The organism is Bacillus sp. FSL M7-0307 (genome assembly GCF_038627835.1).
GTDB lineage: Bacteria > Bacillota > Bacilli > Bacillales > Bacillaceae > Bacillus > Bacillus altitudinis.
The window spans coordinates 3,185,568-3,243,238 of sequence record NZ_CP152023.1; the positions used below are offsets into that span (position 1 = coordinate 3,185,568).

Sequence of the window (57,671 nt, forward strand, 5' to 3'; positions counted from 1 at the left end):
GACAAACGCTGATGCATCGATCGCTTTTACCACTTGTTTCAACTTTGTGAATTGTGACTGCCCTACCACACACATTAAAATAGGCCGGTCATGGTCGGTGTACCCACCTACTGCTGAAATCTTCGTTACACCACGATCAATTTGATCAAACACCGCCTGTCTGACCTCATCCTCATGACCCGTAATAATCATGGCCATCTTCGAGTGACTAAAGCCTGCCTGAACCACATCAATCGTCTTACTAGAAATGAACACTCCGATCACAGCGTACAGTCCTTCTTCAATCCCAAAAACAGTCATGGCCGCCAAAACAATCAAACCGTCCATCATCGCTAAACAAGTACCTAACGTCAGCCCTGTATATTTATTGATGATTTTGGCCGCAAGTGCCGTTCCTCCCGTTGAACCATTGCCGAGGAAAACGAGCCCAATTCCGATCCCAATCACTACACCGCCAAATATTGCGGCGAGCAGTGCTTCATGGGTGACAGGAGCAATGTGTCTTGTTAAGAACACCATTAAAGGTAAAAAGACAGAACCAACGAGCGTTTTTATCCCAAATGTTCCACCTAATAAATAAAAGCCTGCGATAAAGAGCGGAATATTGAGACCCCATTGTACATATGCAGCTTCAAAACCGAATGACTGCATAATGGTACTGATTCCACTCACACCGCCAGCAGCAATCTGATTTGGTAATAATAACGTATTAAAGCCAACCGCCACGATGGCTGATCCTATTAAAATAAGTACATAATTTTTCACTTCAATCCAAAGTTGAGAATGTTCCTGCTTCATGTCTTTCTTCCTCCGTTACTTCTGAATGCACACCTATTTTAAGCCCTCTCATTCAGATTGTAAATAACAGCCAAATGCAGTGCTAATGGATTAATACTTTATCACACAGCCGGATCAGCGTACTTGCCGTTTGGCAGAAGAGTGAATGATGGTATATTTAATATGTACATGAGAAAGAAGGGACATACGATGAAGAAAATACTGAAGATCACCGGTATTACATTACTTGCACTCATCATCTTAGCTTTTGGTGCTTTCTATACATGGAGCCGCTTTACATATGGACCATCGGAAGCGTTAAAAAAGCAGATGAAGATTGAGCAAGTCGATCATAAAAACGGGGTATATTCATTTGAAGCATCGAAAAGCGATACTGGCATCATTCTCTATCCTGGGGCAAAAGTTGAACCTCTTGCGTATGCCTATCTTGGGAATGCGCTGATGAAGAAAGGCTATTCGGTCTTTATCCCAGACATGCCATTTTCCTTCGCGATTTTTAATACGAAGAAGGCAGAGGAGATCCTCAAAAGTCATCCGGCCATCAAGCATTGGTACATTGGCGGACATTCGCTAGGCGGGACAGCTGCCGCTATGTATGCAGAGAAAAATCAAAGCAAGCTGGACGGCCTCTTTTTCCTTGCCTCCTATCCTGCATCAGATGATTTGAAACAAGCTTCCTTGCAAGTATTATCTATTTCAGGCGAAAAAGATGGTCTCGCAACACGAGAAAAAATCAAAAAATCGAAAAAGCAGCTGCCTTCTCAAACGGTGTATCATGAGATAAAAGGCGGTAATCATGCGCAATTTGGGATGTATGGCAAACAAAAAGGGGATCAGCCTGCAGACATTCCAGTCCTCACGCAACAAAAAGACATCGTTCAGACGATGCTGGAATGGGTAAAACCAGCAAAAAAGCTCCCGTAATGGGAGCTGCAAGATTGTTTACAAAGGGCTAAAATGAACTTGATTTTAGCCCTTTGTCTTCTTTTCAGCGTGATAGAAAACCTTTGCAGTCTAGGAAGGACGAGCATCGGCGCGGAGCGAATTTGACATTCGTGAGCACCGAAGCGCAGGACTGACAACGAATGCGAGGGTTTGTCTACACGCTGAAGCTCCCGTAATGGGAGCTTTTCATTTTTTATGCCTTCGTCGCTTCTAAAAACTCTTCAGCATCTGCCACAGCCAGTGAAATGGCCTCTTCCCAAAATGCTTTTTGAGTAAGGTCGACACCTAGGTGCTTATATGCCAAATCTTCTACAGTCATTGACGCTGTATCTTTTAATAGCGCAATATATTTCTCTTCAAATGATGCCCCAGCCTGCAATGCTTTCGCGTAAATACCTAGCGAGAACATGTACCCGAAGGTGTAAGGGAAGTTATAAAACGGGACACCTGTAATATGGAAATGCAGTTTAGACGCCCAGAAATGCGGATGGTATTCATCTAAAGAGTCGCCAAAGGCTTCCTTCTGTGCTTCTACCATCAACTCATTCAAGCGGTCAGCTGGCACTTCTCCTTGTTTGCGCTCTTCATAAAAACGTTGTTCAAATAAGAAGCGTGATTGAATATTCATAAAGAATGCCACACTGCGCTGCAGCTTATCCTCTAGCAAACTGAGACGCTCTTGTTCATTGGCCGCCTCTTTTAATGAAGCATCTGCCACAATCATTTCAGCGAATGTCGACGCAGTTTCAGCTACATTCATCGCATATTTACGATTCAACATCCGAACATCCTGCATGACTTCCTGATGGAACGAATGACCAAGCTCATGTGCTAGTGTCGCTACATTGGATGGAGTCCCTGAGAAGGTCATAAAAATACGTGATTCTCCGCTATCAGGGAAATTCGTACAGAAACCGCCCACTCGTTTGTTTGGGCGATTCTCAGCTTCTACCCAGCGTTCATTAAAAGCTTTTTCAGTAAAAGCAGCAAGCTCTTTTCCAAACCCTGCGAAATGCTTGATAATAAAAGCGGCTGCGTCTTGATAAGAATAGGTCTTTGTCTCACTTCCAATAGGTGCTCCCACATCAAACCAGCTCAGTTTATCAACCCCAAGCATGTCAGCTTTACGTTGTAAATATTCAATGAATGGCTGTTTATGTTCATCAATGACAGACCACATTGTATCGAGCGTCTCTTGTTTCATCCGGCAAATATCAAGAGGCTCTTTTAATATATGATCCCATCCTCTGGCTTCATATACTTGTAGACGAAAACCAGCGAGATGATTGAGTGTGCTTGCAAACAAATGTTCATCCTGTGTCCATGCATGTTCTAAATTATGATAGACGGCTTTTCTCACTTCACGGTCTGAATCATCCATCGCATTTTCTGCTTGGCCTACAGAGATCATTTGTGTTTCACCATTTTGCTCAAATGGAATGGTAATTTTGTTCACCAAGCTAGAATAAAGTTCATCCCACGCATGATACCCATCTACTGCTAGTTTTTGAATGAGTGTTTCCTGTTCAACAGGCAGTTGATCTTTCACATGTTCTCTTCGTTCATTTAATATGTAACGAACATCTGAAAAAGCGGCTGAATCCATTAATTCTTCCCACTGGCTAGTAGGAATCGCAGCAAGTGATTGATCAAACCCTGCTAGAATGGTTCCTAATTCAGCTTCCAGCTTGGCAATGGACCCCCGGAGGCTGCCCGCCTTCATATCCTTTGTATTTTGAGATTGTAAACAGGATACAAATGAACCTGCTTGTGCTAGTTTTTTATATGTGATTTCATACGTTTCAAGGACAACTGTTAACTTTTTTTCAATTTGTGTATCTTCTTTTGAAAAGGCATCTACCTTTTGTCGTAACTCATCTAATAGCTGCTGTATATGCTCTAAGTATGTGATAAATTCTGATGAAGAACTGCCTCCTTTAAAAAAGGCATCTAAATCCCACGTCTCTTGTAATGGTTTTAATCCCAAATTATTTCCCCCTTTAATTGCTAATTTCATCATACAAAGGATATAGAGTCAGTATGGCATATGTATTCCTTTATATTCATTATATTTTCTCACAATTAAAAAAACCCGGCAAGAAGCCGAGTTTTTATGATAATTTTGAACGTAAATACGCATCGATAAAGGAATCTAAATCTCCATCCATCACTGCTTGAACATTTCCCATCTCCGTGTTGGTACGATGGTCTTTCACAAGGGAATATGGGTGGAAGACATACGAGCGAATTTGGCTTCCCCAGCCAATTTCTTTCTGTTCTCCTCTGATTTCATCCAATTCCGCCTGTTGTTCTTCGATCCGTTTTTGATAAAGCTTAGATTTCAGCATTTTCATTGCACGTTCTCTGTTTTTGATTTGGGATCTTTCCGTTTGGCACGTCACGACGACATTTGTTGGGATGTGTGTGATACGAACCGCAGAGTCCGTCGTATTGACGTGCTGACCCCCTGCACCACTTGCACGATACGTATCCACCTTAATATCCTCTGTACGAATATCGATATCAATTTCTTCATTAAATTCTGGCATGACATCACAGGAAACGAAAGATGTGTGTCTACGGCCAGATGAATCAAATGGAGAAATACGGACTAAACGATGGACACCTTTTTCTGCTTTTAAGTAACCGTAAGCGTTATGTCCTTTAATCAGCAATGTCACAGACTTAATTCCCGCTTCATCCCCTGGAAGATAATCAAGGGTTTCAACCTTAAAGCCTCTGCGCTCTGCCCAGCGGGTATACATTCTGAGGAGCATCGATCCCCAGTCCTGTGATTCCGTTCCACCTGCACCCGGGTGAAGCTCAAGAATGGCATTGTTTTTGTCATACGGTTCACTTAAAAGAAGCTGCAATTCAAACTCGTTAAATTGTTTTGTTAAGTTCTTCAGCTCTTTTTCAAGCTCTGCATGAAGATCCTCATCGTAGTCTTCTTTTAATAAATCATGCGTCATTTGCAGCTCATCATGAGATTCACTGAGCTCATGATATGTATTCACATAATCCTTCAGTGCATTGGCTTCATTAATGACACCTTGCGCTTTTTGCTGGTCATTCCAAAAGTCAGCCTCTGACATCGTGGCCTCAAGCTCTGCAATTTTCGCTTCTTTTGTATCGAGGTCAAAGAGACCCCCTAAAATCAGCTAGCCTGCTAGCCATATTTTCAAGCTCTTGTCTAATTTCTACTAATTCCATATCCTTCACCTCATAGATGTATGGGGGCTGACATGAATAGAAAGAGGTTTTCACCTCTTTCCATTACTTATTCTGTCTTCCCATGACAATTTTTATATTTCTTGCCGCTTCCGCAGTGACATGGTGAGTTTCTTCCGATATCCACCACTTTACGCACCGGCTTTTTCTTCACTGTTTTCTCCTCATCGCCTTCTTGAGGCTGATGAGCAGTTGTTTGTCCTTGAACGACTTCTTCACGTTCTAGGTTGTTTTGGATTTCTGATTTTAGCACATATTTAGCGACGTCATCTTCAATTGAAGCGACCATATGCTCAAACATCGCAAATCCTTCCATTTGATACTCACGAAGCGGATTGGTTTGTGCATATGCACGTAAATGGATTCCTTGACGCAGCTGATCCATTGCATCGATATGATCCATCCACTTCGAATCTACTGCACGAAGAACGATGACTTTTTCAAATTCACGCATTTGTTCATCGCCAAATGTCTCTTCTTTTGCATCATATTTCTCTTTAATCCGCTCCATGATGAATTCGGTGATCTCATCTGCTTCTTTACCGAAGATATCTTTGACCGAAATGGCACCTTCATCTAAATAGTTCGTGTTGATTAATTCAACAAGACCATCTAATTTCCATTCTTCTGGAAGTTCTTCTTTCGGCGTGTAAGATCCAACAGCCCGCTCAATAGACGATTGAATCATATTGATCACAATCGATTTCAAGTTATCAGAATCGATGACTTCAAAACGCTGTTTGTAAATGACTTCACGCTGTTGACGAAGAACATCATCATATTGCAGAAGCTGCTTACGGGAATCAAAGTTATTCCCCTCAACACGTTTTTGAGAAGATTCAACAGCTTTTGAGACCATTTTACTTTGAATTGGAGTAGAGTCATCCATACCGAAGCGATCAAGCATCGCCATTGTCCGCTCTGCACCAAATCGGCGCATCAATTCATCTTCCATTGAGAGATAGAATTGAGTAATTCCTGGGTCTCCTTGACGACCAGAACGACCACGGAGCTGGTTATCAATACGGCGTGATTCATGACGCTCTGTCCCAATAACAGCAAGACCGCCTAGTTCTTTCACACCTTCGCCAAGCTTGATGTCTGTTCCACGTCCCGCCATGTTTGTCGCAATTGTGACGGCACCTTTTTGTCCAGCTTCCTCAATAATTTGTGCTTCACGCTCATGGTTTTTCGCGTTTAACACTTGATGAGGGATGCCTTTATTTTTAAGCAGTTTTGAAATCAATTCAGATGTCTCAACCGCAACAGTTCCGACAAGGACCGGCTGTCCTGTCATATAACGCTGTGCGACGTCTTCAGCTACTGCTTTAAATTTGCCATCCATTGTGCGGTAAATTAAATCAGGTCTGTCATCACGCACAACCGGTTTATTGGTTGGGATTGTGACAACCTGCATATTGTAAATGTTACGGAATTCCTCTTCTTCCGTTTTCGCTGTACCTGTCATACCAGATAGCTTTTCATACATACGGAAGTAGTTCTGGAACGTAATGGTTGCAAGTGTCATGCTTTCATTCTGCACTTCAAGACCTTCTTTTGCTTCAATGGCTTGGTGCAGACCTTCACTATAGCGGCGTCCTTTCATTAAACGTCCTGTGAAGGAGTCAACGATGACGACTTGGCCATCTTCCACAACATAATCAACATCTTTTTGCATCGCAACATGTGCCTTAAGAGCCTGCGCGATATGATGGTTAAGAGCGACATGTTTGACATCAAACAAGTTCTCAATGCCGAATGCTTTTTCCGCCTTCGTCATTCCGCTTTCCGTCAGCTGTACACTTTTTGTTTTAATATCATAAGTGAAATCGTCTTCTATTTTTAACGTACGAACAAAGGCATTTGCTTGTACGTAAAGTTTCGTCGATTTTGCAGCTTGTCCAGAAATAATAAGAGGTGTTCTCGCTTCATCAATTAAGATGGAGTCAACTTCATCGATGACGGCATAATGAAGTGGTCTTTGAACCATTTGCTCTTTGTACAGCACCATGTTATCTCGTAAATAATCAAAGCCAAGCTCATTGTTTGTTGAATACGTGATATCAGCAGCGTACGCTTCTCTTTTTTCATCTTTGTCTAAACTGTTTAAGTTCAAGCCAACCGTTAATCCAAGAAATTCAAAAATCTTGCCCATTTCCTCTGCATCACGGCTTGCCAAATATTCGTTGACTGTCACAATGTGGACGCCTTTTCCAGAAAGAGCATTCAAATAAACAGGCATCGTTGATGTCAACGTTTTCCCTTCACCTGTTTTCATCTCAGAGATATTCCCTTCATGTAGGGCGATCCCCCCCATGAGCTGCACCTTAAATGGGAACATTCCTGTCACGCGGCGGGAAGCCTCACGAACCGTTGCAAATGCTTCAACCAAAAGGTCGTCTACAGATTGTCCTTTTTCAAGTTTTTCTTTAAATTCGATCGTTTTATTTCGTAAAGCCTCGTCAGATAATTTCTCAAAATCTTGAGCGAGAGCTTCGATTTCATTTGCCTTTTTTTCATATCGGCTGATCGTACGTTTCGTAGGATCAAACACTTTGTTTAAGATTCCAAGCATATAATAACGCTCCTCTATTTCATGCAATTTTTCGGCATGTCCAAAAGTTTGACAGGTCCATATTTACCTGCATTTATCATACCATACCTTCCTTGATTTCCAAAGAATTTGCAATGATTTAGCACAAAAAACCCGCCCCTAATGAAGGGAGCGGGTTTACTTTTTTTAGGTCATTTTCGGATCAAAAGGAACGAATGATTAAGCGTTCGGCTCAATGAGTCCATATTTACCGTCATTTCGGCGGTATACCACATTGGTCAAATTTGTCTCAGCATTTGTGAAGACAAAGAAACTGTGACCTAACATGTTCATTTGGAGAATGGCCTCTTCGCTATCCATTGGTTTTAGATTGAAGCGTTTTTGTCTGACGATTTCTGTTTCATCAATTTCTTCGTCATCTTGAACTGCTACTTCGGAAGCACCGTTTCCTCCAGCAAATAAATGCTTTTTCGCACCTTGCTCACGGAATTTACGGTTCACTTTCGTTTTATGTTTTCTAATTTGACGTTCTAATTTACTGGTTGCTAGGTCTACTGCATTGTACATATCCTCATTATGCACCTCTGCTCGAAGTGCTAGATCAGTCATTGGAATGGTAACCTCAACTTTAGATTCTTGATCGTTGTAAAATTTCAAGTTCACGTTGACTGAAGCATCAACATCTGACTCAAAATAACGCTCCAACTTTCCAATTTTTTTCTCGACATGATCTCTTAGTGCAGGTGTTACTTCGATGTTTTCTCCTCGGACATTGTAATTCATGTAAAGAACGCCTCCTTTAAAATTAAGGATATGTAAACTTATTTCTACTTTTCCCTCCTTTTCTCCTGCTCAAACGTAAAAAAAATGTGAATTTTTATTGAAATTTGTCGAATCCTGCGGTGCTTCAGCTTTTACTTGATAGGTGATGAATATATATTCGATTGATTCTTGAAAAAGACCATGGCGCTGTTAAATCTTGAAAGATGAAATAGATGTTTTCAGTGATTGAGACAAAGTTTTTAAATCTTCCGCTGCTGCTTTCATTTCCTCATTCGCTGCTAGTGATTCTTCAACAGCCGCCGACATGTACTCTGTTTCCTCAGAATTCCGCTTAGCACCTTCTTCAATAACACCAATTGTTTGAGAAATTTCTTCTGTACTAGCTGAGATTTGCTCTGTCGTGGCAGAAAGCTCCTCTGCTTTCATCGAGATATCACGGATGGATTCCAGAATTTCTTGAAAGCTCTGTTCAGACAATTGCGATACTTTCACACCTTCTGCTACATCTCGTTCCACTTTCGTCATAGATTGAGACGATCTTTCAGTATCTTTGTTCACGTTGGCGAGTAACTGACTAATTTGATCAGTCAGCTGACTTGATTCTTCCGCCAGCTTTCTGACTTCATCTGCAACAACCGCAAAACCTCGTCCATGTTCCCCAGCCCTTGCTGCTTCAATGGCTGCGTTTAAAGCAAGTAAATTTGTCTGATCTGCAATGGCATGAATATTCCCCAGCAGGTCTTGAATGCCGGTAAACTGTACTTGTACATTGGCCATTGTAGAATGATGTTCATTCACAGATTCCTTAATAGAACTCATTTGTTTCACAAATTGTTGAATGAGGGATGCGCCCTCTTCAGCCTTTTCAGTCACTGAAATTGAGTGACCCGAAACATCAGACGTATGTTCAGCCGCATTATGCATACCAGTCGAGACTTCTTGAATCGCCGAAGCTACTTTTCCTACTGCATCCGATTGTTCACGTGAAGCTTCACTGACCTGTTCAATCGAGCTAGACGTCTGTTCACTAGCCGAAATGGTTTGACTGATGGTTTCTTCAAATTGCGCAGCAGAATCAGCTAATTGCCTTGATCCATTTTGCACCTGTAGGATGAGCTGACGCAAATGAGCTGTCATTTGGTTAAAAGCCGTACCGAGCTGGCCAATTTCATTTTTAGAGGTCACTTCAATCTCTTCAAGTGTGAGGTCACCATCTGCCATTCTTCTTGCTGCATGTGTGACAGAGACAATCGGTTTTGTCATACGATGAACAAACCTTGTGCCAATGACTAAAAAGCCGACTATAATCGCTGCGCTAACGAGAATAAGCGTCAGCAATAATTGGTTACTTTCTTCATTGAGCTGACTGATTTTTTGATCACGCTGTTTCAATTGTGTTTGAGCAAATTCTTTTGTAAAGGTATGTATTTCTTGTTCGATAGGTTGTAATTCTTGACTGAGGCGGGTGTTAAATTCTTTTTGATTGTTGGTATTCAATGAGATAAATAGCCTTTTCGTGGATTCATAGTAAAGCTCATTCTTCTGAGAAATCTTTTCTAACAATTTTTTTGCTTGTTTGACTGTACTCAGTTTTAAAGCATCACCTGTTTTTTTATTAATATCAACATAGGTATCTTCAATATTTTGTGAGACTTTCCTATCCTGCACAACCACATACGTTTTAATTTGTGCTTCCTGTTTTTGCAGCAGTGCTTCTAATTCCAGCGAGGTCTGGTACAGCTTCACTTCTTTGGTGAGGAGTGCTTTATACGATTGATCTGTTTTGTAGTAGATAAAGCTAGAAAATCCTAAAATACTGACAAACAATATACATATGACAATAAGCCCAAATAAAAATTGATTTTTTAGTCTCATAAATTCCTCCGAATGGTCTGAATTGAACAAAAATTAATGAATGACATACGGCCTCATACAGGCATGTATTTCATCCATCCACTTTCTATATTCAGGTATAAAATATGATGTAAGGAATGACTGGAAGTGATTTGAAGGGAATGTATAGAAAGCTAGTATATCGAAACTTAAAAAAATTTGGTCAAACGATCGAATCGTCTTGGCAAAGTGCTCATTTTCAATAATTGAAAGCAGAAGCGGGTGTGTTGTCTCTAAATGAAAGAAGGCATGGATCAGATCATTAAAGATCCGATCCCCTTCTGTTTTAGCGAAATCCTTCTCAATTTCATCTAAATATTTTAGACTCTCTTCTATCGTATATAGAAGGTCATAATATGTGGTTAATAAAATATAGTCATCTGAACGATACGCCACAGGTCTCACCTATTTATTTCCGTTTATCGTAGTATACGCCGTCACTTGTCATGGGCTGATACGGATTTTGATAATTCAGCTGTTTTGTTTTCTTACGTTGAATGGCTTGAATATCTGCCTTGATCCCATTTTGAATCTCCGTTAACTGCTTGGCCATCAGTTGATCTGTTTGAATGATTTCTTTGATTTTCTCTTTTTCTTGAACGGAAAGCTCATGTTGAATGTCTCTCATTAGTTCGTCTCTCTCAACTAAAAAAGCATCAAAGTCTTCAACGAGTGTTTCGCTTTGCGGGTTGGCCTCTATTTCCGCTGCCATTTTTAACGTTTGGTCATGCAGTTGGTCCACAATACTCATAGAGATCCCCCAATAGAGTGGTGACGCCCTTTTCGATCGGTTTGAATGACTTCCTTCCAAGCATCTCGGAAATCAGTCACATATTGCTCTACTTCATTCAGGATCTCTTCGTCATTTTGCAGATTGGCTTCAATCAGTCTTCGATAAATGTAGTCATACATACTTGCCATGCTCTTTGATACATCATACGTACGATTTAAGGTGACATTTAATTCTTGAATGATGTTTTGAGCCTTTTTCAGGTTCAAGTTTCTCATTTCAGCATCTTCTTTTTGAATGCCATGCTTTGCTAGTCTAATAAACTTTAAGCATCCTTCATAAAGCATAAGCGTTAACTCGGCCGGTGTTGCGGTCTCAATAGAATTTTTCTGATAGGCGGCATAAGGGTTCTGAATTGCCATATGTTATAAACCTCCAATTATTGTCCAAGCAGTTGAGAAAGATAGCCAGATTGGTTGTTTAGCTTTTGAATCGCACTATCCATGGCGTTAAACTTTTTGTAGTAACGAGCCTCCACCATTTTTAAACGATCTTGGAATGTGCTCATTCGTTGAGTCAAAGAATCAAGGTCCTTACCAAGTCCGTATTCTTTTAGCTCCATTGTTGTACTACCAGCTTTTGTTTGAATACTCTTTGTATAGGCTGTTAAAGAATTTTTGACACGATAGATGATTCCTTGTTCTTTATATTGCTGCTGTGCTTTGTCTTTGTCTTTAGAATCGACATTTAAAGAACCAGAGATAAACATTTGACTGACCTTTTGTGGGTCTTCTCCAATGGCTTTTCTTAGTTTTTCTTCATTAATTTCAAGCTTTCCACCATCTTTATATTTCGATGATGTAGTAATGCCGATTTGGGTGATTTGAATTTTATTCGCATCGCTTGTCGTAATTTCGGCATAAAAATCACTTCTTAATTTAGCAGTACCTGATCGTAAAATAGAATCACTTCTCAACAAGCCCGACTTAGCTGTTGTTTCCCATAGCTCGACTTCTTTGTCAGACATGGCTTTTTTCTCTTCAGCCGTTAATGGATAATAGTCTCTGTTTCGTTTTTCATTCACTTTACCATTGACCTGTTCAACAAGTTCATTGTATTTATCAACAAATTGTTTAATTTTATCAAAGATGGCATCGACATCTGTTGAAACGTTCAAGCTGACAGGCTTATCTGTTGTTCCTTTCAGCTCATATGTGATACCAGCCTGCGTGAAGGTATTATTGTTATTTTCCATTTTGAGACCATTAATTTCGTATTGCGCTTTCTGTCCTTGAGTGGTGGCAACTAATTTGTTATCTCCATCCACTTGGAAGCCTAGTTGCGTTAAAAATGAAGCAGAATTACCATCCGCTGCCTTAATACTGACACCTTCACCAGTCGTACGCGAAGTCAGAGCGATCGTATCTACGTAGTTGGTTCCATCAAAGATCTGGCCTTTATAAGCCGTGACACCAAGTTGAGAGCTGTTCAATTTTGTCACGATTGTATCAAGGGTATCTGTATCAGTGGTATTAATGGTCACTGTTTTTGGTGTTGTAGAATCTGGTGTCGTCACCTCAAACGTAAACGTACCGTTTGAAGCAGTAAATCCAGATGTACTAGAAGATTTGAATACGGATGCTGTCGCTAATTGGGTCACATTAATCGAGCCAGAAGAAGCATTTGTTGAGCCAGTTGCTGTGACAGCAGATTCATTGGAGCTTGTGACTTTTTTTGCGCCATAAGTACTTGGTAATGTTAAATTTAGTTTGTTAATGAGATCATCTAATTCTTTGACCTTTGAATTGACCTCGCGGTAGCTGTCTCTTTGCCATTCAAGTGTTTGTTTCTGACGTGTCATTTTATCAAGTGGTGCTTGCTCAGTTTTCATTAGCTTTGAGACGATTTCATCAATATCAAATACATTTGAAAATCCAGTAATTCGATTAACCATTGTTTATGTTCTCCCTTCAATTACATTCTTTTATCGACAAATAAACCGACAATCTCTGTCATTGCCGCATAGAAATCAAGCCATTCTTTGGAAGGAATCTCTCTAATGACTTCTTCGGTTTGGTTATCTACGACTTTGACATAATATTCATTGAGTTTTTCATGCAATTCAAATTGAAGATGAAATTGAGTAGGTTCAATCAGCTTATTTGCTCCTTGAAGCGTTTTCTCAATTTCTTCTTTTGAAACGACTTTTCCATTTGCTTGTAAATCAGTGTTTGCATTGTCATTTTGATGATTCGTAACACGGGTTTGAAATGCATCAATCAGTGGCTCTAGCGAAGTCAACTTACCAACAGACATAGTTATTCAGCTCCTGTGCTTTAATCTATCTTTTATATCGGCTTTGAATTATTAAATTAAATATAGATGGACCGATTTGTTAAAGTTTCATATAGATGGTGTCATACCCCTACATAGAAATGATTTTACACGGAGGTTTAAAAACGAATTGGATAAAAAAATCCTCACTTTTTTTGTGAGGATAATTGAGAAAGTAAATCGAAGGACAAGCTAGCAGCAAGGCTGTTTTCTTCTTGAATAGACAGGTATACTTCCTTCCTGTGAATATCAATATGCTTAGGAGCCTCAATTCCGACTTTTACTTGATCGCCTTCAATCGCAATAATTTTAACTTCAATATCGTCGCCTATTTGAATCGATTGATTTAATTTACGAGATAGAACTAACATGAGGAAGCCACCTCTAGCAAATGTTTTGTATGATAGGCTGAATCATGCAAAATGACCTGCTTGGCTTTCATGTTTTTCCGATTTACAATAATAGGCGCTCTTAAATTGGCTGTCGTTTTTTCAATAGAAGATCCCATTGTTAAAATAACCATGACTTCCACATCATTGGCATCTTCCACCCCAAGAATGTCTACAACCGATTCTTCTAAGTCAAATTCATATTGATTGAAGAACAAAAATGGGCTGCTGACAATAAAGCCTAGTTCTGCATTTTTCAAAGATTGGAGAACTAAAAATGGGGATTCCTCTGATAAAGGTAAAATGACAAATTGTTTTTGATCCAGAAATCCCGGTATCCCATTAGAGAAGTGAATGATTTGCTCCTCTTTAATCGTCACTTCACCATGGTATTTTGTTTGAATGATCATAATTCACGACCTTTTTCATTTTTCTTAACTATACCTTATCACCATTTTGACCTGTTTCGTCAACTTCTATTTTTAATTCTGGGTATTGTAACATATCAATATGAACTTTACCTGGCTGGTAGTTAACAATTGGTTTATGAGGTGTTGCCTCTATAATAGCTTTTTGCGGCTCCACATTAATTTTAAGTTCAGATGGCTCATAATGAATTTTCACACTAAAAAATGAAGGAATCACACCGATGTTGAATTGTTTTGCTGGAGGACTGCCATTGATTTTCGCAAACTCAGCAATCGCATTCCCACCATTCTCGATCTTGATGAGTTCACTTCCTTCTTCCGCTCTACGCCCCATTCCTTCTCCAATCGCACGTTTCCCCTCAGCAGCCCATTCCTCTGAACGTCTAAAAATCGATTTAATATCCATATCGGCAAATGCCTCGGTTTGATCTATGGTTAATTTCGACGGTGTCCTTGTGATATTCATGACAGCTCTTGGCTGCTGAATCTCAAGCTCGGCTCTTGGCTGCTCTACTTCTTGCTTGGAAGGGGTTGTCGACATTTGCAGCTTTGCATAACTTTGCTCTATTAACAATCTAGGGATTTGCATAGGTTCACCTCCATGATGCAAAAAAGCACCCAACGGATGCTTTTTCTTATCTTAAGAAATCGACAAGGGATGGCTGAATCACTTTAGCTGTCGTCGCTAAAGCAGCTCTATTCACAGTCTCTTGTTGAAGAAGATCAAGAATGGCTTTTTCACTTTCTACATCTTCGGCATCTGATTTAGCCTTTTTCAGCACTTCAAATTGCGAAGTCAAACGGCTTCCGACTAAGTCGATACGATTAGATCTAGCCCCAAGGTCTGAACGCTCAGCACTCATCACTTCTTTAAACTGATCGATATTTCCTAATGCATCATCAGAATTTGTAAACGTTCCATTTTTTAATGAGTTTTCTAAATCAGTCAGCATTTCAATGACATTTTGACCACTGGCAGATTGCCCACCAAAAGCTGAAAGAGGATTTGAATTCACATTTAATGTGATTCCATCAGAAATGTTCGATTGAACCACGTTTGCATCTGTATAGTTTTCAAAGTTAAATGTAAACGTACCATCTGCATTCTCTACAACTGGTTTAACATTTGTATTCGTCCCATTAAAAACAAACTTACCTAACATCTGCGTGTTCATTGCATCAATGATTTGATTCTTCATCTGACCAATTTCCACTCCGATAGCAGCTAAATCTTCTGGCTGTTTTGTTCCATTGGCTGCATCGAGTACTTTATCTCGTATATTTGACATGATATCAATTATTTCAGTGACACTTGTTTCAGATGTATCAATCCAGTTTCGTGCCTCATTTAAATTAGTTTGGTATTGCTCATTTCGAAACATGGCTGTACTATACTGAAGACTTTTCACTGCTGCCACAGGATCATCAGACGTTTTTGTGAAACGTTTTCCAGACTGTGCCTGCTCATTAATTTTAGAGAGTTTTTCATAACTTTTACTAATATTTCGAAGTGAATTTTGAGAAATCATACCTTGCGTGACTCGCATCAGTTACCCTACCTTCCTACGACTCCCATGCCGTTTATTATTTTATCTAATACTTCGTCTTGTAACGTCATAATTCTTGCAGCTGCATTATACGCATGCTGAAATTGGATCATGTTCGTCATTTCTTCATCAATAGATACAGAACTAGTTGACATCCTGCGTTCATTGGCTGAATTCACAAGCGCTGCTGAACTGCTTTCAAGGGTCATGTTCTTTTTAGCTTGTATCCCCATTTCGGCAATGACATTCTGATAGTAATCCTGAATCGTTGTGGTAGTTCCGCCGATTGGCAGCTTTAAGTTTTGAATATTAGCTAATTTCGTAGCATTCGAACCATCACCTTGCGTTTGATTAAGAGATGCAGCAATGTTATCTGTCGATGCTAAAATCACGTCACTCACTTTGATACGTGCTGCCAAGCCTTTATTCAAATCATTGTTATTCTCAATATCGAAAAAGTCTTGTCCACTTGTGCCGTTTAACGTGTACCCTTGCTTATGGACATCGTTAAAAGTATCCATAAATACTTTTGCTACTTCATCCAGCTCAGCAAGCATATCTGGGTACATGCCTTTTTCAGCTCCATTAGACATGTAGCCATACGCCTCAACAAGTGCTTTTACTTTACCATTCACTTGTAATTGATCAGCTGCGATGGTTGTCGTTCCAAATTGGAGTGAGTTAACAAGTCCTGTCGTATTATCATAGGAAAGTTGTAATTCAGATTTTTCATTGGTAATGCCATTTAAAATTGTACCAGCAGATTGTCCATTAGCACCGATAATGTCGATGTTAACGGTTCCTTCAGCAATTTCCAGAGCATTTCCTCCAGAAGGGTTGTAGCTCACTTTAATATCAACAAGTGAGGAAAGCTGATCTATAAGAGCGTCTCGGGTATCATAAAGATCATTGGGAAGATAACCATTTGGCTCAACTGTTGCAATCTGTTTATTCACTTCATCAATTTGAGTTAATAGGGTGTTCACATTTTTTGCCGTTGAATCGAGTTCAGTTTTCAAATTCTTTTGTATCGTTGTTAAAGAAGAATTTAGCAGGCGGAATTGATCTACTAAAGCCTGAGCACTTGTCTTAACAACTGTACGGGCTGAAGCAGTATCAGCATTTTTCGATTCCGATAAGACTTGTAATGATTTCCAGAGATTATCAAAGGCTCTATTCAAGCCTTCATCTGTTAAATCATTCATCACTCCTTCCATTTGTGAAAGAGCATCAGACTTCGTCGCATAATAAGACAGGTTATTGTTATGATCTCTATACTGAAGATCTAAAAAGCTGTCTCGAATTCTTTCAACAGTTCCAACTTGGACACCTGTCCCCATTTGGCCGTATGTCTTGCCATCATAAACTGAAATCACTGGGTAAGGATTCTCTGCTTTAAAGGTAACTCTCTGTCTTGAGTAGCCATCAGTATTTGCATTGGATACGTTGTTTGATGTGACATAAAGCCCTGCACGCTGGGCTGTGATTCCTCGTTTTGCCGTTTCTAGTCCCATGAATGTAGAACCCATAGATATCCTCCTTGTTTACGCCTTTGAATCAAACAAAGCCCTATGCTGTTTAGGCTTTGAACTCTCAAGACCATTTTGTCCGTAATTCATATTTTCTTTGTTAGGATTCACAAGATCGAATGTCAGTGAAATAAATTGAAGTGACTGCTGAATAAGCTGTTTGTTCAGTTCGTTTACATCTTTCAGTTCCACCATGATGTCATTCAGCTTCTCATATAACGAAATAAGCTCTTCTTGATCCGTTCCTGTAGCTTTTTCGATACATGCGGTGATTGTCGGCGATTGATCACTTTGTAAAAATTGAACTGCTGCTTCAATCCGCTTTTCTTCTAATTGTGAAATGGCCTGAATATATTTTTGCTCAAGGTTCAGAACCTCTGAAAGAGCATCGATCTCGTTATTTTTCAGCATTTCTGTTTTATTCTTAGACAGCTTTAGAAGCTGTTCATGTAATCCGTAGAGACGGTGCAGTTCTTCAATCATTATTTTTACTGACATTCACGCTACTCCCTTTTGTTATTGTTGTTTATAAAAATTCAACATTTTATCTGCAATGCCTTTTGTATCTACTTGATATGTTCCGGCTTCAATACTTTTTTTAATTTGGTCTATTTTATCTTGACGTTCTTTCATGATATTCGGCACCTTTTGCATTTCGATTGCCTTTTTAGAAATTTCGACTTTGTCAGTTGATTTTGCTTGATTCGATTGCAACGTTTGTTTCTCATATGTTTTCTTGTAAGGATTTACTGGTTGTGTTCCATATCGATTAATTTTCACGGGATTCCTCTCGCTTTCCGTTACAGTCTGTCTTGATTCTATCCATTTTATCGACCAAACTGCAACTTAGTTTAGGGAATCAGTCGTTTTTAGGATTAATGGCATAATAGGTGTCTTTTTTCCTAGATTCAATCTCCCTTTTACGCTCTTCTTCTTGGTCCATTTGGCTGATTTGCGTCTTTATATCCTTTTCACAATGGCTACACAGCTTGTTTTTCCTGATCGGTTGGCCGCATCTTTCACAAGGATAATTGATATTCGGGAATTGACTAATTTGAAGTCTTTTCAAACGGATAAATTTCAGGATTAATTCTTCATCAACTTCTGTTGCGTCTACTATTTCAGCAATGGTTGATTGTCTATTACTTTGCTTACGCAAGAATTTATAAACGATATCAAAAGAACGTTCTTCTTCTTCAAAGCATTTGTTACAAACCGTTTGGATGGTGGTTTTTAAAAATAACTGATTACATTGTGGACAGTTTGCCAATTGATTCATAACCAAAACCCCTTACGTTATTTTCTTTTCTTAATATCGGTTGATTGTCATGATTTTTAACTACGAATCAACGTAAAAGAGGAAACACTTTTGGCGCCTGCTCCTTTTAAAATTTTTGCTGCACGATAGACTGTCGCCCCAGTTGTATAAATGTCATCGATTAATACGACATCCTTTAGAACGATCGGGTTTGACTGCCTTAATTGGAACAAATTCTGTTGATGTAAACGTTCATTTTTTCTTTTCTTAGACTGCTTACTTTGATGTACTTTTATAAGTGGCTCCAATATAGGTCCGCCAATCATGGAAGCAAGCATCATTGACTGATTGAATCCTCTTTCCTTTAATCTCTCTTTACTCAAAGGAATTGGGACAAGGACCGGTTCTTTGATTGAAAAAGAACGTTTAAACGCTGACTGTACATCTTTTTTAAATAGATCAGCTAAAGCCGTATCACCTCGAAATTTAAATCGAGCTAGAATATCTTTCATAAAGTCGTTGTAAGCATAAACAGATCGATTCATCACAAGAATCTCAGCAAAATCCCGTCGTTTATTCCACCTTGAACAATCCTGACACAATTGATCATTTGATTGGGCTCTTCCGCATTTAGGACAAGTAGGACCTTGAATCTTCATCAGGTGGCCCTTACATGCTACACATAAACGATCTTCATTTAATAGTAGGAATGATTTCCATGTAAAAGCAGCCACAAAATGGCTCTCACAAATTGGACAAATCAACGATTTTCTTTGTTCAACGGCAAATGATTTTCGCACCTTGGATATGTAGTGACCGTTGAAGCAGCTTCTGTCAGAATGACGAGCATCGCCGTATTTTTCTGTTTATCCACCATCTCGGATTTACTGTAGGATATTTTATCGATATCTGTTATATATTGCGGTTTCACTTGATTTAGAGAAATGGCTAATACATCTTCTATACATTTTTCACAATGACAAATCATGTTTAATTGGTTGAGATATTGATAGAGAATTTCTTTAAGTAGTATTTCTTTTGCGTTGAGTAGCATATTTTGTCTCTCCTGCCATTTGTGTTTTGTGAATATAATGTACCATGATTTAGTTGAACCCACACTATTTTTCAGAAAACTCTTTTTCAGCTGTATTATTCATTTTTACGATATGTTTCTTTGCTTGTTTCATACTTCTCGTTAAACCAAAATGAAAAAAGTACACGTCTCCGTAAAAAAAATCTGGATGTCTACCTGCTCTACCAGAAATTTGGACAAGTGCACTTTCTGTAAAAATAGGAGATTCCGCACCTAATACGCCCACTTGAACATCTTGAATGGTAACGCCTCTTTCTAGAATAGTTGTTGTAACCAATACATCGTACCTATGATCTCTGAAATGCTGGACTTTTTGCTTCCTTTCTTGATCATCCGCAGAAACACCCTGTACATTTACATCTTGAACTTGAAGAATATGAGTTACCTTCTTCATAGTAGAAATAGAAGGAACAAAGAGTAACACTCTTTTTTTCTTTGTGATATGTTCATGCAGCCAGTTCATTGTAGATGCTGGAAGCCGATTTCTTTTTAATCTCTTTTTCCAATCTCCAACCCATTGAAATGTTGGGACAGGCAACGGTTTTTGGTGGAAGCGCAGAGGAATTTTGATCGCTTCTAATTGTCTACGAGCAACATCCTTTTGCATTTTTTTAGATGGTGTGGCACTTAAGTAAATTCTAACTCCTGTTTTTTTCATTGACTTTAAAACAGCAAACTGAAGCCGTTCATCCATTGAATAAGGAAAAGCATCGACTTCGTCTACAATGAGGACATCAAAGGCGTTTTTATATCTCATTAGCTGATGGGTTGTAGCGATCATAAGCGGTGCCATTTGAAATCTTTGAGAACTCCCGCCATAAAGTGCAGCTATATTCAGTCCTTGAAATGCCTTTCTCATTCGAGGTTCAAGCTCAAGTACAACATCGGTTCTAGGCGTCGCAATACAAACACTCATTCCGTTATTTAGCGCATATTTTATTCCCTGAAAAAGCACCTCCGTTTTCCCCGCACCACAAACAGCCCAAACGAGCAGATCAAATTTGTTTTGGATTGCTTCTACTAGCCTATCGGACGCTCTCTTTTGCCCTTTAGAAAGCTCTCCCTGCCATGTTAATTCAACTTGTCTTGTTTCTTTCTTTTGTGGACCCGTCCATTCGTAGAGAAAGCCACATTCGCTTACTTTTCCCAGCATGATGCAGGATCTACAGTATACACAGTCTTTTTTACATGTTTCACACGGAGAGAGGGCAAAGTAGCGCTTGTTTGATACACCGCACCGGCAGCAGATCAAACCACTCGCCAACCTATCGACAGCAGGTGTTCTATGGATAAATCCTTGATTCTCCAGCCACTCCAATTCGGACTGTGTACATTGACATTCAACAGGAAGAAGGTGCCTTGATTGTAGCTTGTGACTGAGTTCCATTGCTTTTTCCAGATTCAATTTCACGCACTACCTTTCCATTCATGTTGACCCATTATGTACAAAGAGAAGACCTTTCGTCTAATTGTAAAAATAGAAAAACAAATCCCCTTTTCCATGAGAAAAGGGGATTTTGATATCTACCTGATGATCCAGCCAAGTGCTAAAGAGCCTTCGCCTAGATGAGTGCCAATCACGGCACCAAAGTAGCTTTTATAAAATTCAACATGAGGATACTTTTCTAATAAGTGCGCAATTAATTCATCTGCTTCTTCTTCTCTATTACCATGTATCAGAGTTGCTCTCATTGGAACACCACGTGATGCATCTTCATCAAATAATTCAAAAATACGTGAAATGGCTTTTTTGCGTGTACGAATCTTCTCAAAAGGGACAATTAGCTTGTTGTCAAAATGTAAGATAGGCTTTACCTTTAAGAGGCTTCCAATAAAAGCCTGAGCACCATTTAATCTGCCGCCACGTTGTAAATGAGTTAAATCGTCTACCATAAAATAAGCTCTTTGATTTTCTTTTAGATAATTGAGATGGGAGATTACTTCTTCTGGAGAAGCACCACCTTGGATTTTTTCAGCAGCTTCTAACACATAAAAGCCTTGCGCCATACAGCTAGTCTCTGTATCAAACGGATAAATGTCGATTCCGTCAACTATTTCATTCGCTGAGGCCGCACTATTGTATGTTCCACTAATTCCGCTTGACAGATGTATACTAATCACAGCATCATATGTTTCACTAAGTTTTTCATATAATTCTATAAGTTCACCGAAAGCAGGCTGAGAGGTTGTTGGAAGATCTTTATGTTTCTTGACTTCTTCATAATATGTCTTCCAATCCATTTCTACTTCTTCACGGTATGATTCAGTACCAAAGATGACATTCAGAGGGATCATATGAATATGATGTTTATCACGTAGTTCTTGTGGTATATAAGCAGTACTGTCTGTTACAACGGCTATTTTCATTCTTAAATACCTTCCTTATCCGTTAAGTTGCTTTTTAAAAAAGAATGATCATTGTTTTTCACTAGATTTATAATACTAATCAAAAAAGCTTGCCTAATCAATAGGCAAGCCCGCTATATCCGAAAAAGACTCCTTACCTGCCTATCATTGCTCTCTAACTTGAATGTGAGAGAACTAAAAACAGGCGAAAAAGGAGTACTTGTCCGGAACATTATCTCATTTCTACCCAGCCGTTTTTAATTGCTACAACAACAGCTTGAGTACGGTCATTTACATTCATTTTTTGCAAAATGTTACTCACGTGGTTTTTGACTGTTTTCTCACTAATAAAGAGCGACTCACCAATACCTCTGTTGCTCTTTCCGTCAGCTAACATTTGAAGAACTTCACATTCACGTCTTGTTAAGATATGAAGTGGTCTGCGAATTTCAGGATATACCTCGTGCTGTGGATGTGCTGAAACGCCGCTTGTTGCTAAGCGTCGGAATTCATTTACTAAGTTATGAGTGACTTTCGGATGTAAATAAGAGCCTCCGTCAGCTACTACTTTTACTGCTTCAATGAGGGTATCTGCATCCATTTCTTTTAACAAGTAGCCTCTTGCTCCTGTTTTTAATGCGTGTGTCACATAGTTTTCATCGTCATGAATAGATAGGATAATGACTTTTGATTCGGGATAAAGCTCTACTAGCTGTTTTGTAGCCTCCACACCATTTACATTCGGCATATTAATGTCCATAATGACAACATCCGGATGATAGTGTTCTACGATACGTGCAGCTTCGTCACCGTCGTCTCCTTCTGCAACTACTTCAAAAGTAGGTTCAAAATCTAAAATCCGTTTGACACCTTCACGGAATAATTGGTGGTCATCGATAATTACAATATTTACTTTAGTCACAAGCTACGCCTCCCCATGTTTATTGTTCTACACCTGAACTTTATGGTCAATATGTCTTTTGTCTCTATTTTACAATTTTATTTTGTAATGTTAACGGTACTCTAATCATGACGAATGTCCCTAGACCTATTTTTGAGTCTATGGTCATTTTACCTTCTAGTAAGTCTACGCGCTCTTTCATACCTAGTAACCCAAAGGATTTGTTTTTATTTGTTTTAACATCCTTCATATCAAAGCCTTTTCCATCGTCTTTGATAATTAAGGTTACAAAGTCTTTCGTCACTTCAACCTTCACAGAGATTTCTTCAGCTTCAGAATGCTTTAAAGAGTTTGTGACAGCTTCTTGAGCTAGTCTAAATAGTGCCACTTCAAATTGAGAAGCAATTCTTTCGCTTTCTGTATCACCTATGCACTGGAACGTAATTTTGGTTTTTCCATCATATTCTTCAATTGTGTTTAAGTATTTTCGAAGTGTCGGAATGAGACCCAAATCATCTAAAGCCATCGGTCTTAAATCATAAATGATTCTTCTCACTTCGTACAGTGCATTTCGCACATTCTGCCTTAGACTTCTAATTTCTTTAAAGCCTTCTTCTGTTCCACGGTCTCTAAAAATCCGTTCAATTAGTTCTGAACGCATCATCACGTTTGCCAGCATCTGAGCAGGTCCATCATGGATTTCTCGTGATACCCTTTTGCGCTCTTCTTCTTGGGCTTCAATAATTCTTAGTCCAAAATCTTGTTTTGCCTGAGCATCTTCAAGTAAAACACCGACCTGACGTAAATCTTGGTTCAAGTAGTTGAGGACGACCGTGATCTGGCTCACAAGCGTTTCTGAACGTTCAATGACGTCTTGTAAGCTTAACAATCGTCTTTCGAGATCATCTCTTCTTTCCCTCAGCTGTTTTTCGCGCTGCTGGATCATGGTCAATTCTACTTGCAGGTTATGTGCTTTTTCATAGGCTTCTCGTATTTCTTCTTCGCTGAATTTGTTGAAGTTTCTGCTGACCTCAGATAAACGATTTCTAGCATGTCTCGTATGTACTTCTAGTTTATCCCCAAAATCAATGACTTCGTTGACTTGCTGTTTAATTTGCTTAAGCTCTTCTACCAGGCTTTCATATTGTTGACGGGACTGTTCGCCGATTCTAAATACTTCGTCCTTACTGCCATCAACTGTACTTAGCATTTTCATGATGATTGAATCCAATAACTTCGGATCCATTTTAGGTGTTGTCATGGCTTTTCCCTCCCGTAACAGTGATGTCATCTTTTTTTATTATAAATGTCATTGATCTGCATTTTATGTCGAATTATAATGAAAGAATGCGTATAAATCATGAAATTTTTATGACGACCCTTTTTCCGCTCCTATCATCATAACAAAATACGCTGTAAAATTCTAAAACCAATGCAAATTTTCTCTAGCCTTACAATTTGCTTGTCAGGAGGGTATGTCTTTTGCTGAACCGCTATCTCACAGTCAAAAGCCGTGGCGAGCATGAGATCGTCATTGAAAAATCACGTTTTATTTGTCATATACAACGTGCTGTCTCAGAAGAAGAAGCACAAGCCTTTATACAATCCATAAAAAAACAACATTGGAACGCCACTCATAATTGTTCCGCCTATTTGATCGGTGAACATGATCTGATTCAAAAAGCAAATGATGATGGTGAACCAAGCGGTACGGCAGGGGTACCCATGCTTGAAGTGCTTAAAAAACGCAAGCTGAAAGATACAGTTGTTGTTGTCACTCGTTATTTCGGCGGTATTAAGCTAGGTGCCGGTGGTTTAATTCGCGCGTACGGAAAATCTGTGTCTGAAGCAATTAATCATGTTGGTATGGTAGAACGCTGTTTAATGCGTACGATGCACACAACAATAGATTATACATGGCTTGGAAAGGTAGAGAATGAGCTTAGAGCCTCATCTTTTCAGCTAAAAGACATCCATTATGCAGAAGATGTGATTTTTGAAACGTATGTAGAAGAAACACAAACAGAGCAGTTCATTGAATGGATGACTGAGTTGACTAATGGAAAGAGTGTTACTAAAGAAGGCGAATTGATTTATTTAGAAAAGGACGTTGGTCCGATAAAGGAGACAGATGAATGGCACAACGAGTAAAAGTGCGTGTACGAAAGAAAAAGAGTAAGAAGAAAAAGATTTTCAAACGGATTCTGGTCTTATTTTTGCTTCTCTTCATCTGCATGGGCGGATTTGCAGTTTATAAGATTGTGAATACACTCCAAGCTGCTGACAAAACTTATGATGAATTAGAGCGCGGGGAGAAATCGAAACTCCGTGATGCTGTCATTGATATAAAGAAAAAACCTTTCTCTGTCCTATTTGTTGGCATAGAGGATTACGCCACAAATGGTGATCACGGCCGTTCAGATTCACTCATCGTCGCAACGATTAATCCTCAGGATAAAACGATGAAAATGGTCAGTATCCCCCGTGACACACGAGTACAGCTTGCTAGTGACACAACGGGAAATAAAGTAAAGATCAATGCGGCATTTGCTAAAGGCGGTAAAGACGAAACGATTGAAACTGTCGAACAATTCTTGCATATCCCAATTGACAAATATGCAACAGTGGACTTTGACGGTTTTAAGGATGTCATTGATGAAGTTGGGGGAATCGATATAGACGTTCCATTTGACTTCAATGAAAAAAGTGACGTCAAAAAATCGAAAAAGATTTACTTTAAAAAAGGGAATATGCATTTAAACGGGGAAGAGGCACTTGCTTACGCGCGAATGAGAAAACAAGATCCACGTGGTGATTTCGGGCGTAACGATCGTCAGAAACAAATCTTACGTGCCATGATTGATCAAATGGCGAAACCTCATAACATTGCAAACGTGGATAATATCGCAAAAGAAGTAAGTGATCATATAACAACCAACTTCCGCATCACAGAAGGACTTGCTCTACAGCAAATTTACAGTGGTTTCAAAGGAGACGATACTGAAACATTATCTATTAAAGGATCAGACCTTTATCTAGGACCAAATCGAACATACTTCTTTGAGCCAGATCAAACCAACTTGGCTGAGGTGCAAAATGAGTTAAGGACACATTTAAAGCTTCCTGCTGAGTCATCATCTGAAACAGATTCACAAACAAATCCAGCCTCTGGTGAAACAGGAACAACTGATACCACGACTCCTTCGAGCAATACAACAGGACAATAATAAAAACAGCCCGTCTTCCGAGGAACGGGCTGTTTTTTATTGTCTTTTGACCATACGTTTGTAGAATTTCGTAAATGGTTTAAACTCTTCGTTCACCAAACCAGTGACTTCAGCAATAACTTGCATAAACATAACCAGTAAAAAGATGATGATCAATGACAGCCAAATGGTGGCACTTGTCAACAAAATTGCGCTTAAGCTAAAGACTAAGCCAATCATGTAAATCACAATCACTGCCATTCGATGAGATAAGCCAAAGGCCATCAGTCGATGATGGATGTGTGATTTGTCAGGTGCTGAGATAGGCTGTTTATTCAATATTCGTCTTATGATCGCAAAGGTCGTATCAAAAATAGGCACACCTAAAATAATCACAGGGACAACAACACTAAACAAAGTAACACTTTTGTACAATCCTAAAAGTGACAGGACCGAGATCATATAGCCTAAAAATAACGAACCTGTATCACCCATAAATATTTTTGCTGGATGGAAGTTATAAAAAAGAAAACCGATGGTACTGCCAATGACGACAAGAGATAACGAAAGAATCAGGATCTTGTCCGCAGAAAATGCCATGACGGCAATCGTGGTTAAACCGATAACCGAAATTCCGGCAGCCAGTCCATCTAATCCGTCAATTAAATTGATCGCATTTGTAATCCCAACAATCCATAGTACAGTCAGGGGATATGCCATCCATCCTAACTCCAGTCGATCTGTTAAGAAAGGAACAGAGAAAAAGTCCATTTTTAAGCCCGTGCTCACGATTAAGCAAGCAACGAGAACTTGCACAAGAAATTTAAATTTTGCACTTAAATTATATTTATCATCAAATATACCTAAAATGACGATGAGTACAGCGCCAACTGATATAGCTGTAATTTTATTATGTAGAAACAGCCCGCCTGCTAGTGCTCCAGCCGCTACCCCAATAAAAATCGCCAAACCGCCCATTCGAGGCATTACTCTATCATGAACTTTTCGTTTATTCGGCTGGTCCACTGCACCAATCTTAATTGCAAACTTTTTGACGATTGGTGTCACAATTAAAACTGTAGCCAGAGAGACAAAAAACGCTAATAAGGCGCGTTCGTAATCCATAGGTCAGTCTCCTTCTAAATTGAAATCTGTATTTTGTATATTGGCCGCTCTTTCCATTATACAATTGAATATAGGATGATCACAAGCTCCCCCTAAGAAGAAGAAACAAATAAAAACGCACAATCCTGAATGAATTATGCGTTTTCTTTAATATTCGTTAATTCCACCATGTTTGTGAACAGTGCGTGCCAATCTTTTTTCTTTGCCCGGCTTTGTCTTAGATGTCTGCATTTCATGTCATCTTTTTTACTGATCACTTTCTGGCAGGCTTCGACGAAGAGAGCTGGATCTTCGCCCTCTACATATTCATACACATCATTCTCTTTTAGCCTTTCCGTTGATGGAAGATTTAAACCAACAACAGGGATTCCGGCAGCTAAAAATTCATACAGCTTGAGCGGAAAAACCGCTTGATTGTAAGGAGACTGTTTGTATGGCATCATCCCTACATCAATTAATTTCATATAAGCAGGCACTTCTTCGGGGGCGACTGCTCCTGTCCATAGGACATTGGGCAGTTTGAGTGCATGCTGAAAAGATGGATCTCCATTCGTTCCATCCGGACCGACAAATAAAAATGTCCAATCTGGCTGCATGCGAGCAGCTTGAGCGATCATGTCAAAATCGAGCTTCGGCTTGATCCCACCTATAAAGCCAAGAACCGTTCCCTCTCTTCCCTCTAGCACGTCTTCCCTGCTAGGGAGGTTACTTTTTGCAAACACATCATACTCGACGCCATTTTCCACTGTAAAGACATCTTTCGGTTCACCCATGAGCCTTTTTTTGATTTGATCATGTAAGTATTGTGAAGAGCATGTAATGCTGTGTGCATATTTAATAATGCGGTTTTCTGCTTTTACAATGACTCGCTGTCTCATATATGAGAGAATGTTGTTTTTTCCGCTGATGGGCTCTCCCCACAGGTCACTACAATCATACACAATATGTTTCCATTCAAAAAAAGAAGATAAGAGCGGAAATCCCGGAAACGTATACCATAAACAGACGGCTATGCCCTGCTTTTCTTCTTGACGCAAATGCTCAAGAAGAGGAGATAATTTATGGAAATAAAACATATCTTGATAACGGCCAAAGCGAAAAAACTTGCTCTTGAGCACATCAGGAATGGTCATTTGCTTCATTCGATTCGTTATAGGCTGAAAGGGAGCTGAATGACGAATGGCAGATGGGCATACCCAGATGACCTCTTTCGTTTCTGGATCAGATGCAAGAAATTCCGCCAGTCGATGCCGTCTGTACCTTAAGCCATCGTGTCCCCATTCTCCCGTTGCGACAATCACATGTATGATCGACTCTGCTTTCACCTTTATCACCTTTTTTCCCTTCTGTTTATAAGCGTTTCTTGACAGCATTTGTGGCATAGTGCATAAAACACCAAGATGCTTTCACAAAATGAAGCTGCTCAATTTCTCTGTAGACAAACCATGTTTTTTTCGCTGCTTTCCACTTGTTACTAGAAATCGAGTTTCCCACGATGCGATATTCACTGAGTGGCTCACTCATTCCATAGGCAGTAAATCCCTTTTTTAAAATAGAGAGCCATGTGGCTAAGTCCTGCCTTGTTCGAATGTTTGGCATTTCCACATGTCCTACCTGTTGAAGATCGAGCATCACCGTCAAACAGCCGATAATCGTATTTTTTAAAGCTTCATTGTAGTTCAACTGAGCCGGTGCTGTGACGGTTTTTTGTAATGACTCTCCATTTTCTGAAATGATGTCATATGCCGTGAAAGTAAAGGCATGATCATTTTCTAACATAAACTTGACCTGCTTTTCGAGCTTTGTCTGTTTCCACATATCATCGCTATCTAAAAAAGCGATAAAGCGGCCTTTCGACTGTTTGATGGCTGTGTTTCTAGCAATAGCGGCTCCTCCGTTTTCCTCTAAATAAATGACGTTGATTCTGTCGTCCGTCTGACTTAATTCCCCTAACAGCTTCCTTGTGCCATCTGTTGAGCAATCATCTGCAATGATCAGCTCCCAGTTGGAATAGGTTTGGGCAAGGACGGAATGAACTGTATCCGTTAAATAACGTTCCGCATTATACGCCGGTGTAATAATTGATACTAACGGTTGATTGTTCACCTAAGACTCATCTCCAGTTCATCATTAAGATTCTTTGAACACTTCAGGTAACACCACAAACATAAGCGAGATGCTAAGGCCAATGACAAGTCCTAGCAGAGCTCGTTTTTTCGCTGACATGCCTTTGCCTGCTTCATCGAGCACTTGGGCAGGATCGACAATCTTTGCCTGCTTCATCCCGAGCTTTGTCGATTCCAATTCATATAAAAATCGTTCTTTATCGACCTTGGAGTCATTGCTGACAGATTCATCTTCAAGAGCGGATAGTCTTCTTTCAATGACTTGCTGTCTTTTCGTAAATAAGGCTTTGTCCTGCTTTAAAAATGTATCTGACACTTGTTTCACTACCGCCAAAGCTCGAGCTTGATCAGCATCTGTAAACGACAACTGCAATTGTGTATCGGACTGGTTAGTGAGAATCAAACGATTTTTCACATCCTGCCTTTCTTCTTCCTTTACATCACGGAGTGCTTGATTCAGAAATGCATCGCTTTTTAATAGAGATGTCACTTCTGACAGATTGTTATACACACCGTCGTCATATTTCCCAAGCGTTAAGGTCACAGCAGCTGTGTAACTAGACTGTTCTACTGTCCCTTTGGCAAAAAAGAAACCAAAAGTAGCTAATGCGACAGGCAGCAGCACAAGCCAGACGATATATTTTTTCATTCGCTTCCCTATTCTTAACATAAAACCAGACATGCTCATTCTCCCAACATTGACGTATTTGCTTTTTCACTAGTGTAGCCATACAAACTCAGCATCACACGTTTGCCCACGGCTTGAAGCGCTGTTTATTTTTCATGATATTGACCGCTGCGATCACCAGCCCTAGAAACACCCAGTGGAAATATAAATTCGAGACGGAACTAGGACTGATACTTGAGACGAGAAAGCTCAGCATGGCAGCAAATAGACCTTCAATGATCATCTTGGCTGATCTCGTGTCAGCCAATTGGTATTGTTTGTACAGCGAGAACATGAGATAGGCATACACTGAGATATAACCTAGCATGACGGCAAACCCAAAATTCGTCATCACCTCTAGCAGCCAATTGTGAACTTCAACGACCTGATCTGTATCAAAGATAGAAAAGTGAGCTAAGTAATAAGACACATTGCCCGCTCCGACTCCGAAACCGTATGAATTCGTAAAGAAATGCCAAGCGTTTTTGATTAAATTCGCCCGGGCAATGTTGGACGGAAGTGGTTCGCTAAAAGAATGAGCGACCTGAGAAGCGAGAAACAAGTCATAAAAGACAGAATAGATTTTGGCTGAAAAAATGGCGATACAGATGATAACAAGCCCGCCTGCTGCCATGATGGACCACTTTTTTAAAAAGCGAGGCATCAGCAGCCATACATAGATTGCCGCTCCGGCTAATATGCCAAGCAAGCTGGCGCGCGATTCTGTTAACAAAATAAGATACAGCGCTAAGATGGCTCCTAGTAATCCGAACGCTTTGATATAACCATTTTTCATTTGGCGCATGCACGCCACATATAAGAAAAAGCTAATAGATAAAAACGTCGCAAAGTCATTTTGGTTAAAGAAGACAGCCGTAGGATAGTGCTGTTTGTACGCTGGTCCAAGATACAATGAGGTATTCGGTAAATGATTCAAGGTCAAGTGATTATAGAACCCGATTCCCATCACAAATACAGTCATGACTAGCCAAATACTATAAAAAGTCACGATCTGATCCATTCGCTGAATGTACATGACCACAAGAAAGACAAAACCCATTCCCATCGCAAGAAGAGACATATATTTCAGGCCGTCTGTGACCGAATGAGCCCAAAGCAGTGAGATGAGTCCGTAAAGAAACCATGCAGCGAAAAAACCAAGAATGCCTTTAACACGAATTTGCTGCCACTGAGATATGTACGTTCCTTTGTCTCTCATCCGCCATATGAATAAAGCAAAGACAGCCAAGAGCATGATGCGGTAGAGAAAGAGACTAAAGAACCCGGCACTAATAGAGAAGAAAGCGTTATTGAGAAATGTTAGTGCAATTAAAAGGTAAATGGCTGACATGAATATGTGCTCACCATTCATGTAGAGCTTCATACATATAGCAACCGCCATGAGCACCACAAGCAAAACCGGAATGACCACCATCTTCTTTAACCCGATAGGCTGTGCGGATGCCATTTGTACAAGCCCTATACCTGCTATTAATAAAATACATGCGATTATCATTTGCCATGCTGTTTGTTTCACACTCATACCCATTTTCCTCCTAAGCAACCCATCCGATTTGAAGGATTAAGCCTTTACTTCCTGTTCATAGTAGGAAATGGTACGAGCCAAACCTTCTTGTAAAGTCACAACAGGCTCCCATGTTAAGACTTGTTTCGTTTCCTCATTTTCCAATGTACTATGCACGATATCTCCTGCGCGCTGAGGCTTATAAATCGGTTCAAGATCTGATCTCGCGACTCGCTTCATCGTTTGAAACAGCTCATTCACCGTGATGGAATGACCACATGAGATATTTAAACAAACGTTTGATTGAGCTGTTAAAGCTGCAACATTCGCTGCGGCTAGATCGCCTACATAGATAAAATCTCTTGTTTGTTCCCCGTTTCCGAAGATGAAAGGTGCCTCATGTTTTGCAAACTTATCAGAAAAAATTGAGACAACACCGCCTTCACCAAGTGCGTCTTGGCGCGGACCATATACATTGCTGTACCGCATAATACAATAGTCCACATCATAGAGTGATTTTGCCATCTCTAAGTATCGTTCAACTGTCAGTTTCGACAAGCCATAAGGTGAACCAGGCTGCAGTGGATGAGCTGTGTCGACCGGCAGATAGACTGGGTCTCCATAGACTGCTGCCGATGAGGCAAACACCACTTTCTCCACCCCGGCTTCAGCCGCTGCTTTGATCACATGCAACGAACCTTTAATATTGACCTCTTCGTCGTAGACGAAATGTTGAACCGAAACGGCTACACTCACTTGCGCTGCAAGATGAATGATATAATCTGGTGCAATGTGTTTGATCAAATCGACCGTTTCTGATTTTGTGACATCTGCTTCAATGCATTGTACGGAAAGATGAGCGATATTTTCCTTCGATCCAGTTGAAAAGTTATCAAGAACGATGGGCTCATAACCTTTCTCTAATAAAGCCTCTACCGTATGAGATCCTATAAATCCACTTCCCCCAGTTACCAATACTTTCTTCATCCAAGTTCCCCCTATTATTGTGCCTTCGATACCAATTCTGTTTCCCATACGCCTGGGCGGCCGATGGACTGGTAAATAAATCCTCTCTCTTTCATTTCTGCTGGATCGAACAAATTCCTTCCATCAATTAAAATGGGAGAACGTAGTAGCTGCTTGATCTGATCCTTATCCATCTTCTGTACGTCATCCCATTCCGTTAAGATGAGACAAGCATCTGTATCTTTCACTGTTTCATAGAGATCATTGCTGAAGACCGCCTGCGGGCCAAGCTCTCTTTCTGCTTCTACATAAGCAATTGGATCATAGGCTTTGACAAAAGCTCCGAGCTCTCTCAGCATTGGGATAATATCTAGTGCTGGCGCTGAACGCATATCGTTTGTATTTGGTTTAAATGCGAGCCCTAAAACGGAAATCGTTTTTCCTTTAATATCACCGAACACACTCATCAGTTTGCTGACAAGATGGGCTCTTTGGTGGTTGTTTGTTTCAATGACAGATTCGATCAGCTTGAACCGGTAGCCGGCTGTTTCGGCAATTTTGAGAAGAGCCATCGTATCTTTTGGGAAACAAGAACCGCCAAATCCAATGCCTGCTTTTAAAAATTTATGCCCGATACGGCTGTCTAACCCAACGCCTTCGCTGACTTTTTCCACATCAGCACCAACTCTCTCGCAAATGTTCGCAATGTCATTGATGAATGAGATTTTTGTGGCGAGCATGGCATTTGCCGCATACTTAATCATTTCTGCACTTTCTAGATTGGTCTCAACCACCTCTGTTTGAAACGGATAATGCAATTTTTTAATGATCGTGGATGCATGTGAGCTTGTAGAGCCAATCACCGCTCTCTCCATATTCATCGTATCTTGAATAGCTGAACCTTCCCGCAGAAACTCTGGATTGGAGACGACGTCAAATGGATATTTACTGCGTGAAGCCTTTTGAACAATGGCTTGAACAAGACGTCCTGTTCCAACTGGCACTGTGCTCTTATTCACGATGATTTTGTAGCCATTCAGGTGTTCCCCAACCGTTTGAGCCACAGCTTTCACGAATGTTAAATCCGCTTCCCCCTGAGGTGTCATTGGTGTTCCTACAGCAATATAAATAATCTCTGATTCTCGAATTGCAGCAGGAATATTGGTTGTAAAACACAATCTTCCTTCTTCTGTATTCTTCTCAATCAATTCCTTTAAGCCCGGTTCATAAATTGGAACGAGACCGCTTTTTAAGCTGTTGATTTTTGATTCGTCGATGTCACAACAAATGACGCGATTTCCGATATCAGCAAAACAAGTACCCGATACTAATCCGACATATCCTGTTCCAATCACAGCAATTTTCTTCAACATGTTTCATCCTCTCAGTAAAAGCATATTGGTCGTTCCAAACTGTTTATCTATCAGTCTTTGCACATTTCATCCTGTTTAAACGGTGGATGTTGATTGATTCAGCACCTTTTCATATTGCTGAATTAGGAGCGTAGCATTATGTGATGATGAATAATCTGTATGGACGATGTGGTGAAGATCGTTCTTCACTTGCTCGTTCCATCTGTTTTCATAAAGATAAGCGTGAATCGCTTCTTTTAGCTGACTCGTTGAACGCGGTTCAATGAGCAGATGTTGATAGGTAGAAAATAGTGATGGGAGACCACCAACCCGTGTTGCGATGACAGGCAGTTTTAAAGCGAGCGCCTCAAGGACAACAGTCGGCATTCCTTCACTGTAGGATGGAAGGGCAAACAGGTCAGCTGCCATTAAATAGTCTTTCACTTGATCATTCGGCACCTGTCCCGGGAGCAGAATGGATTCTCCCGCCCGTTCGGCCAGCTCCTTTTCGAGGGGTCCTTTTCCGACAAAGACGGCTTTCACACCCGACATCCCGCTGACAGCTTCCGCTAATTCAAGCAAACCTTTCTCTTTGACTAAACGGCCAACAAAAACGATGAGCTTGTCGTGAAGCGGTAAACCTACCTGCTTTCTGATGGCTGTTTGATCCCCTGGTGTTCTAGAAAATGACTTGAGCGGAATTCCAAGCGGGAGACATTGTGCATCCACCTCTGTCATGTCATGTGTTTTCTTTGCCAGCTCCTCACTCACTGTGAGAACAGCAGACGCCTGTTTTACTGCTGCTTCAAAGGCTGCAAGCGCCCCTTTGCTATAGTTTGGATAGACGTTCACATCACTGCCGTGTAAGGTCAGAAGATAAGGGATGCTCGCTTCCTTTTGAATCACAGCTGCTGCGCCGCCAGACGGCATGGCAAAGTGCGCATGGATGAAATCCGGTGACAGATCATAACGCTCCATTGTGCGTAGGACAGAAGCTGCGATTCGTTTACTCGGCTGAGCCCATTTTAGCTGTCCAGGCAGTGCTGTATAAGGCGGTCTGTAAACCGGTACTCCGCACCTCACTTCCTGCTGGGGAAGATCTTTTCTCTGACGATAGGAAGCTTTAAGCATCCGTAAGATGGGCGGATTGACAGGGGTGGGACAAATCACGCTCACTTCTACGCCTTGTTTGACCAGCTCCTGCACTTGTGTTTCATGGAAGACGCCTTCACTTGGATGTTTTTCACTAGGATATACACTTGTCAGCCATAGCACCTTCATGACGAACGACCTCTTCTCCATAATTTCCCTGTCACCTGCGGATACATTTTGACAAGCAGCAAGCTATATAAAGCCGCACTTAAACAAATTGTCAGTAGTAATTGAAGCAGTATATCCGCTGATGTCAGCTTCATCCCTTGATGAACAGCTACTGCGCAGCCGGCCATTAACAGCGTCATGACAGCAGGCTTTACGAGTGATTTTATATACATCTTCATATCTAGCTGAATGACGTAAGCCATCAGCCACCTGCCGACAATGAAGTTCAGCAGGCTGACCCCTGAGTAGACCCAAGCTACAGTCAATAGACTGCCAGTATGGACTCCTGCATATAAGGCGCATCCATATACGATGAGCATGCCTGTATCCCAATAAAAAGCTAAGTCCGCTCTCCCTTTTGCAAGAAGGATGGAACCATTTGGATTCATCAGCACACGGAGTAGACCGACAATGCACAAAATATTCAAAACCGGGACCGCCACTAGCCATTTCTCTCCAAACACTACTTCTATAAAGCTATCTGATACGGCAGCAAGACCGATGAGTAGTGGAAAACTAATGAGTGCGAGCATATTCGTCATACTGAGGAAGCCCTCACGCAGCCTAGAGTGATCACGCTGACTTTTTGCGAAAACTGGGAAAGCCACTCTCGTCACAATCGGGTTAATTTTCAGCACCGGGATTGTGACGATTTGATAAGCCAGGCTGTAAATCCCTAATGCCTCTGCTCCAAGAAACCGTCCAATTAAAATCATGTCGATATTTGAGCCTGCCCGATTGACGAGCCTTGACGCAAGCTGGAAAGCCCCGAAGGAGAAAAACTCTTTCACTTCCCCTAATGCGAAAACGGGTGCTGGGCGCCACTTCTTCCAATAAGCCGCTGCATACATGAGACCTTTTCCTGATTGAAGCAGCACTTGAGAGACCACATAGGCCACAATTGGATTGATAAAAAAGGCTAGGATAAGTAGAACAATCAGCGAAATGATCGTCGCTATCGTCTCAATCGTACTTAAGGTTTTAAAGGCTAAATCTTTCTGCATCATATATTGGTATTGCTGACCAATTGGTGCAATGAGAAACATGATTGATAATAACTTGAGCAAGCCTTCCAGCTCAGGTCTGGCATAAAAGGCGGCAATCAAGGGACTTGCGAGGATCAATACACAAAACAAGAGAATTCCCGTCAGCAAGTTGATCCAATATAATGTAGATAATTGACGTTCCGTCGTTTGTTCCTTTTGAATGATCGCAGCACCGATGCCTAGATCAAGTAAAATCTGTGTAAATATTGTGACAGTTGTGATCATGCCAACGAGTCCAAATTCTTTCAGTGACATTACGTTCCCTAAAAAGGCGAACTGTGCAATTTGGATGATGGTAATGATCAATGCGGACAAGCTTGTCCATTTTGCTCCGCCCAGCAGGCGATTTTTCATACTTGCCATTTCTCTTCCCTACTTTACTTATCTGGCTCCGTCACCAGTCACGATGACTTTTAACGTTTTTACCATAATCTTCGTGTCGAGAGAAAATGTCAAGTTTTGAATATACTGTAAGTCGTGTGATAATTTTTCACTTGGACTCATTTCATATCCCCCATTTACTTGAGCAAGGCCTGTCAGCCCCGGCTTCACTGTCAGTCTTTTTGTAAAGCCTGGAATCGTCCGATTAAATTCGGCAGTAAACATTGGTCTTTCCGGACGTGGACCTACAATACTCATTTCTCCTTTTAACACGTTGATAAATTGCGGCAGTTCATCAATTCTTGTTTTTCTGATGAATGCCCCCACTTTGGTGATACGAGGGTCATTTTTTTGCGCCCATTTCGCTCCTCCGCTTTCTGCGTTGGTTCTCATCGATCTGAGCTTCCATAATTTAAAGTAGACACCGTCTTTTCCGACCCTTTCCTGCATATAAAAGGCTGGCCCTGGTGTTTCTAGCTTGATTAAAAGGGCAAACAGTAAAATGATTGGCGTACTCAACATCAATCCGATGAACGAGAACACGACATCTATGAAACGTTTTGCAAATAAATATCGAACCATATGTTCTGTTAAAGCAAAAGAGTGGTTTCGTCTCACTTCATATTCTCTGTAAAGGTTCATCGCTTTCTCTGCGCTCACTGACCTGCACCTCACCATTCAAAGTAGTTGTTGTGTAAAGAGATGTTCTATGAAAGTCAGTTTAGCAGAGCAACATTAAGCAAATGTAAATGGGCTGTTAAGTCTTGTAAAAGTGTGTTAAGAATGTGCCCTTATATCAAGTTATGCCCTTTTAAACGTAAAAAAGACCCGCAATTCTGCGGGTCTACGTGTCTTTTTTATTTTGCCTTTACGGATTCGATCGTCTTCAGTCTAAGCGTTCCGTTTGCATCTTTTGTATAAGTTACTTTCACTTTTGATTCTTCTTTTAGGCTGTTCACTTGTTTAGAAAATGTATTTCCGAATTGAATGGCTACTTCTTTTCCATCAATGTTGACAGCAATTGTATGTCCATCAGCCAAACCGACATATGTGCCTTCTTTGGTGACTTCATTTTTCTTCGTTGTAGATTCTTTTTTTGTTTTAGATTCAGCTTTTGACTGATCATTTGTCGTTTCTTCTTTTGTGATTTCCTTACTTGAGCTTTCTTTTGCATCTTCATCAGATTGACCTGCTTGGTCTTCTGTTTGAGCAGCTGTTTCTTTGCTTTCATCATCTGCTTTTTCACTTGCAGACTTGTCTTCCGTCTTTTCATCTGTTGCATTTTCTTTCTTTTGATCTGCTGCTTCAGTTGTTTCTTTTTTGCTGTTATCCGTATTGTTATCGTTTGACTGATTTGATGTGCCGCATGCTGTGAGCATTACACCTAGAAGTAAGACTAAAAACGGCATTGTGATTAATTTTTTCAAGATCGTCACCTCTTCATGATTTGTCGATTTGCTGTCATTGGAAGGCAAATACGTGAAAAATCCACCCTCTATGTTTCGATTATAACAAAAATAACCTGAAATGAAATGTATTTTTAACTTGACATATCATTCATCCGATCTATTTTATTCAAAATATTGAGATACACCTGCTGCGATTCCTGAAGCCAGCCTCTCCTTAGCAGTCGTTGATTTTAATATACTGGCATCAATCGGACTGGTTACGAACCCTGTTTCGAGCAAGATGCTGGGCATTTTTGAATACTTGATCACGTAGAACCCTGCTGTTTTCACACCACGCTCCCTTGTGCCAAGGGCTTTCACCATCTGGGGCTGTACCTTTTGTGCCAGCTTTAAACTATTGGCCGAAGCATACGTCGCATCATAATACGTTTCTGTTCCATTTGCACCGCTATGATCATTTGCATTGGCATGGATGCTGATGAACACATCCGCACCAGCCTGTGATCCTTTGCTTACGCGCGTTTGCAAGGAATCAAATGTATCAGATGTTCTAGACATGACCGTCAGCGCACCCGCTTGTTTGAGCCTTGCTTGCAGTTTTAACGCGACATCCAGATTTACATTTTTTTCAAACAGCCCATTTCCTACCGCTCCAGCATCCTGCGCACCATGACCTGGATCAATAAAGATGGTTTCACCTAACACATGATTTTTCAGCTGTGTGATCACACTGGTTCGTATGGTTGATGTTCCGCCTAACACTGTAAATGTTGAAATCTTTTTAGTCCCAATGACACGACGAATCGCATCTGGTACTGATTGAGCGTCTGTAAGAAGAAGGGTTTGCCCTTGCTTGGCTGCCGTACTTGCCGCAGCTGCCGCATCGGCATATGCATAGCCGTTACTCATATACGTTTGGGTTGTCTTCATCGGGTATGTTTTCGCAATTCGGGCTGCCACTTCATACCGATTGGCTCCGCTGATTCTCACGGGTGATGGTAGCTTTTGATAGGCTGCTTGATTGACATTTGTTTCCCCGCCAATCACAATCGTCCGTTTCACCGCTTTGCTTTTTAATAGATTGGCTGTTTCCTGCCGCAGCCCTTTTGCATCGGTTAATAAAATAGGAAAGCCCTGTTTTGCAGCATACGGAGCAATCGCCACAGCATCTGCATAAGCAGAACCATTCACAATCACAGCTGTATCAGCACTCTTCATTTGCTTAGCAACGTTTGCCGCCAATTCATATCGATTCTTCCCTTGTATTCGCGATACGGATAGATTCATTGCTTTTAGCTGCGCTACGACTTTTTGAGAAATGCTTGCGGTTCCGCCAAGAATGATGACACGCTTCGTTTTCAAATGCTGAAGACCTGACTTAGTTGCACCTGAAAGACTGCTAGTATTCGTTAAAAGCACTGGGGCTCCTTGCTGAAAGGCATACGGCACAGCACTTAGCGCATCTGCATAAGCTTCACCGCCTACTAAAACAACTGTATGTGCTGTCGACCAGCCTCGTTTTGCAGCGTTAACTGCCACCTCATATCGATTACTTCCCTCAATTTTCGATACATTGTGCTGCGCAAATGCAGATGGTGCATACAAACATAGTGAAACCACAATCAAAACAAAACATTTGATATAAGAACGCATGAAGTCAACCTCCTTGGTTTTGAACCCTTCACCCCGGAAACACTTCATGTACTTTTGAAAAAAGGCTGCCGAGAGTCGTTTCTCGAGCAGCCTAAGAGGTGTATCTTAGGCACCCCTCATCTGTATGTTTTCTTATCTAAAATAGCCTGAAACACCGCTTGAAATACCTGACGCTAATCGATCTTTATAAGTAGCAGATTTCAAAATATTTGAATCAACTGGACTGGAAACAAAACCAGTTTCTAAGAGAACACTTGGCATCTTAGAATATTTAATCACATAGAAACCAGCTGTCTTCACGCCACGGTCTCTTGTGCCTAATGCACTGACCATTTTAGGCTGAATATTTTGCGCAAGCTTCAAGCTGTTTGTTGCCGCATATGTTTTGTCATAATACGTTTCAGTTCCATTTGCACTGCTGTTATCATTTGAGTTCGCATGGACACTGATGAAGATATCTGCATTTGCTGACGCACCTTTGCTCACCCGTGTTTGAAGACTGTCGAATGTGTCTGATGTTCTTGACATCGTCACAAGTGCACCTGCGTTGTTTAACTTTGTATTTAGACGTTTGGCTACATCTAAGTTTAAGTTCTTCTCATATAATCCGTAGCCTACCGCTCCTGAATCATGAGCGCCATGACCTGGGTCAATGAATACTTTTTTGCCAACGACAGGATTTTTCAATTGATTCACGACAGTTGGTGTCACTGTATTTGTACTGCCAACGACAGTAAATTTGGTGATTTTTTTGCTGCTAATCGTCGCTCTTGTTACCTTTGGCAGCGTCTTTTCATTCGTTAGGAGCAATGCTTTGTTTTGCTTTGCTGCAATTCCTGCCGCAGAAGATGAAGTGGCATAGCCAAACCCTCTTCCTACATAGGTATTATTTGTGCTCATATTGTATTTTTTCACAATATTCGCAGCCACGTCATAACGAGTAGAGCCTTTGATTCGCGTTGGAGATTTTAATTGATTATAAGCTGCTTTTGTGACGTAATTCTCTCCGCCTACGACAATGGTTTGTTTCACATTGCTTGCTTTTGCAACAGAAGCGATTTCAGAACGAAGGCCCTTTTTATCTGTATATAGAATTGGGAACCCTTTTTGTGCCGCTACAGGTGCAATGGCAATTCCATGTGCATAGAATGACCCTTCAACCACAACGACGCCAGCTGGCGTTTTCATTTTTTTCGCGATATTTGCCGATAGCTCATATCGGTTTTTTCCTGAAATACGTTGTGTAGAGATGCCCATTTTCTTTACTTGATTGACCACGTTGTTTGACACACTTGATGTGCTGCCTAAAACAATAACTGTCTTCGTTTTTAAAGCCGTTAAGGCTTTTTTTGTATCTCCAGAAAGGCTTGTACTATTTGTGTAAAGAACTGGTCCATTTTTTTGATGTGCCAGTGGAATTCCTGCTGTTGCATCTGCATATGCAGTTTTCCCCACTAAAACAACTGTACTTGCTGTTCCCCATCCTTTTTTCGCTACGTTTGCTGCTACAGCATACCGGCTCCCACCATCAATTCGGGAGACCGAGTTATCTGCTGAAGCTGTTGGAACAATAACGAAAATGGCGATGAGGCTGAGGATGGCTGTTTTGATCATTGAGCGCATCTTCTAAGTCCTCCTTTTATTCTTAATAGTTTGTTAGTTTTGTACCTGGATAGTAGAACGAAAGTATGGAAGAATACGAGTTTCCAGATTCAGCTCTAGCTTTGGCGCCGTATTGACTCATACCAATGCCGTGACCATAGCCTTTTCCTGAAATCGTGAAATCATTTGTATTATTCTTTACTGACGCAAACGTACTTTTCACCTTTGTTGCGCCCATGACTGTTCTAAACTCTGTCATTTTCATACTTGCCGTTGTACTTTTGTTCACTGTATACGTACCTGTTTTGTTTTTCAGATGGTAATTCAGCTTGATTGAAACGGTCTTCGCACGCTGACCTTTTGTTTTTCCTGAGAATGTCAGGCTTGAAATAGATGCAATTCTCATGTCAGATGCAGCTGTTTCTTTATTTTTCAACAGCCATGATTTTAGACCAGCAAGGTCGGCAGCATTGGCTTCTTTTGCCTTAGACCACTCAGAAGCTGCTGTACTTGCAGTCAACGTAGTGCCTAATTGCTTTTTAGACAACTTCAGTGTCCACGCATTGACAGGATCTTTTGTGTCTTTTTTGGCGACTAAGTATGGCAGTGCATTCCCCCATACTTCTTCACTCGCCTCAGTGTATCCGCCATTACTAGAATAATAGGTGGCTGAAATAAGTTGATTGTTGTATTTCAGAACCTTGCCTTTTGTGGCATCAACAGCTTTTGTTGAATTTGTGTACCAGTTATATCCTCCATATACTTGGAAGGCTGTTGTATCAGGTACGACTTTTCCAATACTTTTCACTGAATACGTTCTAGCGGCAACAGCTTGTGCTTTTAATGCCTCAACATGCCAGCTTGCAGGCATTTCGTTTGGCACAACACCTTTTAGATAGTCTTCAAATGGAATATTTTCATTAGTCGGCCTGATATATCCTGATTCAATGGCAAAGTTGACGTTACCTAAGTAAGGCTTCCCTGCGATTTGAAGGACATTTTTGGTTGAATATTTCTCAGGAACAACTCTTAATGTGTTATACGTCTTAATGCCTTTTAATGAAATTTTTCCGTTAGAAATATTCAATTGGTAGTTTTGATTTTTTTTTAGATAGACTTGTTTGGCTAAAGAATTTTTTAAACTATCTGTAATCGCACTTGTGCTACCAGCAAGATGGTAAGCATATGTACCTTTTTCTTTCAGCAATGCTTTTAATGACGCTGTGACAGAATCCGGCTTCACATACACAACGGTACTGTTAGATTTTGCAGCCAATTGCGACAAAGGCATTGCATAAATATAGCTAGAGGCTTTTGCCAAGTACACTTTATCTGCATTAATGTTTAATTTTTTAATGATATTCACAGATAATTCGTAGCGATTGGCACCGCTGATTCGTGTCACCTGTGAGGTTTTCTTGATTTGATTTTCTACTTTTTGTCCCGTACTTTTTGTACTGCCGATGATAATGACTTTACTTGGCATTTTATAAGACGGAATGGAATCTTTTTTTGTTAATAGGATTGGGTATCCTTTTCTCGATGCATAGGATGCAATTGCAATCCCATTCATGAATGAGTTCCCGCCGACAACAATTGCTTGCTTATAGTTACCCATTTCTTTGGCGATTTTTTGGGAAATTTCAAATTTGTCTTTCCCACTAATGCGTCTCACTTTTCCATACTTTTTGATTGATTTCTCAGCAGCTGTTGAAATACTTTTCGTATTCCCGACAATTAAGATGTTATCAGGATTCATCTTTTTCAACTGATTTTCGGTTGTCTTCGTTAGCTTTTCAATGTTCGTGTACAAAATTGGGGCGCCTAATTTGTATGCTAACGGCGATACAGAAATGGCATGATCAAAAGCATCTCGGCTCACAATCACAACGGTTGAAGGATTTTTCCATCCTGCAGAAGCAATACTATTGGCTACTTCGTAACGATTTTTGCCGTCGTATCTTTTCGTCACAGCGACATTTGATCCTGATAGTTTGTATTCCCCCGTTGTTGAGAAATCCATGCTGTTTTTGTTTCCGATATAGTTAGACAGTTTTACTGAAATTGTCGAGCTGGCCATGGCAGACTGAAAAGGTGCAATTAGTAGTGTCAGTGTCATGAGAACGATAAGTGTAATGCCTGTTTTCTTCAATTTTGTTCATCCCGCCCATCTTTTTTTACTTCTGTTTTTCAATCTTCTGAATTTCTTTTTGACCACTGTCATTGATAAAGTAAGAGATTTCTACTTTGTCACCTGGTTTAAATTCATTTAATACATCTTTAAAATTATCCGTAAATTCATAGCTTAAGGTCGTATTCACTTTTTTCACTTCGACTGTATGTGCATCAGCCATTCCAATAAATTCAGCTTTTTCTTCCAGCACCTGAGGAGTTGAACTGCTTGTCTTGTTTTCTCCTGAGGATTGCTCAGCCGTTCCACATGCTGTGAGCACGATACCTAGTAGTAGTATTAAGAACGGTAAAACGACGATTTTCTTCATTTTTTTCACCTCATGTCTTTGTATCGTCTTATAACTTAATATTTTAAGGTAAATTTAAGGTTTTTTGAAACCTTTTTTTTGTTACAACGTCTATATCTAGGTTCAGAGTAAAAAAATAACTTGTTTATCAAGATTCGTAAACCTATAATCATGGAAGAATGATAGAAAAGGTGAGGGACATTATGAGAGCTGAGAGAAAAAGAAAGAAAAAGAAGGTTCTTTGGATTGTTTTATCGATTATTGGCTTATTCGTATTAGCCACTGGCGGATACGCGTATCATCTTTGGAATACAGCCGCATCCACTGTCGCAGGCATTCAAGAGAACTTAAAGAAGTCAGATAAGCGTGACAAAGATGTCGATTTAAGTAAAAAAGACCCGATCTCCATTTTAGTCATGGGTGTCGATGAAAGAAAGAATGACCGAGGCCGTGCAGATACATTAATATACATGACAGTGAATCCGAAAACGAAAACAACTGAAATGGTGAGTATCCCCCGTGATACGTATACAAAAATTGTCGGAAAAGGCACAATGGATAAAATCAACCACTCTTATGCTTTCGGTGGTACACAAATGGTTGCAGATACAGTAGAGGAACTGCTTGATGTACCTGTGGATTACTTTGTGAAAGTGAATATGGAAAGTTTTAAAGACATTGTCGATACACTTGGCGGCATTACGGTGAACAGCACGTTTGCTTTCAGCTATGATGGCCATTCATTTGGTACAGGAGAAATTAACCTGAACGGCGATCAAGCCCTTGCCTATACAAGAATGAGAAAGCAAGATCCTAAAGGTGATTTCGGCCGTCAGCAAAGACAGCGTCAAGTCATTGAAGGCATCATTGCAAAAGGCGCTAACATTTCATCTATTACGAAATTCGGCGATATGTTTAAAGTCGTTGAAAACAACATGAAAACGAATATGTCCTTTGACGACATGTGGACGATGATGAATGATTATCGTGATGCAAGACAAAATGTGAAACAGCACGAGCTGAAAGGTACAGGCGCACGAATCAATAATATTTATTACTATCAGCTTGATGACAACAGTTTAGCGAAAGTGAAGAAGGAATTGAAGGATAGTTTGGAAGCTTCGTAAATAAAAAACACCTTTTTTGAGAGAAAGGTGTCAGATTGTTGACAAAGGGCTAAAATGAACTTTATTTTAGCCCTTTGTCTTCTTTTCAGCGTGATAGAAAACCTTTGCAGTCTAGGAAGGACGAGTACTGACGCGGAGCGAATTTGAATTCGTGAGCACCAGCACGCAGGACTGACAAAGAATGCGAGGGTTTGTCTACATGCTGAGAAGACTACAGAAATGTAGTCTTCTTTTTTTATGATTGGAATGGGGCTGGTTTTTCATCACTTAAACCATAACGATGGAGAAGCTCTTCGACAATTCGTTTTGACGCTTGTCCATCACCATATGGATTAGACGCCTTTGACATGTTGTCGTACTCTTTCTGATCGACTAGAAGCTGTTTTGCCATGTTGTAAATGGTCTCTTCATCTGTACCTGCAAGCTTCAGCGTACCAGCTTTCACGCCTTCTGGGCGTTCTGTTGTATCGCGGAGCACTAATACTGGCTTTCCTAGAGAAGGAGCTTCTTCTTGTACACCGCCAGAATCCGTTAAAATAAAATGTGAAGCGGCAGCAAAATTATGGAAATCAACGACTTCGAGCGGTTCAATTAAGTGTACGCGATCGAGATCACTGAATTCTGTCTGAGCTGCATCACGTACGGCAGGGTTTAAATGAACAGGATATACAACTTGAACATCTTCAAACTCTTCTACAATACGTCTAATCGCTCTAAACATGTTTTTCATCGGCTGGCCGAGATTTTCTCTGCGATGAGCCGTTAACAAAATCATTTTATCTGTGCCTATTTTCTCTAAAATAGGGTGTTGATACTGCTCTGTAACCGTTGTTTGCAATGCATCAATTGCTGTATTTCCTGTTACAAAGATGGTCTCTTCTTTTTTATTTTCAACTAAAAGATTCTGCTTTGCCTCATGTGTCGGCGCAAAATGAATATCGGCTATATTTCCTGTCATTTGACGGTTCAATTCTTCTGGAAACGGTGAGTATTTATTATGTGTTCTTAACCCCGCTTCAACATGACCTACTGAAATTTGGTGATAAAACGCAGCCAAACTTCCTGCAAAGGTTGTTGTTGTGTCTCCATGTACAAGCACAATATCAGGTTTTTCCTGTTGGAATAATTGATCTAATTTCAACAGTGCATTTGATGTGATTTCAGATAATGTTTGACGTTCTTTCATAATATTTAAATCATGATCGGGCGTAATATCAAAAGCTTTCAGCACTTGATCAAGCATTTGTCGATGTTGAGCCGTCACAGTAACTGAAGATTTAATTTGTGGATGTTTTTTTAGCTCAAGGACAAGGGGTGCCATTTTAATCGCTTCAGGCCTCGTCCCGAATACAGTCATTACATGTAATGTTCTCAATAGTCGATGCCTCTTTTCTTCTCATTTTATGAGTCCATTATACAAAAATTATCTACAATTGATAATTGAACTTCATTATAGCTTAATAAAATATCTATACAAAACATCAATCATGTTTACAAATTTATCTTAAAATTATTTTAAACATCACAATAGAGTTTGACTCCTTTTAAAAGTAAGATAGAATTTAATAGTAAACTCTGTATATATACAAAAGGAAGGTGCAAAGTTCATTGAAAAAAGTACGTAAAGCCATTATACCAGCTGCCGGTCTAGGAACACGTTTTCTTCCTGCAACAAAGGCCATGCCTAAGGAAATGCTCCCTATCGTAGATAAACCAACTATTCAGTATATTATTGAAGAAGCTGTTGATTCAGGTATCGAAGATATTATTATTGTGACTGGGAAAGGGAAAAGAGCTATAGAAGATCATTTTGATTTTGCTCCCGAACTAGAAAGGAATCTAGAAGAAAAAGGAAAAATAGAATTACTAGAAAAAGTAAGGAAATCATCTAATATTGCAGATATTCATTACATCCGCCAAAAAGAACCAAAAGGTTTAGGACATGCCGTTTGGTGCGCACGCAACTTTATCGGTGATGAACCCTTTGCTGTTTTATTAGGTGATGATATTGTCCAAGCCGAAACACCTGGACTTCGCCAGCTGATGGATGAATATGAAAAAACCCTTTCGTCCGTGATCGGTGTTCAGCAGGTAGCGGACAGCGATACGCATCGCTACGGGATCATTGACCCTCTTACCCAAGAAGGGCGCCGCTACCAAGTGAAAAACTTTGTTGAAAAGCCGCCGCAAGGAACCGCACCATCCAATTTAGCCATTTTAGGGCGCTACATTTTCACGCCGGAGATCTTTATGTACCTTGATCAACAAGAAATTGGTGCAGGCGGAGAAATTCAGCTGACAGATGCCATTCAAAAGCTCAATGACATCCAGCGTGTATTTGCCTATGATTTTGAAGGAAAACGATATGATGTCGGAGAGAAGCAAGGTTTCATTGAAACGACGCTAGAGTTTGCCCTTCAAGATGAAGAGCTCAAGAAAAAACTCATTCCATTTATGAAACAACTTCTTGAAAAAGAAGAAGTGAATTAAAAAAAGCTGCCGGCATCGGCAGCTTTTTTATTTGGTCGCTGAAACGGTCAGCGTATGCTGTTCATTATCAATGACAAACAGGTTATGTTCGCCCTTTACTGCGAACTTCGTTTGTTTCTCATTCATCCAGACATTCTGTTCTGTCAGTCCAAGTGTTGAAGGAGAGATAGGCATGATCTCGCGGAACACCATCGTATTCGCCAGACCATTTTGAATCACATAATCGGTTTTCTCAGTGGTCAGCCGCTCAACGGTATCACCTTGCTCACTTTTGACCGAGCTAAGTGTTTGCATTCTTTGCTTCAGCACAGACTCTTCTTTTCCAAGGAAAGAAAGTAAGTACTCATACGAACCCGCAGATGCGGGTGATACGTAGGAATTGAACTGTGCTGGTCCGATGGATAATGGTTTCAATTCATCTGCGTTTTGTAGCGCATCAGGTTGCACATAATACGTCTCTGATGCTGTTTTGATTTGAACGACTTGTTTATTTTTAGCCACAGCCTTTACTTCTTGTCCAAACGATAATGTGACGTCTGCCTTTTTTTTCATGGCCCTGTCTGTATAAACCGTCATTGGATCTGCCTTAACTATGGCCTGTTGATCAATCTTTTTCATATCATCAGGGGCACCTTTTGTCTCATGGTTCGTTGACTGGGGCGCCTCTGTTTTACCTGAAGGAATTGCACCAAATGTCGCAAGTGTACGAAGCGGGCGATCCGAAAACATTGAAAGGGCAAGTAAGATGGTTAAAACAGCTATCATGGTCACTTGAAACGCTGGTCCAAAAAATGAACGTCGTTTCTCGTTCTCATGATAACGAGACACCTTCTCTGTCTTTTGTACGCCTTTTCGACCTTCTTTGTGCTTCAATTGGTATTCCTTTTTTTCTTTCTTGGAAAGCTTGTTAAACCAATCAACAAACTCCTTATACTCTTTCACAACCTTTTTCGTATCATCAAACATACGAAGTTCACCATAATGCATCCAAGCAACCCGATCACAGATTTTTTGGATTTGACTAATGGAGTGACTGACAAAAAAGATCGTCTTTCCTTGTTCTTTGAATTCGGTGATGCGATCCACACATTTTTGATAGAAGGTTTGGTCTCCTACAGACAGTGCCTCATCAATAATGAGGATATCTGGATCTATATGTGCTGAAATAGCAAAACCAAGACGGGATTTCATTCCGCTTGAATAGCTCTTTACAGGCTGGTCTATAAAGTCTCCAATATCCGCAAACTCTACGATTTTTTCATAAAGATCGTCAATTTCCTTATTTGTCAGACCCATCATTAAGCATTTTAAACGAATGTTGTCTTTACCGCTTAACTGATTGTTCAGCCCTGCCGCAATGGCAATTAACGATGGCTGGCCGTCCATATCAATCTCACCACTTGTCGGTGGAATGATTTTCGCTAGAAGGTTCGACATCGTGGATTTCCCAGAACCGTTGATCCCTACAAAACCAATCGTCTCTCCTTCATAGACATCAAACGACACATCACGAACGGCAAAGAAACCTTTTTCATTTTTATTAGGAAAAAACAGCCCTTTGATCTTGTCAGACTGCTTTTTATATAAGACGTATTGCTTGGATACGTTTCGAAACGAAACCTTTAGTTTCATCGTATAATCTCCTTACTTTTTAAAGAAAATCGACAAATTTATCCCTAAATTTCATATGAAGCAATGAACCGACTGTTAAAAAAAGAAGCGTAATCAGCCAGAAATAAAGCGTATATTTCACATCATGGAAGAACCATTCTCCCTTTAACAAGCTATTTCTGAAACCATCAATAATGTAGAAAAGAGGATTTAATCTTAAAATATCTCCTATCCATGCTTTGTCTCCAGTGAGCTTCTCTGAGATATTCCAAAAAATCGGCAGCAAAAAGAAAAGTAAACGTGTCACTGATTGTAAAAGAAATTGATAGTCCCTTACGAGTACACTAATTGTTGAATTAAACAAACTAAACGAAAACATAAACGCGATCATACATATAAGGTAGTAAATATATTGTAGCCAATGCGCGTCAGGATATATGCCATAAGAAATCAGCACAATAAGATAGACACCCATCATGACAAAATAGCTGAACAAGTTGGACATGATGACCACAGACGGCAGCGCACTAATCGGAAAATTCATTTTTGATACCATATTAATACGTTTAAACACACTGTTTGATCCATCAAGGATCGTCGGACTAATGAAGAACCACGGTATTAATCCAGCAAGCATCCAGATGATAAATGGAACCTCCATGCCTCCAATGACAATTGGCTGTCCTCCACGAATGCCTAAACCAAAAACAAACCAGTAAGCCAGCATTTGAATCAATGGATTTAAAAACTGCCATAAAACACCTAAATAATTCATCTGATATTTTGATTTTGTTTCATAAACAGCAAGTCGCATAATCAGCGAAAATGAGCTGATTTGCTCCTTCAGTATCGTCAACATTGCGTTCATTCTAATCTTCCTTAGATATAAGTTTTTGGGATCACTTTTTTAAAAAGCACCGCTCATAATTGTAACAGAAGTTGAGGAATATTTCACTTATCAGGAAATACACATCATAAACAATATAAAAAGGAGGAAGCTACTTCCTCCTTTTTAAAATTAAACTTTCAATCTTGATAAGAATCGGGTAATATTCGTTGAACTTTTTAAAGAAATGTTTCCTTTGGCCGTTTCGTATATTTCTACCTGAAAAGGTCTTAAGTTATACCTATTATATAGTCTATCTGTTAATAAATTTTTTCTTAATCTAAAGTGACGATCTTGCGAGCAGTAAAAAAGGTCATATGTCTTAAACCCTTCAAAGAAATGTTCCCATTTAATATTGAACTCTGTACTTGATGTTCTTTTCAGAAAAATTACTTCTCTTGTTATTCGATTTTTCAAATAGAATGTCCCTGTTTCTATTATTGGCTTTTCTGCTAATATAGAAACACCTTCATCATTCAAAATCAATTGTTCTACTTTTACATTTATATTTTCAATAGATAGGTTTCCGTTAATAGTGAAAAAGAGATGAAAATTAGATTGATTGCAATGATTAAGGGCCCCCTTGTACATTTGCTTAGAAATTCTAAATTTATCTTCTTTGTCGTTTCTTTGAACAATAAGATAAATATCATATGTTGCAATTTGATTCAAATCTTCTAAAGAAAATTCCGCATTTAATTGACCAACATCATTTGTAAATGTATTGATCAATTTTTTTTCCGATAAATTATGTCTTGACTCAAAAGAAAGAAATACCTGAGCATCATTAAACGTTTTTGGTATATCGATATCTCTGAATATAATTTTTTGACCATCAACATCTATATGATTTATTTTGATAAATTCTTCTTTTAGTACTTTAATTTCAAAGAGTTCATCCGGAATATTGAGACTTTCGTTTCTAAAAAAGGGAAGGGCCCAATAGTATTTACCATTCTCTTTTAATATATTTCCTTTTTGATTACCAGCTAAATAATATATTAATTCCTCATGAAGCTCATTCAAAATAAAGTAGATATATAAATTACTAGTAATCCCTAAATCATTGTCAAAGATATTATCAATCTTTTGTAAAATCGGTTTAATTTCTTTATAAAATACGTGCCTAAACTTTTTATCCCAAACGATATTTTTAATCGGAAAGAACAAACGTTCAATATTTCTTTTAAGAAATTCATTTAAAAGCTCTTTATCACCATAATTCTCGAAATATTCTAATTGATATTTAAGTGATTCTATCCGATCTTGAAAGTTTCGTAAATCACCATTTAATTGAGTTATTGACTTTTGAGTTGCTTCTTCTCCTCTTTTTCTCCAAAGATAAACAACATCCGTAATGATTGATATTTTTTTCGCATATAAAAATGCCTTATGAACCATTGGGCGATCTGCATATAGCATACCTGGAGGCATAAAACATTGATATTCAAAGATCAACTCTCTCCGAAATATCTTGTTCCAATAAAATCCATCATAAAAAACATCAGGATAATCTTTTACTTTCTCGATTAATTTATTCTTTTGCCAAACTTCTCTTTCCTTTTTATAAATAATTTCTTTTTGAAAACCGTTTATTAAGATATTAGGCCTTCCTATCACAATATCAGACTCAGTTTTCTTTGCTTCTAAATATAATTTTTCATAGGCATCAAGAGGAAGAATGTCATCTGAATCCATGAGCGTAATGTATTCTCCGGTTGCATATTTTAATCCGTGATTCCCCGCATTGGCGCCCCCACTATTTTTTTGATGAATTACCATCATATTTGAATATTTTTTTTCATATTCATCTAAAATTTCGGCACTATTATCAGGACTCTCATCATTTACTGCAATAATTTGCAAATCTGGCAATGATTGATTAACAAGTGAATCAAGGCACTCCTTCAAATAGTATTCTGTATTATAAACCAATACAACAACGCTTAGTTTATACTGACTCATTCGATAGTTCACCCACTTGATTCGTCATTCTTATGTTGACTTGATTATGAAAATTGTCCAAAACTATTTTCATGATGGTACAGATTTGTTCAACTTCACTTAAGGATAGTTCTGTGTACATTGGCAATGCTAAAATTCGATTACTAACATATACTGCTACTGGCGTTTCACTTGAATCAAATGTATAGCAACCGAAGTCATTACAAAGAGGATAGAAATATTTCCTGGTAAACAAATTATATGCTTTCAATTCTTCATTTACATAATCTCTCATCTCTTGATTTTCTAAAATTATTGGAAAGTATGAATAGTTGTGATGGACATTATCATCAATTGCTACAACATTAATTCCTGGTATCTCAGATAATTTTTCTTCATATTGATGATAAATTTTTTTTCTTGTTATTATATCTTGATCAATTTCTTCCAAATTCACTAATCCCATAGCAGCTTGGAATTCATTCATCTTTGCGTTAATTCCAATATAATCAACTGTTTCATTTGAAGTAATACCAAAATTTTTCAAAGCTTTTAATTGTTGAATTAATCCTTTCTGTTTAAAACAAAGAACTCCACCTTCAATCGAATGAAAAACTTTGGTTGCATGCATACTAAACATAGATGCATAGCCAAATTCTGCAATCGGTTTACCATTTATTTTAATTCCAAAAGCATGTGCTGCATCATAGATAACAGGTATTCCATAATCCCTTGAAATTCGATCTAATTCATTCACATCACAAGGGTTTCCAAAAACATGCACTGCTACAATTGCTTTTGTTTTTTCAGTAATGAGTTTTTCAATATGATTGATATTGATATTGAATGTATTTGGTTCTATGTCACAAAAAACTGGCTGGAAACCTGTATTTTTTATTGCATGAACTGTAGAAGCAAAAGTAAAAGGTGTTGTAATCACTTCACCCTTTTCTTCTATTGTTTTTAAAGCAATTTCTAATGCTAAGTGGCCATTGGTAAAGAGTTCAATTTGGGGTGCCCCAAGATATTCTTGAAGATTTTTTTTAAACTCTTCATGTAATGGACCGTCATTTGTTAACCATTTATTCTCCCAAATACTTTTTATCTTATCCGTGTAATATTCAAGTTTTGGAAGTTTTGGTTTTGTCACATGAATTGGCGTTTGAAATTTAAATTGTCTTATCATTTAATTTCTCCAATCAATTAATGCTTCTATCGAGTCTACGTCAAACACAGGGATGTCAATTGCTTTAATTTGATCTCTTTCGCTAAAAGAATCATCAATAAATATAGAAGGTATTTGATTATCTACAAACTTTGATTTCATATCTTCTTTTTTTAGATGAATGACACGATCAAAAAGGTTAATGTGGATTCGAAGCTTTTCCAAAGTTTCTTTGATATCATTGATATGCTTTGTAATTAGGATAATTTCCTTCTCATTATTAAAACATTGATATAAAAATAACATTAAATGAGGATTAACTTTATCTTTATACGTAATCGTATCATCAAAATCCACGTACACTCTTTGATAAGAGTATTGAATGCTAAATCGATTAATCAAAGCCCTGTCTACTTCAAGGTTCACACCGTTATCTTCTATTTTTATATCAAAATCCATTCGATCATATAAACTCAGTAAAGGGAAGTTTACACCTTTGTTACGATATAATGCCATAGTTCCTGCAATTCGCGGTGCCACTTCTAACAACTTGTATTGACCGTTCACATCTTCTTTAATTTGAAAAAACCAAGCTCCTCTAAATTTAAGATGTTTATTAATTTCTTGCGCTATCTGTGTTGTTTGCTCATCCATCGGTAACGTGGAAGAGTTTACACTTATACCACTCTTAATACGCTTTCTTTCACGTCTCCCAGTATATTCAAGTTCTCCATTTCTATTTGTAAAGCAATCTATTGTATATTCTTTACCTGGGAGATATTCTAGTATTAATAAGTCGGATTGATTATTTTTATAAAACTCCAGCTCTTTTTTATTTCTTGCAAGTGCTACTCCTTTTGATCCTTGTCCAACATCTGGCTTTAAGAATACGGGGAATGTATCTACATCATCAACCTTTTCATACATTTTTGGAACAAAAGATTGTTTTTCAAAAAATTCATACGTTTTCTTTTTCGATCTTGAAATCTCACAAGTCAATTGATCTGATGTTATAACTATGGCATGAAGTCGTTCTCGATTCTGTGCTAAATTTAATACCACACTATCATGTGCAGGGAAAATAAAATCAATTTCATTTTCTTTAATTATACGATTTAATTGATCAATAAAGCCTTCGTCATGGATATTTGGCATACCCTCTATATAATTCTTATATACATACTTACCATGATCAGAGACGCTGGAAGCACCGATCAATTCAAAGTCTTTTGAGTACTTAAGAGAATTGTGAATCTCCAAGCCAATCTCAGAACCACATGGAAACACTAGAACTTTTTTCATTGTTACCTCCAATTATTTTTTGAATACTGTTTCGATAACTAATTTAGCTGAATTTCCTGTTTCCAGGCTACAATACTCTTGGAAAAATTCATTATATTTTTCTTCATATTCTTTTTCCACACGATGAATATTTTTTATCGCATCAAATAACTCTGTTTGTTCCTGTAATACTGGACCTGGCAAGTCCTTGTACATATCTAAGTAAAAACCTCTTATCTCCTGTTTATAAAGTTGATAATCATAAGCATAGAACAATATCGGCTTTTTGCTATTTGCATACTCAAAAAACACAGAAGAATAATCCGTGATTAAAATATCACTGACTAAATACAATTCCTGAATATCATCATATTTAGATAAATCAATGATTGAAGAATGTTTGCTTGGATTAAGCACTAAATAATCTGAAATTAAATGGTGCATTCTTAAGATTAATACATAATCATCACCAAATTCATTCTGGAACTGATCTAAATCGAATTGTATCTCAAAGGAATGGTTCCATGATCCATTGGATTCATTATCTCTCCAAGTTGGAGCATACAATATAACTTGTTTTTCCTTAGGAATACTCAACTTTCTTTTAATGGATTCAATTTTTTCTATATTATTCGTTTTATAAAAAATATCATTAGATGGATAGCCATTTAATATGATCTCTTTTTCAAACTTAAAAGCCCGCTTAAAGATATCACCAGAGTATTTATTAGCTGCCAATAGAAAATCCCAATTACGAGATTCTAAATAAAAATTTTCCCTAGCCAATTTTTCAGGACCATCTACTTCTATGTCATAACCCAATCTTTTTAAAGGCGTTCCGTGCCATGTCTGGATATACACATTACCTTCTCTTTTCCGATGTACCGGGAAAATAATATTGTTCACCCAATATTTTGAAAGCGCCAGGTATCGATAATAATCTTCTTCTTCTCTACTTACTACAATTGGGTTTCCTGGTAATTTCGATTCTCCTTGATAAGACCATACAAATTGATACTCTTCACCATATCCATTTTCCAATAAGTATTCATATATATATTTTGGATTTCCTGAGTAACTTTTTCCTAAAAAACTTTCAAAGAAAATCATTTTCTTATGAATTGGATGATTATCACAAGTATTATTAAAGATAGTTTTACCTCTAGCGATATTGTATGTCTTAATATATTGTTCATTATCAGTAAACCAGCATGCTAAGCTCTCTTTTCCCATAGTTACATATATAATAAGCTTGAAGTTATCTTTATATTCATTATTTAGTAGATACCTATCTTCTTCTCTTGAGAAATCATTATAACCTGTCATATCTACTAGTTCCTTATAACAGATTCGTTTCTTATCATCCCTTATTTGCAAAAAGAAGTCCCATCTGCTATTGAGATCCAAATGTTGTTTTAATTTATCTATCAAAATAATTTTTTTAAAAATATATTTATTCTTTTCTTTCTGAAAATCTAAAGAGTAGCCATATGACTTGTTATTGTCTCTTCTTACTGCAATTAATTCTAATTGTCTAACTGAATATTCATCTGAAAATTGGATTACTTCCCCCTCAATATAAAAGTTCGAGCCTACACTTTTTAAATTTTTTATATGCTGAGTAAAAATATTTTTTTTATAATCAAAAGATAGATTTCCGTTTTTGGTTTTAAAACTTTTTAATTTTAAGTTCAAATCCTCTGAATATGATGTAAACCCTTGATTATTTATGCTAAATACAGTTCTCTTACGAAAATATTTACTATAAAATTGAAGAGTAATATACACATCCAAAGTTCCATTACTATTAAGATCTACAATATCTTGAAGATTAAAAACAGAGATGTTTTTTTTAATTTTGCTCTTTAAAAATCTGCCACTCTCACGATCTTTCAAAATTACATATTTATTAAATAAACTAAAGCCTAAATGATTAACAACTAAATGGAGTTCTTCTTTTTTAATTTGGATTTTCACTTTATGTTTACTTATTTTTGACTTTAATATTTTAGAAACTAATTTTTTAATTTTCATTTTTAGTCTTCGTAACCTCATCTCAATTACATTTTTCACAATAGCAATAAAGAAAAAATTCCCCATTCATGGTGTTGAATAGGGCTTTTCAAAAATAAAATATTACTTTACTGTATTGTATGCTTTTTGATAGTAATTTTTATACTCATCGTCTATAATATTTTTAAACCATAGAGAGTTATCTAAATACCAATCAATTGTTTTTATAATACCTGTTTCAAAATGATATTTCGGCTGCCATTGGAGTTCTTTTTCTATTTTTGTTGGATCAATCGCATAACGTCTATCATGACCTTTTCGATCTCTAACAAAGGCTATTAAGTCTTCGGTAACCGTGTGATCTACCTTCTCATTTAAATAAGTTATGATTTTTTTCACAAGGTCAATATTTGTCTTTTCGTTATGTCCGCCAATATTATATACTTCTCCAAGTTGGCCATTTTGAATAACTAAGTCTACAGCACTGCAATGGTCTTCAACAAAAAGCCAATCCCTAACGTTCAATCCATCTCCATAAACAGGGATGCTCTTTTTTTCAATACAGTGATGAATAACAAGTGGTATCAATTTTTCTGGAAACTGAAATGGTCCATAGTTGTTAGAGCATCTTGTAATATTCATAGGGAATTTATACGTATCAAAAAACGATTGTACCAGTAAATCACCCGAAGCCTTACTAGCTGAATACGGACTATGAGGATCTAAAGGTGTTTCTTCTGTAAAATACCCTTCCTCACTCAATGAACCGTACACTTCATCTGTTGAAATCTGAATAAACTTTTTTCCTTCTTTATAAGAGTCTGCATCTGTTTGCCAGAATTCTTTAGCTGTATTCAAAAGATTCAATGTACCAAGCACATTGGTTTCCACAAATACTTGCGGATTTTCGATACTTCTATCTACATGAGATTCAGCTGCAAAATTCACTACATAATCAATTTCGTTATTTTCAAAAATTTCACTCAATAATTCCGAATCCTTAATATCACCTTTAATAAATTTATAATTCACGAAATGTTCATATTGAGATAAGTTTTCAAGATTCCCTGCATAAGTTAGTTTGTCTAGATTTATAATTTTTATATCTGTATACTTGTCTAACATATATGATATAAAGTTAGAACCAATAAAACCTGCTCCACCTGTAACAAGGTAAGTTTTCATTATTCTCTCCTTTGTAACTTCTATTTAAGAATGACTTCTTTATTTTCAGCTAAATCTAATAAGTATTTGCCATATTCAGTTTTCGTTAATGGTAGAGCTAAACGAGAAAGTTGTTCTTCATTTATATACCCTTTACGATAAGCAATTTCTTCTAATGAAGCGACATAGAGCCCTTGTCTATTTTGAACTGCCTCAATATAATTACTTGCCTCTAGTAAACTTTTATGTGTACCAGTGTCTAGCCAAGCCATTCCTCTACCCATAATTTCCACTTTCAATTCACCATTTTTCAAATAAAAATCATTAATAGAACTAATTTCAACTTCCCCTCTTGCAGAGGGTTTAACATTTT

The 57,671-nt window shown here is 38.8% G+C and carries 54 protein-coding genes (2 of these 54 cut by a window edge); 5 read left to right on the plus strand and 49 right to left on the minus strand.

The window, feature by feature from the left end; all coding sequences use genetic code 11:
- Positions 1–798 carry the 5' portion of a YitT family protein gene (locus tag MHI41_RS16365; protein ID WP_060781471.1) on the minus strand. 51 nt of this gene lie to the left of the window's left edge, so the window shows 798 of its 849 coding nt (coding positions 1–798); the start codon lies at positions 796–798; the stop codon falls past the left edge of the window.
- Positions 799–987: 189 nt separating this feature from the next.
- Here MHI41_RS16365 and MHI41_RS16370 point away from each other — a divergent pair, with 189 nt between their 5' ends.
- Complete coding sequence (locus MHI41_RS16370; RefSeq protein WP_060781472.1) at positions 988–1,722, plus strand: alpha/beta family hydrolase; 735 nt, start codon at positions 988–990, stop codon at positions 1,720–1,722.
- A gap of 214 nt (positions 1,723–1,936) precedes the next feature.
- On the opposite strand, the gene MHI41_RS16375 is transcribed toward MHI41_RS16370, so the two are convergent.
- The 24 genes from MHI41_RS16375 to MHI41_RS16490 all read right to left on the minus strand — a co-directional run bounded on the left by MHI41_RS16375 (position 1,937) and on the right by MHI41_RS16490 (position 24,020).
- Positions 1,937–3,730, minus strand: a complete 1,794-nt coding sequence (locus tag MHI41_RS16375) for a M3 family oligoendopeptidase (protein ID WP_342494312.1) — start codon at positions 3,728–3,730, stop codon at positions 1,937–1,939.
- A 124-nt stretch (positions 3,731–3,854) separates the two neighbouring features.
- Positions 3,855–4,956 (minus strand): peptide chain release factor 2 gene (prfB, locus tag MHI41_RS16380; protein ID WP_098680723.1). Its coding sequence is split into 2 segments (ribosomal slippage): positions 3,855–4,883 and positions 4,885–4,956, totalling 1,101 coding nucleotides; the frame shifts between segments, so codons are not numbered across the junction.
- Positions 4,957–5,023: 67 nt separating this feature from the next.
- A complete protein-coding gene (gene secA, locus MHI41_RS16385) occupies positions 5,024–7,549 on the minus strand; it encodes a preprotein translocase subunit SecA (RefSeq protein ID WP_035701569.1) in 2,526 nt (841 codons plus the stop codon).
- A gap of 198 nt (positions 7,550–7,747) precedes the next feature.
- Complete coding sequence (gene raiA, locus MHI41_RS16390) at positions 7,748–8,311, minus strand: ribosome-associated translation inhibitor RaiA (RefSeq protein ID WP_007499992.1); 564 nt, start codon at positions 8,309–8,311, stop codon at positions 7,748–7,750.
- Between the two features lie 189 nt (positions 8,312–8,500).
- Entirely contained in the window at positions 8,501–10,186 is a 1,686-nt protein-coding gene (locus tag MHI41_RS16395) for a methyl-accepting chemotaxis protein (protein WP_342494313.1), read from the minus strand.
- 33 nt (positions 10,187–10,219) lie between these two features.
- Positions 10,220–10,600: a hypothetical protein gene (locus MHI41_RS16400; protein WP_008348244.1), complete on the minus strand. Its 381-nt coding sequence runs from the start codon at positions 10,598–10,600 to the stop codon at positions 10,220–10,222.
- 13 nt (positions 10,601–10,613) lie between these two features.
- The gene (locus tag MHI41_RS16405; RefSeq protein WP_008348246.1) at positions 10,614–10,955 is read right to left on the minus strand and encodes a flagellar protein FliT; all 342 of its coding nucleotides are present in this window, start codon (positions 10,953–10,955) and stop codon (positions 10,614–10,616) included.
- Positions 10,952–11,356 (minus strand): flagellar export chaperone FliS, encoded by a 405-nt coding sequence (fliS, locus tag MHI41_RS16410; RefSeq protein ID WP_008348247.1) that lies wholly within the window; start codon positions 11,354–11,356, stop codon positions 10,952–10,954. Before fliS ends, MHI41_RS16405 begins: the two co-directional genes overlap by 4 nt.
- Positions 11,357–11,373: 17 nt before the next feature.
- Positions 11,374–12,888 (minus strand): flagellar hook-associated protein 2, encoded by a 1,515-nt coding sequence (locus tag MHI41_RS16415; protein ID WP_213407028.1) that lies wholly within the window; start codon positions 12,886–12,888, stop codon positions 11,374–11,376.
- A 20-nt stretch (positions 12,889–12,908) separates the two neighbouring features.
- Positions 12,909–13,250, minus strand: coding sequence for a flagellar protein FlaG (flaG, locus tag MHI41_RS16420; protein WP_007499987.1), 342 nt, complete (start codon positions 13,248–13,250; stop codon positions 12,909–12,911).
- A gap of 164 nt (positions 13,251–13,414) precedes the next feature.
- Positions 13,415–13,639 (minus strand): carbon storage regulator CsrA, encoded by a 225-nt coding sequence (csrA, locus tag MHI41_RS16425; RefSeq protein ID WP_342494314.1) that lies wholly within the window; start codon positions 13,637–13,639, stop codon positions 13,415–13,417.
- Entirely contained in the window at positions 13,633–14,067 is a 435-nt protein-coding gene (fliW, locus tag MHI41_RS16430; protein WP_025208061.1) for a flagellar assembly protein FliW, read from the minus strand. Before fliW ends, csrA begins: the two co-directional genes overlap by 7 nt.
- Positions 14,068–14,095: 28 nt before the next feature.
- Complete coding sequence (locus MHI41_RS16435) at positions 14,096–14,674, minus strand: DUF6470 family protein (protein ID WP_035389666.1); 579 nt, start codon at positions 14,672–14,674, stop codon at positions 14,096–14,098.
- Positions 14,675–14,720: 46 nt separating this feature from the next.
- Positions 14,721–15,632 carry a flagellar hook-associated protein FlgL gene (gene flgL, locus MHI41_RS16440; protein WP_017368141.1) on the minus strand — a complete coding sequence of 304 codons (912 nt, stop codon included), beginning with the start codon at positions 15,630–15,632 and terminating at the stop codon, positions 14,721–14,723.
- 8 nt (positions 15,633–15,640) lie between these two features.
- Entirely contained in the window at positions 15,641–17,161 is a 1,521-nt protein-coding gene (gene flgK, locus MHI41_RS16445; RefSeq protein ID WP_017368142.1) for a flagellar hook-associated protein FlgK, read from the minus strand.
- Between the two features lie 15 nt (positions 17,162–17,176).
- Entirely contained in the window at positions 17,177–17,659 is a 483-nt protein-coding gene (locus MHI41_RS16450; protein WP_007499977.1) for a flagellar protein FlgN, read from the minus strand.
- 18 nt (positions 17,660–17,677) lie between these two features.
- A complete protein-coding gene (gene flgM, locus MHI41_RS16455) occupies positions 17,678–17,941 on the minus strand; it encodes a flagellar biosynthesis anti-sigma factor FlgM (RefSeq protein WP_003213252.1) in 264 nt (87 codons plus the stop codon).
- Between the two features lie 79 nt (positions 17,942–18,020).
- The gene (locus tag MHI41_RS16460) at positions 18,021–18,440 is read right to left on the minus strand and encodes a TIGR03826 family flagellar region protein (RefSeq protein WP_017357864.1); all 420 of its coding nucleotides are present in this window, start codon (positions 18,438–18,440) and stop codon (positions 18,021–18,023) included.
- A 56-nt stretch (positions 18,441–18,496) separates the two neighbouring features.
- Complete coding sequence (locus MHI41_RS16465) at positions 18,497–19,219, minus strand: ComF family protein (RefSeq protein WP_342494315.1); 723 nt, start codon at positions 19,217–19,219, stop codon at positions 18,497–18,499.
- Entirely contained in the window at positions 19,180–19,473 is a 294-nt protein-coding gene (locus MHI41_RS16470) for a competence protein ComFB (protein WP_035701582.1), read from the minus strand. The genes MHI41_RS16465 and MHI41_RS16470 overlap by 40 nt, the downstream gene beginning before the upstream one ends.
- A gap of 64 nt (positions 19,474–19,537) precedes the next feature.
- The gene (locus MHI41_RS16475) at positions 19,538–20,665 is read right to left on the minus strand and encodes a DEAD/DEAH box helicase (protein WP_342494316.1); all 1,128 of its coding nucleotides are present in this window, start codon (positions 20,663–20,665) and stop codon (positions 19,538–19,540) included.
- Between the two features lie 371 nt (positions 20,666–21,036).
- Entirely contained in the window at positions 21,037–21,879 is an 843-nt protein-coding gene (locus tag MHI41_RS16480) for a DegV family protein (protein WP_060832692.1), read from the minus strand.
- A gap of 211 nt (positions 21,880–22,090) precedes the next feature.
- Positions 22,091–22,780: a two-component system response regulator DegU gene (gene degU, locus MHI41_RS16485; RefSeq protein WP_008348273.1), complete on the minus strand. Its 690-nt coding sequence runs from the start codon at positions 22,778–22,780 to the stop codon at positions 22,091–22,093.
- Between the two features lie 64 nt (positions 22,781–22,844).
- Positions 22,845–24,020 carry a sensor histidine kinase gene (locus MHI41_RS16490; RefSeq protein ID WP_035389673.1) on the minus strand — a complete coding sequence of 392 codons (1,176 nt, stop codon included), beginning with the start codon at positions 24,018–24,020 and terminating at the stop codon, positions 22,845–22,847.
- Between the two features lie 221 nt (positions 24,021–24,241).
- On the opposite strand from MHI41_RS16490, the gene MHI41_RS16495 reads away from it, so the two are divergent.
- Together MHI41_RS16495 and MHI41_RS16500 are read left to right on the plus strand one after the other, a co-directional pair.
- Positions 24,242–24,910 (plus strand): YigZ family protein, encoded by a 669-nt coding sequence (locus tag MHI41_RS16495; RefSeq protein WP_017357860.1) that lies wholly within the window; start codon positions 24,242–24,244, stop codon positions 24,908–24,910.
- Positions 24,895–25,986 carry an LCP family protein gene (locus MHI41_RS16500; RefSeq protein ID WP_025208065.1) on the plus strand — a complete coding sequence of 364 codons (1,092 nt, stop codon included), beginning with the start codon at positions 24,895–24,897 and terminating at the stop codon, positions 25,984–25,986. Before MHI41_RS16495 ends, MHI41_RS16500 begins: the two co-directional genes overlap by 16 nt.
- 36 nt (positions 25,987–26,022) lie before the next feature.
- Here MHI41_RS16500 and MHI41_RS16505 read toward each other — a convergent pair whose 3' ends face one another.
- The 15 genes from MHI41_RS16505 to MHI41_RS16575 form a co-directional block, all read right to left on the minus strand.
- Entirely contained in the window at positions 26,023–27,090 is a 1,068-nt protein-coding gene (locus MHI41_RS16505; protein ID WP_007499956.1) for an MraY family glycosyltransferase, read from the minus strand.
- Between the two features lie 134 nt (positions 27,091–27,224).
- Positions 27,225–28,472, minus strand: a complete 1,248-nt coding sequence (locus MHI41_RS16510; protein ID WP_342494317.1) for a glycosyltransferase — start codon at positions 28,470–28,472, stop codon at positions 27,225–27,227.
- Positions 28,441–29,196 (minus strand): glycosyltransferase family 2 protein, encoded by a 756-nt coding sequence (locus MHI41_RS16515; RefSeq protein WP_342494318.1) that lies wholly within the window; start codon positions 29,194–29,196, stop codon positions 28,441–28,443. The genes MHI41_RS16510 and MHI41_RS16515 overlap by 32 nt, the downstream gene beginning before the upstream one ends.
- Positions 29,197–29,220: 24 nt before the next feature.
- On the minus strand, positions 29,221–29,898 hold the full coding sequence (locus MHI41_RS16520; RefSeq protein ID WP_272511164.1) for a hypothetical protein: 678 nt from the start codon (positions 29,896–29,898) through the stop codon (positions 29,221–29,223).
- Positions 29,899–29,959: 61 nt separating this feature from the next.
- On the minus strand, positions 29,960–31,426 hold the full coding sequence (locus MHI41_RS16525; RefSeq protein ID WP_342494319.1) for an O-antigen ligase family protein: 1,467 nt from the start codon (positions 31,424–31,426) through the stop codon (positions 29,960–29,962).
- Between the two features lie 39 nt (positions 31,427–31,465).
- Entirely contained in the window at positions 31,466–32,395 is a 930-nt protein-coding gene (locus MHI41_RS16530; protein ID WP_017357857.1) for an NAD-dependent epimerase/dehydratase family protein, read from the minus strand.
- Positions 32,396–32,409: 14 nt separating this feature from the next.
- Positions 32,410–33,747, minus strand: a complete 1,338-nt coding sequence (locus MHI41_RS16535) for a UDP-glucose/GDP-mannose dehydrogenase family protein (RefSeq protein ID WP_342494320.1) — start codon at positions 33,745–33,747, stop codon at positions 32,410–32,412.
- A 75-nt stretch (positions 33,748–33,822) separates the two neighbouring features.
- Positions 33,823–35,007 (minus strand): glycosyltransferase, encoded by a 1,185-nt coding sequence (locus MHI41_RS16540; protein WP_335372546.1) that lies wholly within the window; start codon positions 35,005–35,007, stop codon positions 33,823–33,825.
- Positions 35,004–36,455 carry an MOP flippase family protein gene (locus MHI41_RS16545; RefSeq protein WP_281215513.1) on the minus strand — a complete coding sequence of 484 codons (1,452 nt, stop codon included), beginning with the start codon at positions 36,453–36,455 and terminating at the stop codon, positions 35,004–35,006. The genes MHI41_RS16540 and MHI41_RS16545 overlap by 4 nt, the downstream gene beginning before the upstream one ends.
- Positions 36,456–36,473: 18 nt before the next feature.
- The gene (locus MHI41_RS16550) at positions 36,474–37,133 is read right to left on the minus strand and encodes an exopolysaccharide biosynthesis polyprenyl glycosylphosphotransferase (protein ID WP_008348294.1); all 660 of its coding nucleotides are present in this window, start codon (positions 37,131–37,133) and stop codon (positions 36,474–36,476) included.
- A gap of 197 nt (positions 37,134–37,330) precedes the next feature.
- Positions 37,331–37,909: a hypothetical protein gene (locus MHI41_RS16555; RefSeq protein ID WP_223255607.1), complete on the minus strand. Its 579-nt coding sequence runs from the start codon at positions 37,907–37,909 to the stop codon at positions 37,331–37,333.
- 135 nt (positions 37,910–38,044) lie between these two features.
- The gene (locus MHI41_RS16560; protein ID WP_342494321.1) at positions 38,045–39,535 is read right to left on the minus strand and encodes an N-acetylmuramoyl-L-alanine amidase; all 1,491 of its coding nucleotides are present in this window, start codon (positions 39,533–39,535) and stop codon (positions 38,045–38,047) included.
- A gap of 132 nt (positions 39,536–39,667) precedes the next feature.
- A complete protein-coding gene (locus MHI41_RS16565) occupies positions 39,668–41,158 on the minus strand; it encodes an N-acetylmuramoyl-L-alanine amidase (RefSeq protein WP_008348299.1) in 1,491 nt (496 codons plus the stop codon).
- A gap of 22 nt (positions 41,159–41,180) precedes the next feature.
- Positions 41,181–43,289 carry a SpoIID/LytB domain-containing protein gene (locus MHI41_RS16570; protein WP_008348301.1) on the minus strand — a complete coding sequence of 703 codons (2,109 nt, stop codon included), beginning with the start codon at positions 43,287–43,289 and terminating at the stop codon, positions 41,181–41,183.
- Between the two features lie 25 nt (positions 43,290–43,314).
- Positions 43,315–43,638, minus strand: a complete 324-nt coding sequence (locus MHI41_RS16575; RefSeq protein ID WP_035701604.1) for a hypothetical protein — start codon at positions 43,636–43,638, stop codon at positions 43,315–43,317.
- Positions 43,639–43,820: 182 nt separating this feature from the next.
- Between MHI41_RS16575 and MHI41_RS16580 the strand changes: the two genes are divergently transcribed.
- Positions 43,821–44,744 carry a LytR family transcriptional regulator gene (locus tag MHI41_RS16580; protein WP_342494322.1) on the plus strand — a complete coding sequence of 308 codons (924 nt, stop codon included), beginning with the start codon at positions 43,821–43,823 and terminating at the stop codon, positions 44,742–44,744.
- A gap of 235 nt (positions 44,745–44,979) precedes the next feature.
- Here the strand turns inward: MHI41_RS16580 and wecB are convergent, their stop codons facing one another.
- On the minus strand, positions 44,980–46,119 hold the full coding sequence (gene wecB / locus MHI41_RS16585) for a UDP-N-acetylglucosamine 2-epimerase (non-hydrolyzing) (RefSeq protein ID WP_057078981.1): 1,140 nt from the start codon (positions 46,117–46,119) through the stop codon (positions 44,980–44,982).
- 233 nt (positions 46,120–46,352) lie between these two features.
- Here wecB and galU point away from each other — a divergent pair, with 233 nt between their 5' ends.
- Complete coding sequence (gene galU, locus MHI41_RS16590; protein WP_057078980.1) at positions 46,353–47,234, plus strand: UTP--glucose-1-phosphate uridylyltransferase GalU; 882 nt, start codon at positions 46,353–46,355, stop codon at positions 47,232–47,234.
- A 27-nt stretch (positions 47,235–47,261) separates the two neighbouring features.
- On the opposite strand, the gene tagH is transcribed toward galU, so the two are convergent.
- The 8 genes from tagH to rfbA all read right to left on the minus strand — a co-directional run.
- Positions 47,262–48,866 (minus strand): teichoic acids export ABC transporter ATP-binding subunit TagH, encoded by a 1,605-nt coding sequence (gene tagH / locus MHI41_RS16595; RefSeq protein ID WP_342494323.1) that lies wholly within the window; start codon positions 48,864–48,866, stop codon positions 47,262–47,264.
- A gap of 19 nt (positions 48,867–48,885) precedes the next feature.
- Positions 48,886–49,713 carry an ABC transporter permease gene (locus tag MHI41_RS16600; protein ID WP_008343200.1) on the minus strand — a complete coding sequence of 276 codons (828 nt, stop codon included), beginning with the start codon at positions 49,711–49,713 and terminating at the stop codon, positions 48,886–48,888.
- A gap of 150 nt (positions 49,714–49,863) precedes the next feature.
- Positions 49,864–51,696 (minus strand): glycosyltransferase family 2 protein, encoded by a 1,833-nt coding sequence (locus MHI41_RS16605; protein WP_057078978.1) that lies wholly within the window; start codon positions 51,694–51,696, stop codon positions 49,864–49,866.
- A complete protein-coding gene (locus MHI41_RS16610; RefSeq protein WP_039170374.1) occupies positions 51,683–52,861 on the minus strand; it encodes a DegT/DnrJ/EryC1/StrS family aminotransferase in 1,179 nt (392 codons plus the stop codon). The genes MHI41_RS16605 and MHI41_RS16610 overlap by 14 nt, the downstream gene beginning before the upstream one ends.
- A complete protein-coding gene (locus MHI41_RS16615) occupies positions 52,862–54,142 on the minus strand; it encodes an ATP-grasp domain-containing protein (RefSeq protein ID WP_116306317.1) in 1,281 nt (426 codons plus the stop codon).
- Between the two features lie 12 nt (positions 54,143–54,154).
- Positions 54,155–56,155 carry a CDP-glycerol glycerophosphotransferase family protein gene (locus MHI41_RS16620; protein ID WP_057078975.1) on the minus strand — a complete coding sequence of 667 codons (2,001 nt, stop codon included), beginning with the start codon at positions 56,153–56,155 and terminating at the stop codon, positions 54,155–54,157.
- A 102-nt stretch (positions 56,156–56,257) separates the two neighbouring features.
- On the minus strand, positions 56,258–57,319 hold the full coding sequence (gene rfbB, locus MHI41_RS16625) for a dTDP-glucose 4,6-dehydratase (RefSeq protein WP_057078974.1): 1,062 nt from the start codon (positions 57,317–57,319) through the stop codon (positions 56,258–56,260).
- 20 nt (positions 57,320–57,339) lie between these two features.
- On the minus strand, positions 57,340–57,671 hold the 3' portion of the coding sequence (rfbA, locus tag MHI41_RS16630; RefSeq protein WP_057078973.1) for a glucose-1-phosphate thymidylyltransferase RfbA. Its footprint extends 553 nt past the window's final position; the window shows 332 of its 885 coding nt (coding positions 554–885); its start codon lies beyond the right edge, outside the window — the gene reads right to left on this strand; its stop codon occupies positions 57,340–57,342.

Coding starts and splice junctions, on each gene's coding strand:
- MHI41_RS16370 (WP_060781472.1), top strand. CDS start 988: ATGAAGAAAATACTGAAGATCACCGGTATTACATTACTTGCACTCATC.
- secA (WP_035701569.1), bottom strand. CDS start 7,549: ATGCTTGGAATCTTAAACAAAGTGTTTGATCCTACGAAACGTACGATC.
- raiA (WP_007499992.1), bottom strand. CDS start 8,311: ATGAATTACAATGTCCGAGGAGAAAACATCGAAGTAACACCTGCACTA.
- MHI41_RS16395 (WP_342494313.1), bottom strand. CDS start 10,186: ATGAGACTAAAAAATCAATTTTTATTTGGGCTTATTGTCATATGTATA.
- MHI41_RS16405 (WP_008348246.1), bottom strand. CDS start 10,955: ATGAGTATTGTGGACCAACTGCATGACCAAACGTTAAAAATGGCAGCG.
- fliS (WP_008348247.1), bottom strand. CDS start 11,356: ATGGCAATTCAGAACCCTTATGCCGCCTATCAGAAAAATTCTATTGAG.
- MHI41_RS16415 (WP_213407028.1), bottom strand. CDS start 12,888: ATGGTTAATCGAATTACTGGATTTTCAAATGTATTTGATATTGATGAA.
- flaG (WP_007499987.1), bottom strand. CDS start 13,250: ATGTCTGTTGGTAAGTTGACTTCGCTAGAGCCACTGATTGATGCATTT.
- csrA (WP_342494314.1), bottom strand. CDS start 13,639: ATGTTAGTTCTATCTCGTAAATTAAATCAATCGATTCAAATAGGCGAC.
- fliW (WP_025208061.1), bottom strand. CDS start 14,067: ATGATCATTCAAACAAAATACCATGGTGAAGTGACGATTAAAGAGGAG.
- MHI41_RS16435 (WP_035389666.1), bottom strand. CDS start 14,674: ATGCAAATCCCTAGATTGTTAATAGAGCAAAGTTATGCAAAGCTGCAA.
- flgL (WP_017368141.1), bottom strand. CDS start 15,632: ATGCGAGTCACGCAAGGTATGATTTCTCAAAATTCACTTCGAAATATT.
- flgK (WP_017368142.1), bottom strand. CDS start 17,161: ATGGGTTCTACATTCATGGGACTAGAAACGGCAAAACGAGGAATCACA.
- MHI41_RS16450 (WP_007499977.1), bottom strand. CDS start 17,659: ATGTCAGTAAAAATAATGATTGAAGAACTGCACCGTCTCTACGGATTA.
- MHI41_RS16460 (WP_017357864.1), bottom strand. CDS start 18,440: ATGAATCAATTGGCAAACTGTCCACAATGTAATCAGTTATTTTTAAAA.
- MHI41_RS16470 (WP_035701582.1), bottom strand. CDS start 19,473: ATGCTACTCAACGCAAAAGAAATACTACTTAAAGAAATTCTCTATCAA.
- MHI41_RS16475 (WP_342494316.1), bottom strand. CDS start 20,665: ATGCTGGGAAAAGTAAGCGAATGTGGCTTTCTCTACGAATGGACGGGT.
- MHI41_RS16480 (WP_060832692.1), bottom strand. CDS start 21,879: ATGAAAATAGCCGTTGTAACAGACAGTACTGCTTATATACCACAAGAA.
- MHI41_RS16490 (WP_035389673.1), bottom strand. CDS start 24,020: ATGACAACACCTAAAATGGATCCGAAGTTATTGGATTCAATCATCATG.
- MHI41_RS16500 (WP_025208065.1), top strand. CDS start 24,895: ATGGCACAACGAGTAAAAGTGCGTGTACGAAAGAAAAAGAGTAAGAAG.
- MHI41_RS16505 (WP_007499956.1), bottom strand. CDS start 27,090: ATGGATTACGAACGCGCCTTATTAGCGTTTTTTGTCTCTCTGGCTACA.
- MHI41_RS16510 (WP_342494317.1), bottom strand. CDS start 28,472: ATGCCACAAATGCTGTCAAGAAACGCTTATAAACAGAAGGGAAAAAAG.
- MHI41_RS16520 (WP_272511164.1), bottom strand. CDS start 29,898: ATGTCTGGTTTTATGTTAAGAATAGGGAAGCGAATGAAAAAATATATC.
- MHI41_RS16525 (WP_342494319.1), bottom strand. CDS start 31,426: ATGAGTGTGAAACAAACAGCATGGCAAATGATAATCGCATGTATTTTA.
- MHI41_RS16530 (WP_017357857.1), bottom strand. CDS start 32,395: ATGAAGAAAGTATTGGTAACTGGGGGAAGTGGATTTATAGGATCTCAT.
- MHI41_RS16535 (WP_342494320.1), bottom strand. CDS start 33,747: ATGTTGAAGAAAATTGCTGTGATTGGAACAGGATATGTCGGATTAGTA.
- MHI41_RS16540 (WP_335372546.1), bottom strand. CDS start 35,007: ATGAAGGTGCTATGGCTGACAAGTGTATATCCTAGTGAAAAACATCCA.
- MHI41_RS16545 (WP_281215513.1), bottom strand. CDS start 36,455: ATGGCAAGTATGAAAAATCGCCTGCTGGGCGGAGCAAAATGGACAAGC.
- MHI41_RS16560 (WP_342494321.1), bottom strand. CDS start 39,535: ATGCGTTCTTATATCAAATGTTTTGTTTTGATTGTGGTTTCACTATGT.
- MHI41_RS16565 (WP_008348299.1), bottom strand. CDS start 41,158: ATGCGCTCAATGATCAAAACAGCCATCCTCAGCCTCATCGCCATTTTC.
- MHI41_RS16575 (WP_035701604.1), bottom strand. CDS start 43,638: ATGAAGAAAATCGTCGTTTTACCGTTCTTAATACTACTACTAGGTATC.
- MHI41_RS16580 (WP_342494322.1), top strand. CDS start 43,821: ATGAGAGCTGAGAGAAAAAGAAAGAAAAAGAAGGTTCTTTGGATTGTT.
- tagH (WP_342494323.1), bottom strand. CDS start 48,866: ATGAAACTAAAGGTTTCGTTTCGAAACGTATCCAAGCAATACGTCTTA.
- MHI41_RS16600 (WP_008343200.1), bottom strand. CDS start 49,713: ATGAACGCAATGTTGACGATACTGAAGGAGCAAATCAGCTCATTTTCG.
- MHI41_RS16605 (WP_057078978.1), bottom strand. CDS start 51,696: ATGAGTCAGTATAAACTAAGCGTTGTTGTATTGGTTTATAATACAGAA.
- MHI41_RS16610 (WP_039170374.1), bottom strand. CDS start 52,861: ATGATAAGACAATTTAAATTTCAAACGCCAATTCATGTGACAAAACCA.
- MHI41_RS16615 (WP_116306317.1), bottom strand. CDS start 54,142: ATGAAAAAAGTTCTAGTGTTTCCATGTGGTTCTGAGATTGGCTTGGAG.
- MHI41_RS16620 (WP_057078975.1), bottom strand. CDS start 56,155: ATGAAAATTAAAAAATTAGTTTCTAAAATATTAAAGTCAAAAATAAGT.
- rfbB (WP_057078974.1), bottom strand. CDS start 57,319: ATGAAAACTTACCTTGTTACAGGTGGAGCAGGTTTTATTGGTTCTAAC.